The sequence below is a fragment of the Streptococcus cristatus genome (assembly GCF_003943815.1).
Taxonomy (GTDB): domain Bacteria; phylum Bacillota; class Bacilli; order Lactobacillales; family Streptococcaceae; genus Streptococcus; species Streptococcus cristatus_F.
Map to the genome: position 1 here is coordinate 56,653 of NZ_RJNA01000001.1, position 57,671 is coordinate 114,323.

58 protein-coding genes, 1 pseudogene and 2 other annotated features (2 of these 61 only partly in view) are annotated in these 57,671 nt (G+C 42.5%); of the genes and pseudogenes, 56 read left to right on the forward strand and 3 right to left on the reverse strand.

Annotated features, from left to right (window positions below; all coding sequences use genetic code 11):
* From D8872_RS00330 to trpA, 32 genes are all read left to right on the forward strand, one after another.
* Positions 1-217, forward strand: partial view of a DUF438 domain-containing protein gene (locus D8872_RS00330; protein ID WP_125389554.1) — the end only. It extends 1,145 nt beyond the left edge of the window; the window shows 217 of its 1,362 coding nt (coding positions 1,146-1,362); its start codon lies beyond the left edge, outside the window; it ends in the stop codon at positions 215-217.
* Positions 218-243: 26 nt separating this feature from the next.
* Positions 244-498, forward strand: coding sequence for a DUF1912 family protein (locus D8872_RS00335; protein ID WP_002899692.1), 255 nt, complete (start codon positions 244-246; stop codon positions 496-498).
* Positions 499-766: 268 nt separating this feature from the next.
* Positions 767-1,330, forward strand: coding sequence for a GNAT family N-acetyltransferase (locus tag D8872_RS00340; protein WP_125389555.1), 564 nt, complete (start codon positions 767-769; stop codon positions 1,328-1,330).
* 83 nt (positions 1,331-1,413) lie between these two features.
* A complete protein-coding gene (locus D8872_RS00345; RefSeq protein ID WP_125389556.1) occupies positions 1,414-2,229 on the forward strand; it encodes a hypothetical protein in 816 nt (271 codons plus the stop codon).
* Positions 2,222-4,873 carry a valine--tRNA ligase gene (locus D8872_RS00350; protein WP_125389557.1) on the forward strand — a complete coding sequence of 884 codons (2,652 nt, stop codon included), beginning with the start codon at positions 2,222-2,224 and terminating at the stop codon, positions 4,871-4,873. Before D8872_RS00345 ends, D8872_RS00350 begins: the two co-directional genes overlap by 8 nt.
* A 73-nt stretch (positions 4,874-4,946) precedes the next feature.
* Positions 4,947-5,873 carry a Hachiman antiphage defense system protein HamA gene (locus D8872_RS00355; RefSeq protein ID WP_125389669.1) on the forward strand — a complete coding sequence of 309 codons (927 nt, stop codon included), beginning with the start codon at positions 4,947-4,949 and terminating at the stop codon, positions 5,871-5,873.
* Between the two features lie 272 nt (positions 5,874-6,145).
* Complete coding sequence (locus tag D8872_RS00360) at positions 6,146-8,128, forward strand: helicase-related protein (protein ID WP_446677432.1); 1,983 nt, start codon at positions 6,146-6,148, stop codon at positions 8,126-8,128.
* A gap of 518 nt (positions 8,129-8,646) precedes the next feature.
* Positions 8,647-9,897 (forward strand): diaminopimelate decarboxylase, encoded by a 1,251-nt coding sequence (locus D8872_RS00370; protein ID WP_125389559.1) that lies wholly within the window; start codon positions 8,647-8,649, stop codon positions 9,895-9,897.
* A gap of 57 nt (positions 9,898-9,954) precedes the next feature.
* On the forward strand, positions 9,955-10,203 hold the full coding sequence (locus tag D8872_RS00375; protein ID WP_015605536.1) for a YneF family protein: 249 nt from the start codon (positions 9,955-9,957) through the stop codon (positions 10,201-10,203).
* Positions 10,204-10,302: 99 nt separating this feature from the next.
* On the forward strand, positions 10,303-11,097 hold the full coding sequence (racE, locus tag D8872_RS00380; RefSeq protein ID WP_125389560.1) for a glutamate racemase: 795 nt from the start codon (positions 10,303-10,305) through the stop codon (positions 11,095-11,097).
* The gene (locus D8872_RS00385) at positions 11,094-12,071 is read left to right on the forward strand and encodes a nucleoside-triphosphate diphosphatase (protein WP_125389561.1); all 978 of its coding nucleotides are present in this window, start codon (positions 11,094-11,096) and stop codon (positions 12,069-12,071) included. Before racE ends, D8872_RS00385 begins: the two co-directional genes overlap by 4 nt.
* On the forward strand, positions 12,047-12,568 hold the full coding sequence (locus tag D8872_RS00390) for a metallophosphoesterase (RefSeq protein ID WP_125389562.1): 522 nt from the start codon (positions 12,047-12,049) through the stop codon (positions 12,566-12,568). Before D8872_RS00385 ends, D8872_RS00390 begins: the two co-directional genes overlap by 25 nt.
* The gene (gene cbpB / locus D8872_RS00395; protein WP_125389563.1) at positions 12,565-13,026 is read left to right on the forward strand and encodes a cyclic-di-AMP-binding protein CbpB; all 462 of its coding nucleotides are present in this window, start codon (positions 12,565-12,567) and stop codon (positions 13,024-13,026) included. Before D8872_RS00390 ends, cbpB begins: the two co-directional genes overlap by 4 nt.
* Positions 13,023-13,754, forward strand: a complete 732-nt coding sequence (xerD, locus tag D8872_RS00400) for a site-specific tyrosine recombinase XerD (protein WP_125389564.1) — start codon at positions 13,023-13,025, stop codon at positions 13,752-13,754. Before cbpB ends, xerD begins: the two co-directional genes overlap by 4 nt.
* Positions 13,755-13,756: 2 nt before the next feature.
* Complete coding sequence (locus D8872_RS00405; RefSeq protein WP_125389565.1) at positions 13,757-14,467, forward strand: segregation/condensation protein A; 711 nt, start codon at positions 13,757-13,759, stop codon at positions 14,465-14,467.
* Positions 14,460-15,005, forward strand: a complete 546-nt coding sequence (gene scpB / locus D8872_RS00410) for an SMC-Scp complex subunit ScpB (protein WP_005590827.1) — start codon at positions 14,460-14,462, stop codon at positions 15,003-15,005. Before D8872_RS00405 ends, scpB begins: the two co-directional genes overlap by 8 nt.
* Positions 15,006-15,139: 134 nt before the next feature.
* A complete protein-coding gene (locus tag D8872_RS00415) occupies positions 15,140-15,871 on the forward strand; it encodes a pseudouridine synthase (protein WP_005592340.1) in 732 nt (243 codons plus the stop codon).
* Positions 15,868-16,128, forward strand: coding sequence for a membrane protein insertion efficiency factor YidD (gene yidD, locus D8872_RS00420; protein ID WP_185761358.1), 261 nt, complete (start codon positions 15,868-15,870; stop codon positions 16,126-16,128). The genes D8872_RS00415 and yidD overlap by 4 nt, the downstream gene beginning before the upstream one ends.
* An 85-nt stretch (positions 16,129-16,213) precedes the next feature.
* Positions 16,214-16,753, forward strand: coding sequence for a 16S rRNA (guanine(966)-N(2))-methyltransferase RsmD (rsmD, locus tag D8872_RS00425; protein ID WP_125389566.1), 540 nt, complete (start codon positions 16,214-16,216; stop codon positions 16,751-16,753).
* A complete protein-coding gene (gene coaD / locus D8872_RS00430) occupies positions 16,743-17,228 on the forward strand; it encodes a pantetheine-phosphate adenylyltransferase (RefSeq protein WP_125389567.1) in 486 nt (161 codons plus the stop codon). Before rsmD ends, coaD begins: the two co-directional genes overlap by 11 nt.
* A gap of 22 nt (positions 17,229-17,250) precedes the next feature.
* Positions 17,251-18,318, forward strand: a complete 1,068-nt coding sequence (locus tag D8872_RS00435) for a SepM family pheromone-processing serine protease (protein ID WP_221760743.1) — start codon at positions 17,251-17,253, stop codon at positions 18,316-18,318.
* Between the two features lie 180 nt (positions 18,319-18,498).
* Positions 18,499-19,062 (forward strand): YutD family protein, encoded by a 564-nt coding sequence (locus D8872_RS00440; RefSeq protein ID WP_125389568.1) that lies wholly within the window; start codon positions 18,499-18,501, stop codon positions 19,060-19,062.
* Between the two features lie 9 nt (positions 19,063-19,071).
* Positions 19,072-20,160 carry a dual-specificity RNA methyltransferase RlmN gene (rlmN, locus tag D8872_RS00445; RefSeq protein WP_045499038.1) on the forward strand — a complete coding sequence of 363 codons (1,089 nt, stop codon included), beginning with the start codon at positions 19,072-19,074 and terminating at the stop codon, positions 20,158-20,160.
* Entirely contained in the window at positions 20,147-20,686 is a 540-nt protein-coding gene (locus tag D8872_RS00450) for a VanZ family protein (protein WP_125389569.1), read from the forward strand. Before rlmN ends, D8872_RS00450 begins: the two co-directional genes overlap by 14 nt.
* Before the next feature lie 75 nt (positions 20,687-20,761).
* Positions 20,762-20,991, forward strand: a binding site (T-box leader).
* A gap of 61 nt (positions 20,992-21,052) precedes the next feature.
* A complete protein-coding gene (trpB, locus tag D8872_RS00455; RefSeq protein WP_125389570.1) occupies positions 21,053-22,234 on the forward strand; it encodes a tryptophan synthase subunit beta in 1,182 nt (393 codons plus the stop codon).
* Between the two features lie 401 nt (positions 22,235-22,635).
* Positions 22,636-23,994: an anthranilate synthase component I gene (gene trpE, locus D8872_RS00460; RefSeq protein WP_125389571.1), complete on the forward strand. Its 1,359-nt coding sequence runs from the start codon at positions 22,636-22,638 to the stop codon at positions 23,992-23,994.
* Entirely contained in the window at positions 23,991-24,554 is a 564-nt protein-coding gene (locus D8872_RS00465) for an aminodeoxychorismate/anthranilate synthase component II (RefSeq protein ID WP_125389572.1), read from the forward strand. The genes trpE and D8872_RS00465 overlap by 4 nt, the downstream gene beginning before the upstream one ends.
* A 10-nt stretch (positions 24,555-24,564) precedes the next feature.
* Positions 24,565-25,569 carry an anthranilate phosphoribosyltransferase gene (gene trpD / locus D8872_RS00470; protein ID WP_125389573.1) on the forward strand — a complete coding sequence of 335 codons (1,005 nt, stop codon included), beginning with the start codon at positions 24,565-24,567 and terminating at the stop codon, positions 25,567-25,569.
* Positions 25,566-26,333 (forward strand): indole-3-glycerol phosphate synthase TrpC, encoded by a 768-nt coding sequence (gene trpC, locus D8872_RS00475; RefSeq protein WP_125389574.1) that lies wholly within the window; start codon positions 25,566-25,568, stop codon positions 26,331-26,333. Before trpD ends, trpC begins: the two co-directional genes overlap by 4 nt.
* Positions 26,320-26,907, forward strand: coding sequence for a phosphoribosylanthranilate isomerase (locus D8872_RS00480; RefSeq protein ID WP_125389575.1), 588 nt, complete (start codon positions 26,320-26,322; stop codon positions 26,905-26,907). The genes trpC and D8872_RS00480 overlap by 14 nt, the downstream gene beginning before the upstream one ends.
* Positions 26,897-28,120, forward strand: a complete 1,224-nt coding sequence (gene trpB / locus D8872_RS00485) for a tryptophan synthase subunit beta (RefSeq protein ID WP_125389576.1) — start codon at positions 26,897-26,899, stop codon at positions 28,118-28,120. The genes D8872_RS00480 and trpB (D8872_RS00485) overlap by 11 nt, the downstream gene beginning before the upstream one ends.
* Positions 28,113-28,892 (forward strand): tryptophan synthase subunit alpha, encoded by a 780-nt coding sequence (gene trpA / locus D8872_RS00490; RefSeq protein ID WP_125389577.1) that lies wholly within the window; start codon positions 28,113-28,115, stop codon positions 28,890-28,892. Before trpB (D8872_RS00485) ends, trpA begins: the two co-directional genes overlap by 8 nt.
* Here the strand turns inward: trpA and D8872_RS00495 are convergent.
* Positions 28,861-29,523 carry a prepilin peptidase gene (locus D8872_RS00495; RefSeq protein WP_125389578.1) on the reverse strand — a complete coding sequence of 221 codons (663 nt, stop codon included), beginning with the start codon at positions 29,521-29,523 and terminating at the stop codon, positions 28,861-28,863. The two genes, trpA and D8872_RS00495, sit on opposite strands and share 32 nt — an antisense overlap.
* A gap of 165 nt (positions 29,524-29,688) precedes the next feature.
* Here D8872_RS00495 and D8872_RS00500 point away from each other — a divergent pair, with 165 nt between their 5' ends.
* The 4 genes from D8872_RS00500 to D8872_RS00515 all read left to right on the forward strand — a co-directional run bounded on the left by D8872_RS00500 (position 29,689) and on the right by D8872_RS00515 (position 31,507).
* On the forward strand, positions 29,689-30,204 hold the full coding sequence (locus tag D8872_RS00500) for a Dps family protein (protein WP_125389579.1): 516 nt from the start codon (positions 29,689-29,691) through the stop codon (positions 30,202-30,204).
* A 381-nt stretch (positions 30,205-30,585) separates the two neighbouring features.
* Positions 30,586-30,804 carry a YqgQ family protein gene (locus tag D8872_RS00505; protein ID WP_125373600.1) on the forward strand — a complete coding sequence of 73 codons (219 nt, stop codon included), beginning with the start codon at positions 30,586-30,588 and terminating at the stop codon, positions 30,802-30,804.
* A 1-nt stretch (position 30,805) separates the two neighbouring features.
* A complete protein-coding gene (locus tag D8872_RS00510) occupies positions 30,806-31,186 on the forward strand; it encodes a rhodanese-like domain-containing protein (RefSeq protein WP_125373601.1) in 381 nt (126 codons plus the stop codon).
* An 84-nt stretch (positions 31,187-31,270) separates the two neighbouring features.
* Positions 31,271-31,507, forward strand: a complete 237-nt coding sequence (locus tag D8872_RS00515; RefSeq protein WP_125373602.1) for a DUF4190 domain-containing protein — start codon at positions 31,271-31,273, stop codon at positions 31,505-31,507.
* 35 nt (positions 31,508-31,542) lie between these two features.
* On the opposite strand, the gene D8872_RS00520 is transcribed toward D8872_RS00515, so the two are convergent.
* Positions 31,543-32,268 carry a 16S rRNA pseudouridine(516) synthase gene (locus D8872_RS00520; RefSeq protein WP_125373603.1) on the reverse strand — a complete coding sequence of 242 codons (726 nt, stop codon included), beginning with the start codon at positions 32,266-32,268 and terminating at the stop codon, positions 31,543-31,545.
* Between the two features lie 193 nt (positions 32,269-32,461).
* Here D8872_RS00520 and typA point away from each other — a divergent pair, with 193 nt between their 5' ends.
* From typA to D8872_RS00610, 18 genes and pseudogenes are all read left to right on the forward strand, one after another.
* Positions 32,462-34,309: a translational GTPase TypA gene (typA, locus tag D8872_RS00525; protein ID WP_005590809.1), complete on the forward strand. Its 1,848-nt coding sequence runs from the start codon at positions 32,462-32,464 to the stop codon at positions 34,307-34,309.
* A 34-nt stretch (positions 34,310-34,343) separates the two neighbouring features.
* Complete coding sequence (locus D8872_RS00530; protein WP_005590808.1) at positions 34,344-34,601, forward strand: DUF3165 family protein; 258 nt, start codon at positions 34,344-34,346, stop codon at positions 34,599-34,601.
* Between the two features lie 395 nt (positions 34,602-34,996).
* Positions 34,997-36,349 carry a UDP-N-acetylmuramoyl-L-alanine--D-glutamate ligase gene (gene murD, locus D8872_RS00535; protein ID WP_125389672.1) on the forward strand — a complete coding sequence of 451 codons (1,353 nt, stop codon included), beginning with the start codon at positions 34,997-34,999 and terminating at the stop codon, positions 36,347-36,349.
* 1 nt (position 36,350) lies between these two features.
* Positions 36,351-37,421, forward strand: a complete 1,071-nt coding sequence (locus D8872_RS00540; protein ID WP_125389580.1) for a UDP-N-acetylglucosamine--N-acetylmuramyl-(pentapeptide) pyrophosphoryl-undecaprenol N-acetylglucosamine transferase — start codon at positions 36,351-36,353, stop codon at positions 37,419-37,421.
* On the forward strand, positions 37,418-38,614 hold the full coding sequence (locus D8872_RS00545; protein WP_125389581.1) for a cell division protein FtsQ/DivIB: 1,197 nt from the start codon (positions 37,418-37,420) through the stop codon (positions 38,612-38,614). Before D8872_RS00540 ends, D8872_RS00545 begins: the two co-directional genes overlap by 4 nt.
* A 123-nt stretch (positions 38,615-38,737) precedes the next feature.
* Positions 38,738-40,102 carry a cell division protein FtsA gene (gene ftsA / locus D8872_RS00550; RefSeq protein ID WP_005592428.1) on the forward strand — a complete coding sequence of 455 codons (1,365 nt, stop codon included), beginning with the start codon at positions 38,738-38,740 and terminating at the stop codon, positions 40,100-40,102.
* 16 nt (positions 40,103-40,118) lie between these two features.
* Positions 40,119-41,384, forward strand: coding sequence for a cell division protein FtsZ (gene ftsZ, locus D8872_RS00555; RefSeq protein WP_045499091.1), 1,266 nt, complete (start codon positions 40,119-40,121; stop codon positions 41,382-41,384).
* 4 nt (positions 41,385-41,388) lie between these two features.
* On the forward strand, positions 41,389-42,060 hold the full coding sequence (locus D8872_RS00560; protein WP_125389582.1) for a YggS family pyridoxal phosphate-dependent enzyme: 672 nt from the start codon (positions 41,389-41,391) through the stop codon (positions 42,058-42,060).
* 207 nt (positions 42,061-42,267) lie between these two features.
* A pseudogene (locus D8872_RS00565) lies at positions 42,268-42,636 on the forward strand (cell division protein SepF); the annotation flags it as partial.
* 3 nt (positions 42,637-42,639) lie between these two features.
* Entirely contained in the window at positions 42,640-42,915 is a 276-nt protein-coding gene (locus D8872_RS00570; protein ID WP_061422496.1) for a YggT family protein, read from the forward strand.
* Positions 42,909-43,694, forward strand: a complete 786-nt coding sequence (locus D8872_RS00575) for a YlmH family RNA-binding protein (protein ID WP_125389583.1) — start codon at positions 42,909-42,911, stop codon at positions 43,692-43,694. Before D8872_RS00570 ends, D8872_RS00575 begins: the two co-directional genes overlap by 7 nt.
* Positions 43,695-43,703: 9 nt before the next feature.
* Positions 43,704-44,489, forward strand: a complete 786-nt coding sequence (locus D8872_RS00580) for a DivIVA domain-containing protein (RefSeq protein ID WP_125389584.1) — start codon at positions 43,704-43,706, stop codon at positions 44,487-44,489.
* Positions 44,489-44,692 (forward strand) — a binding site (T-box leader). It overlaps the preceding gene by 1 nt.
* 51 nt (positions 44,693-44,743) lie before the next feature.
* Positions 44,744-47,536, forward strand: coding sequence for an isoleucine--tRNA ligase (gene ileS, locus D8872_RS00585; RefSeq protein WP_125389585.1), 2,793 nt, complete (start codon positions 44,744-44,746; stop codon positions 47,534-47,536).
* A 193-nt stretch (positions 47,537-47,729) separates the two neighbouring features.
* The gene (locus tag D8872_RS00590; RefSeq protein WP_015605494.1) at positions 47,730-48,182 is read left to right on the forward strand and encodes an NUDIX domain-containing protein; all 453 of its coding nucleotides are present in this window, start codon (positions 47,730-47,732) and stop codon (positions 48,180-48,182) included.
* Between the two features lie 99 nt (positions 48,183-48,281).
* On the forward strand, positions 48,282-48,584 hold the full coding sequence (locus D8872_RS00595; protein WP_005590795.1) for a DUF1827 family protein: 303 nt from the start codon (positions 48,282-48,284) through the stop codon (positions 48,582-48,584).
* Between the two features lie 274 nt (positions 48,585-48,858).
* Positions 48,859-49,983, forward strand: a complete 1,125-nt coding sequence (locus D8872_RS00600; RefSeq protein WP_125389586.1) for an AI-2E family transporter — start codon at positions 48,859-48,861, stop codon at positions 49,981-49,983.
* Between the two features lie 97 nt (positions 49,984-50,080).
* On the forward strand, positions 50,081-51,727 hold the full coding sequence (locus D8872_RS00605) for a phosphoenolpyruvate carboxykinase (ATP) (RefSeq protein WP_125389587.1): 1,647 nt from the start codon (positions 50,081-50,083) through the stop codon (positions 51,725-51,727).
* 90 nt (positions 51,728-51,817) lie between these two features.
* Positions 51,818-53,158: a hemolysin family protein gene (locus D8872_RS00610; protein WP_125389588.1), complete on the forward strand. Its 1,341-nt coding sequence runs from the start codon at positions 51,818-51,820 to the stop codon at positions 53,156-53,158.
* A gap of 354 nt (positions 53,159-53,512) precedes the next feature.
* On the opposite strand, the gene treR is transcribed toward D8872_RS00610, so the two are convergent.
* Positions 53,513-54,226 carry a trehalose operon repressor gene (gene treR, locus D8872_RS00615; protein WP_125389589.1) on the reverse strand — a complete coding sequence of 238 codons (714 nt, stop codon included), beginning with the start codon at positions 54,224-54,226 and terminating at the stop codon, positions 53,513-53,515.
* 186 nt (positions 54,227-54,412) lie between these two features.
* On the opposite strand from treR, the gene treP reads away from it, so the two are divergent.
* Both treP and treC read left to right on the forward strand, forming a co-directional pair.
* Positions 54,413-56,380 (forward strand): PTS system trehalose-specific EIIBC component, encoded by a 1,968-nt coding sequence (gene treP / locus D8872_RS00620; protein ID WP_125389590.1) that lies wholly within the window; start codon positions 54,413-54,415, stop codon positions 56,378-56,380.
* Positions 56,381-56,442: 62 nt separating this feature from the next.
* Positions 56,443-57,671, forward strand: the 5' portion of a protein-coding gene (gene treC / locus D8872_RS00625; protein ID WP_125389591.1) for an alpha,alpha-phosphotrehalase. It continues 397 nt past the right edge of the window; the window shows 1,229 of its 1,626 coding nt (coding positions 1-1,229); it begins with the start codon at positions 56,443-56,445; its stop codon lies beyond the right edge, outside the window.

A 57,671-nucleotide genomic window follows, 5' to 3' on the forward strand; every position in this document is an offset into this window, starting at 1 on the left:
TTTGGACAAGGTGCGGCGGATTTTCAAGGCTCTGCGTGAGGGAGAACGGGACAAGTTTGAGATGTGGTTTAAGTCGGAATCACGGGGCAAGTTTGTCCATGTGACCTATGCGACGGTGCGGGATGAGGCTGGTGAATTTCAGGGGGTGCTGGAGTATGTGCAGGACATTCAGCCCTTCCGTGACATTGACAGTGATTTTTACCGAGATTTGGACTAGGTATTTGCAGTTAGAAAGTGAGAAACATGAGTTACGAACAGGAATTTTTACAGGAGTTTGAAGCTTGGGTCAAGACCCAGGTCATGATTAACGAGATGGCCCTCAAGGAGAGCCAGGCAGTCTACGAGGCGGACCAAGACGAGCGGGCCAAGGAAGCGGCCATTCGCTATGAGAGTCGACTAGATGCCTACCAGTTCCTTTTAGGAAAATTCGCCAACTATCAGGCGGGCAAAGGATTTCATGATCTGCCAGACGGACTTTTGGGTGAGAGAAATTATTGATTTTTCGCTGGAAAGGTGATAGAATAGGTTCATCAGAGGTGTTTTGAGTCAAGCATTTTACAGAAAGTGGCGGTGCTGAGAAGTCCACAAATGTGTCAAAACTGGTTGCTGATGGTTAAAAATGAAATAAAAGTGTCTTTGTATTTACTTCAAAGACGAAAGTTGCGGGCAACTGCCCGAAATTGGGTGGTACCGCGGATAAGCACATTCGTCCCTTTCTAGTCTGACTAGGAAGGGATTATTTTTATGTTGCGGAAAGGAGGGTTGAATGAAACTTCTTGAATCTTATAATGGCAAAGAGTTGCCAAGGTTGGAAACTGAGCGGTTGATATTGCGTCAGCGAACGGCAGATGATGTGGAGGATATGTTTGCTTATGCTGGTCTGCCTGAAGTCTGTTATCCAGCTGGCTTTCCTCCTGTAGATAGCTTGGAAGCAGAGCGTGACTATTTTGAAAATCGCTATTTTGAAAATTTGGAAAAGAAGGAACTTCCGTCAGGCTATGGCATTACGGTTAAGGGGGAAGACCGAGTCATTGGCTCTTGTGACTTCAATCACCGCCATGAAGATGATGTCTTTGAAATTGGCTACCTCCTGCATCCAGATTATTGGGGGAAGGGTTATGTGCCAGAAGCCGTCAGTGCTTTGATAGAAGTTGCTTTTACCATTCTTAAACTCCACAAAGTTGAAATTCGATGTTTTGATTACAATAAACAAAGTCAACGAGTCGCTGAGAAACTTGGTTTCACCCTTGAAGCTCGCCTCCGAGACCGCAAAGATGCCCAAGGCAATCGCTGTGCAGAGTTGGCTTATGGCTTGCTGAGGAGTGAGTAGGAGGAAAAAGTTGTTAGTTGAACCGTTCGAAAATTTCGAACAGTTGAGATATAATACTAGTATTTGAGAGTAGGTGGTAAATATTGGAAGTGGGTCAGATTATTACCCTACTTAGTGGAGCAGGAATAGGAGCTGTATTAAGTGCAGTTTTGTTATTTATAAATAACACTAAAAAGAATAAATTAGATTTTATAACGAAAGAACGTTCAGAGTGGAGAAAGGAGATAAAGTCAATTATAGTTGATTTATTGAGTGGGAAGAATCGCTTCTTTGCAATAAATAGACTCGAAACACAATTAAATCCATATGGTAGATATATATCTAAAGAAGATACATATGAATTTTATATGAATGATGGTCATATTTGGAGATTAGTTGATAATTTCGATTATTCAACTAAAAGTGTAAATGTATTAACAAAATACTTAGAACTACTTTTAAAATATGACTGGGAAAGATCAAAACGCGAGATAAAACTCGATATATTTAATAGTTTTATATACTTTATTCTTATTATTACTTCTCTATCTAATTCTTTATTAATTCTGTTCAAAATAACTGACTTAACTCAAGGGATAGTACTTGCACTATCATCATTTTTTATGATAGCAAGTGTATTCTATTTTAGAAGCTTTACTAAAAATTTTAAAAAAATGCCAATCTTTGAAGGGATCTATATTGGTTTCTTATGTCTTTCTATGTATTATGGTATAGATGGTATGCTATATTGGCTAATTTTGCCTGAAACAAAAGATTTAAGAAGTTTATTTGCCACATTGTTAATTCTAGCATTAATATTAAGTACAGAACTGAAGATTATTATAGATACTAATATTGAGGAGAAGAAGTATATTCTTTGCCTAAAAGAGATTTTAATTAAGGAGCACACACATGTCTAAAGAACTTTCACCTAAATACAATCCAGCCGAGGTTGAGGCTGGTCGTTACCAAAAATGGCTTGATGCGGATGTTTTCAAGCCTTCTGGTGATCAAAAGGCTAAGCCTTATTCGATCGTTATTCCACCACCAAATGTAACTGGGAAACTTCACCTTGGTCACGCTTGGGATACAACCTTGCAAGATATCATCATCCGTCAAAAACGCATGCAAGGTTTTGATACGCTTTGGCTTCCAGGTATGGACCATGCTGGGATTGCAACTCAGGCTAAGGTTGAGGAGCGCTTGCGTGGTGAAGGCATTAGCCGTTATGACCTGGGTCGTGAAAAATTCCTCGACAAGGTCTGGGAATGGAAAGACGAATATGCCACTACCATCAAGGAACAATGGGGCAAGATGGGCCTCTCTGTAGACTACTCTCGCGAGCGTTTCACTCTTGACGAAGGTTTGTCAAAAGCCGTTCGCAAGGTCTTTGTGGACCTTTACAAGAAAGGCTGGATCTACCGTGGTGAGTTTATCATCAACTGGGACCCAGCTGCTCGCACAGCCCTTTCTGATATCGAGGTGATTCACAAGGATGTCGAAGGTGCCTTCTACCATATGAACTACATGCTAGAAGATGGCTCACGCGCCCTTGAAGTTGCGACAACTCGTCCTGAGACCATGTTTGGGGACGTTGCCGTTGCCGTCAATCCAGCAGATCCACGCTACAAGGACTTGATTGGTCAAAACGTAGTTCTTCCAATCGCTAATAAACTCATCCCTATCGTTGGGGACGAACACGCAGACCCTGAGTTTGGTACTGGTGTCGTGAAAATCACACCTGCCCACGATCCAAATGACTTTTTGGTTGGTCAACGCCATAACTTGCCACAAGTCAACGTTATGAATGACGACGGAACCATGAACGACTTGGCCTTTGAATTTGCAGGTATGGACCGTTTTGAAGCTCGTAAGGCAGTCGTTGCTAAGTTGGAAGAAATCGGTGCCCTCGTTAAAATCGAAAAACGTGTCCACAGTGTTGGTCACTCAGAGCGTACAGGTGTAGTGGTTGAACCCCGCTTGTCTACGCAATGGTTCGTCAAGATGGACCAATTGGCGAAAAATGCTATTGCCAACCAAGACACAGAGGACAAGGTAGAATTCTACCCACCTCGTTTCAACGATACCTTCCTTCAATGGATGGAAAATGTCCACGACTGGGTAATCTCTCGTCAGCTCTGGTGGGGTCACCAAATCCCTGCTTGGTACAATGCTGAGGGTGAAATGTACGTCGGAGAAGAAGCTCCAAAAGGCGACGGTTGGACTCAGGACGAAGACGTCTTGGATACTTGGTTCAGTTCTGCTCTTTGGCCATTCTCAACCATGGGCTGGCCTGATGTCGACTCAGAAGATTTCAAACGTTACTTCCCAACTTCAACCTTGGTAACAGGTTACGACATCATCTTCTTCTGGGTGTCTCGCATGATCTTCCAATCCTTGGAATTCACTGGCCGTCAGCCATTCCAAAACGTTCTTATCCACGGTCTCATCCGTGACGAGCAAGGACGTAAGATGTCTAAATCTCTCGGTAACGGGATTGACCCGATGGATGTCATCGAGAAATATGGTGCCGATGCCCTTCGTTGGTTCCTTTCAAACGGTTCTGCACCAGGGCAAGACGTGCGCTTCTCTTACGAGAAAATGGATGCTTCTTGGAACTTCATTAACAAGATCTGGAACATCTCTCGCTACATTCTCATGAATAATGAAGGCTTGACCCTTGAGCAAGCAACTGCCAATGTCGAAAAAGTTGTCAACAAGGAAGCTGGGAATGTCACAGACCGCTGGATTCTCCACAACCTCAATGAAACGATTGGAAAAGTAACTGAAAACTTTGATAAGTTTGAGTTTGGTGTTGCTGGACACATCCTCTACAACTTCATCTGGGACGAGTTTGCGGACTGGTACGTTGAGTTGACCAAGGAAGTCCTTTATAGCGATAACGAAGAAGAGAAAGTCATCACACGTTCTGTTCTCCTTTACACTTTGGATAAGATCCTTCGTCTCCTTCATCCAATCATGCCATTCGTGACAGAGGAAATCTTTGGACAAATATCAGAAGGCTCTATCGTTACAGCGGAATACCCAACTGTCAACCCAGCCTTTGAAGACCTTGTTGCTCACACTGGTGTGGAAAGCCTTAAAGACTTGATCCGTGCCGTTCGTAATGCGCGTGCGGAAGTGAACGTAGCGCCAAGCAAGCCGATCACCATCCTTGTTAAGACAAGCGATAGTGATTTGGAAGCCTTCTTTAACAGCAATGTCAACTACATCAAACGCTTCACAAATCCAGAACACTTGGAAATCGCATCAACCATCCCTGCGCCTGAACTTGCAATGTCAAGCGTCATCACAGGAGCAGAAATCTACTTGCCACTGGCAGACCTCCTCAATGTGGAAGAAGAACTGGCTCGTCTCGACAAGGAACTGGCTAAATGGCAAAAAGAACTGGATATGGTTGGTAAGAAGCTCTCTAACGAACGCTTCGTAGCCAATGCCAAACCAGAAGTCGTCCAAAAAGAACGCGACAAAGAAGCCGACTACCAAGCAAAATACGACGCGACAGTGGCACGTATTGATGAGATGAAGAAGTTGGTGAAATAAACACAGAAACACGGTGATGAGCCGTGTTTTTTGGTATAATGAAAATGAAATTTATTGGGTTGGGAGTTGGATATTGAGAGATAATCTTAAAAATTTAATAAATAGTACAATAGTAAAATATACTTTTCCTATTGTACTGACTGACGAACAAGGGCAAGTGACTTCAATTAATAAGAGTAATTTGACATCTACAGAAAAGGATGAATATTGCTTTAAAGGCAATGATAATGACATTTCAAAGATAATTTATAATGGAATTGTTGAGTTCGCTGAGAATGAGTTTAAGATTGATTATGTTAACTTGGATAGAGAACAAACAAAGGTAATCAAAACTAAATTAAAATATAATGAGAATGATTTCTCTCAAACAAAACTTCAGTACGGATTTTATGGGGAAGTACTTTTAGATTTATTTCTAAGAAATTATTTTCATACTGATGTTCTAATTGCTAGAGGTTATTTTTATTCTCCTCTTGAAAAATCTGAACCAAAAGGGTTTGATGCTTTTCATATTATTGATAATAAAGGTAGTTTAGAACTCTGGTTTGGAGAAGCAAAATTTCATCAAAGTTTTACATCTGGAATTAACTCTGTACTTTCCAAGATAAATTATTCTATTTCAGATGAATATTTGAATAATCATATGTTTGCAATTATTAATGAGAAAGATAATATCTCTCATTTCCATCCAATTTTAGAAGGAATAATCAAAAGATGGGAGAATAATCCTGACCTGATTCTTATCGATGAATTACAAAATAATAATATTGAGTTAATGTACCCTGTTTTTATTGCATATCAAAAACAGCAAACCTACGGTTACGAAGAATCAATTGCATCTAGTGTGGATAAAATCAATAGGGAGTTAGGAAAATATTCGTTAAATTTGGCTGTTAAAATAAAGGTTAGTGTATTTGTAATGCTCTTACCTGTTGATGATTCTAATAAATTAAAGGAAGAAGTGATTGAATGGATAGAAACGAAAGAACCGCTCATCTAATCAAAGAATTGAATTTATATAAACGATACCCTGAAAGAAGAGGCGTCTTTGTCAAGTCAACTTGTGACTATTACGATGCTGTTAAATTAGACGAACTTACAAGTAGTGATTTAAATTTCTTGCGTTATATAGCAAATGAAGCTGGAGTACCACAATACTTTGAGCTACTTGAAAGAAAGTATCAAGAAGGTAATGAAATAAATCCAGAGGACATGAATTTATTATCCATGAGTTCATTTTTAAATGAAGCGAATTTAATCGTAACTGATTATATGCTACATAAATACCAAAAAGAAGTTTTAGAATTATTCAAAAATAATTCAGTTAATAGATATGTCCTCTCTGCTCCAACTTCATTTGGTAAAACTTTTATTGTTTATACTATTATAAAGAAAATGAATTATTCTAATATATTATTAGTTTTTCCTACGATTAGTCTGTTATCTGAAAATTATTTAAAGTTGCAAAATGATGAGTTTTTTTCTCCGTATAAAATACATACTCTAAGTGAAATAAACGAGGACGAACTTGGAGAAAAAAATATTTTTATTTATACTCCTGAACGATATCTTTCGTTTTTAGATAATAATACTAGTTATTTTGATTTTACTTTTGTGGATGAAATATATAAAATAGACAATGACTTTATTATAGATAATGATACTCCAGAAGAAAATGAACGAGATACTGCTTATAGACTTGCTTTAGAATATGCTTGCCAAAATAGTAAAGATATTTTACTTGCTGGACCTTATATTCAATTTCAGAAACTAGATACAGAAAGAAATTCATTCAATAATTTTGTTCGAGTTAATAAATTTACAATTCTTGAATATAATGATGTTGAGATTGTGTCTAAGAACATTACACACATTGATAGAAATAAGTTTGAACTTGGAAATATTAAATATAAATTAAATGTAGGTACCTCGTCCCTACAAGATAAAGTAGTACAAACTATTGTAAAGATAGAAGGTAATACTCTAATTTATTGTGGAAGCAAGCCAGATGTAGAGAGATTTGCTAATCATATGTTGAAAAACGAAGAATATCTTTCGCTTTTGTCAGAAAAAGAGTATAAAGAAAATAATGAACTATTTTCTATTTTTTTAAAACATATAGAAAAGAAATTTGGATCAGATTGGATTCTATATAAAGCACTTGAAAAGAGAATTGGACTCCATCATGCAGGAATACCAAAATATCTTCAGAATGAAATAATTAATTTGTTTAATAGTGGGGAACTGTTGTGTCTTTTTTCGACAACAACAATTACTGAAGGAGTCAATACAACTGCAAAGAATTTGATTGTTACTGCAGTAAANAAAGGAAGGAAGCCATTAAAACAGTTTGATGCTAAAAACATTGCTGGGAGATCTGGTCGATTTAATGTTCATTATAGTGGCAATGTTATTGATTTAACAAAAGAATTTGAAATTATCATTAATTCGCAACAGGATGAAATTGAACATAAAAATTATGATAATTACCACAATAAAACTGACATTGATTTAGAAGTGACTCTGGATGAATTTCTGACAAATGATGATAAGAGGTTTAAAGATGAAATTAATAAGGCAAAACAAGAGTCGGGATTACCAGATTTTATTTTTCAATCATATAGAATTATAGGCCCCTTGGAAAAAATCTTGATTTATAATCGAATAAAAGTGATGTCCGAAGTTGAATTTCGTAAAATTGATCGATTAAAGCAAGTATTAAGTCTAAGCAATGGTACAAAAATTCATTGGGAAGGTTTTCAAACAGTAGTTGATATTTGTCGTCAATTTATTTCTAATTCCGAGTTAAAACAGATAATGGAAACTAGAGTAGGTAATAAAAATTATTCTTTAATTGTAGTACAACTGTCAGGATTTTTAGAAAAAGGCTTTTTAGGAACTGTTGATTATTACGTTAAACAAAAGAATTACAGTAAAGATAGAGCAATTAGTAAAACTTCTAAATTAATCTATACAATATTTAAATATCATCTTGTAAAGTATTTAGGTGTATTTGATTTGTTATATAGATTTCATTATTCAAGAGTTCATAGAAGAAATTTTGATGATGTTGCTGGAATTAAACTCCTTCTACAGAGGCTAGAGTATAATGCTCTAACTAATACTGGTAGAAAACTAAGCGATTATGGTGTTCCGTTTGAATTAGTAAAATATTACGATGGAGTAGTAAATACTAAGAATTTTGATTTATATGAAAATTACGTCGATACAAGAATACAAAAATTACTTGAGTGAAAGAATAAAAATAAGAACCTCATTATTATCTTGAGGCACTTATTTAGTAATTGCATTTAGAGAATCGTAAATATGATATCGTTGGAACTAATCCATTCTACTTTGATTTTAGTTCCAACGGTCACATTCATTTGATTGAACCAGTCGTTAAAGGCTCTCAAATTGCCTTGACCAGAAAGATTTTTAGCATAGGGATCTCCACCATGAGAATTTCCTGATGCTTTTACTATTCCATAGAAGTATCTATCTTTCGATCTAGCATTAAAAATATTCTGTCCTATATCATCTCTTCCTTGCGTGTGATTAGAATTAAAAATTCCAAATTGATGTGCTACTGAACTCGAAATTGGGATATAACATTCTCCTGTTATCAGGGGTCGAGAATTGGTGTGCCTGTATGTTCCCTATCCAATATGAGTTTTTTTAAGTTCTACTATGTTTATATTTCAGTATTTTTCCCCTCCCCAGCCTACACTTGTGGTATAATATTGTCAGTAAAAGAGAAAGTAGGAGCGTGTATGAAAACTCCATTTATCAGTCGTGAGCGCTTGGCGGAGCTGACCGCGCAGTTTCTAACGCCTTTCCATCTTTATGATGAGAAGGGGATTCGAGCGAGAGCGCGGGCTTTGCATGAGGCTTTTGCTTGGAATGCTGGTTTTAAGGAATATTTTGCTGTCAAGGCGACACCGAATCCTGCTATTTTAAAAATTCTCAAGGAAGAGGGCTGCGGGGTGGACTGTGCTAGCTATGTGGAGTTGCTCATGAGCCAAAAGCTGGGCTTTACTGGGGATGAGATCATGTTTTCGTCCAATAATACGCCAGCTGAGGAGTTTCGTCTGGCGCGGGAGCTGGGCGCGACCATCAATCTAGATGCTTACGAAGATGTAGCTTTCTTGAAGGAAGTGACTGGGATTCCCAAGGTGATTTCTTGCCGCTATAATCCCGGCGGTGTCTTTGAGCTGGGAACCAGCATTATGGATCATCCGGAGGAAGCTAAGTTTGGTATGACCAAGGCGCAGCTAATTCAGGCTTTCAAAGAGCTTAAGGAGCTGGGAGCTGAGAAATTCGGCATCCATGCCCTTTTGGCCTCCAATACTGTCAGCAATGACTACTATCCAGCACTGGCGCGGCAGCTTTTTGAGTTGGCTGTAGAAGTCGTGGCTGAGACAGGAGTCGAGCTAGACTTTATCAATCTGTCTGGCGGTGTCGGGGTCAACTACCAGCCTGATGGAGAGGAAAATGACATTGCGGTTATCGGTCAGGGAGTTCGTCAGGCCTATGAGAAAATCCTGACACCAGCTGGTCTGGGGCAGGTCAAGATTTTCACCGAGCTGGGGCGTTTTATGCTGGCACCTTTCGGCCTCTTGGTGACCAAGGTGACGCACAAAAAGCAGACCTATCGGACCTATCTGGGAGTGGATGCTTCTGCGGTTAATCTCCTGCGTCCCGCTATGTATGGCGCTTATCACCATATTACCAATATGGATCGACCAGAAGGACCGACGGAGATTGTCGATGTGGTCGGCAGCCTCTGTGAAAACAACGATAAATTTGCCATCCAGCGGGAGCTACCTGTCAGTCAGATTGGCGATACGCTAGTCATTCATGACACTGGTGCCCACGGCTTCTCCATGGGCTACCAATACAATGCCAAACTGCGCTCTAGCGAGATTCTCCTAGAGGAAAATGGCCAGGCTCGCATGATTCGTCGGGCTGAAAAACCAGAAGATTATTTTGCGACTCTCTATGGCTTTGATTTTGAAAAATAGAGATAATTTGGTATAATAAAGAGTAATGTAAAAAATGAAACAGGAGTTCGGATTATTATGAATACATTGTTAGCAATTTTATTGATTATGCTGGCTTTCTTTGGTGGGATTTTGCTTGGTATGTACTTGCTTCGCCGTCAGGTCGAAAAGGAATTTGCAGAAAATCCACGTCTCAATGTAGAAGCGGTGCGGATGTTGCTCAGTGCCAATGGTCAAAAACCAAGTGAAGCACGTGTTCAACAAGTTTACCGTCAAATCATCAACCAACAAAAAGCAGCAGTTGCTAAAAATAAAAACAAAAAATAAGCTTCTCTCAGCTGCCTTTTGGTGGCAGACGGAGATTTCTATATAAAAAATGGGGATTTGGGCTAGGCTTCCAATCCCTTGTTTTAGAAAGAAGACTGTATGGATAACCGACCGATTGGATTTTTAGACTCGGGGGTGGGCGGTCTGACTGTTGTCCGTGAATTGATGCGGCAACTCCCCCACGAGGAAGTGGTTTATATAGGTGATTCGGCTCGGGCTCCATATGGTCCTAGGCCGGCGGAGCAGATTCGGGACTATACTTGGCAGTTGGTCAATTTTCTCTTGACCAAGGATGTCAAGATGATTGTTATTGCTTGCAATACTGCCACAGCTGTTGTCTGGGAGGAAGTCAAGGCTAAGTTGGACATTCCTGTCCTCGGTGTGATTTTGCCTGGAGCTAGCGCTGCCATCAAATCTACGACTGGTGGCAAGATTGGGGTCATCGGGACTCCTATGACGGTTCAGTCCGATATTTACCGAAAAAAGATTGAGGCTCTCTCTCCTGAGATGGAGGTTCAGAGTCTGGCTTGCCCTAAGTTTGTCCCGCTGGTGGAGTCAAATGAGCTCCAGTCCAGCCTGACCAAAAAGGTGGTCTATGAGACCCTCCATCCTCTGGCGGGCAAGGTGGACACTCTTGTTTTGGGTTGTACCCACTATCCTTTGCTGCGGCCGATTATTCAAAATATGATGGGGCCAAGCGCCAAGCTGATTGACAGCGGGGCTGAGTGTGTACGGGATATTTCTGTCCTGCTCAATTATTTTGAAATTAATCGCAGTCGTGAGAAGCACGAACTGAATCATCGTTTTTATACTACAGCCAATGCTAAGAGATTTGCAGAAATCGCAGAAAACTGGCTGAATCTGAAAGTCAATGTGGAGCATGTGACCTTATGACAAAGAACATTTATGAATACAAAGATGCCTCTGACTGGTATGTGGCTGAATGGGGACAAAGTGCCTCTTACAGTGAGTTCGAGCAGGTGCCAGCTGAAGCTTCTGAGATTTTAGATCGCTTAGAGAGTATTTTGGCGGAAGAAGAGCTAGGCCTGCCCTTAAATATCACGGTCATTCGCTATGGCTCAGCCTTTCGATTTCTCACCTTCTTGCTGGATATTTTAAATCAAGAAACAGGCCGAAAGTTAGAATTGTTGCAGCGACAGGGGGCCCTCCTCTTGGTTGAAGCGGGCAAATTGCTCTATGTCCATCTGCCACAGACTGGTGTGGATTTACAAGCCTTTCTGGGAGCAAAAGATGTCAAGGATACTCTTTTGATCGCGACTCGAAATGAGGGCAAGACAGTGGAGTTCCGCAAGCTTTTCGGAAAGTTGGGCTACGAGGTAGAAAATCTGAATGATTATCCTGATTTACCAGAAGTGGCTGAAACAGGCATGACCTTTGAAGAAAATGCCCGCCTCAAGGCTGAAACGATCAGCAAGTTGACTGGCAAAATGGTGTTGGCAGATGATTCCGGCTTGCAAGTGGATGTCTTAGGCGGCCTACCAGGTGTCTGGTCCGCTCGCTTTGCTGGCGTTGGTGCAACAGATGATGAAAATAATATCAAGCTCCTACATGAGCTGGCCATGGTCTTTGATATTAAAGACCGCTCTGCTCATTTCCACACGACTCTGGTGGTTGCAAGTCCAGATAAGGAATCCTTGGTGGTCGAAGCGGATTGGCCGGGCTACATTGCCCATGAGCCAAAAGGTGAAAATGGCTTTGGCTATGATCCCTTGTTCTTAGTCGGAGAAACAGGAAAGACATCAGCTGAGCTGACAATCGAAGAGAAAAATGCCCAGTCCCATCGTGCACAAGCAGTGCAAAAATTATTGGAGGTATTTCCAGCATGGCAAAGCAAACAATCATCGTAATGAGCGATTCCCATGGGGACCGTGCCATTGTCGAAGAAATTAAAGATCAGTATCTGGGAAAAGTCGATGCTATTTTCCATGATGGAGACTCAGAGTTACCTTTTGAGGATGAAGTCTGGAAAGGGATTTATGTCGTAGCGGGCAATATGGACTTTTATCCTGGCTATCCAGAGCGGCTGGTGACAGATTTGGATGGGACTATTATTGCCCAGACCCACGGGCACCTTTTCAATATCAACTTTAGCTTCCAAAAACTGGATCTGTGGGCTCAAGAAGTAGGGGCAGATATTTGTCTCTATGGCCATTTGCACGTTCCAGATGCTTGGATGCAAGGGAAGACTCTCTTCCTCAATCCGGGCTCCATTAGCCAGCCTCGTGGCTCAATCAACGAACGTCTTTACGCTAAGGTAGAGATTGACGATGACAGTTTTAAAATTGATTTCTATACGCGAAATCATGAGCTCTATCCAAGCTTGTCTAAGGAGTTTGCCCGATGATTGCTAAGGAATTTGAAGATTATCTGCTGCAACATGAAGACACTTTTTTGACACCTGGGGAGAATCTAGCGGTCATGATTGACACGCACAATGTGGATCATGCTATTCTCTTGCTTAGCCAGATGACCTATTCACGCATTCCAGTGGTGACTGCGGAGAAAAAGTTCGTTGGCACCATTTCTCTGACGGACATCATGGCCTATCGGATGCGGCATGAGCTGGCAGAGGAAGAGTTTATGTCTATGGACATTGTCCACATGACACGAAAGGATGGTCTGACTGTCGAGCCAGATTACAAGATTGCGGACGTTTTGCACAAGCTGGTGGATGAGTCTTTCCTGCCTGTTGTGGACAAAGAACAACATTTTTATGGCATCATTACTAGAAAGTCGATTTTAAAAGCTGTTAACTCGTTGATGCATACCTTCACGAGTCAGTATGAGATTTCCAAAAAATGAAAGAACAAATCACCCCTTTTTTAGAACAAAAAAATATCTCAGAAAATTCAAAATTAGCCTATTCCTACGATCTGGAGCAATTTGTCAATGAAATCCACAGCAAGGTGACAGAAACCAATTTGCGGATTTATCAAGCCTCTATCAAGGATTTCAAGGCAGCTGTCCAAAAGCGGAAGCTCTCAGCGGTCAATCAATTTCTCTACTATCTTTACGAGAACAAGATGATTGGGGAATTTCACCGCTTGACATTGCCAAAAGTCGCTATTTCCAAGGAACTGGAAAGCGAGCTGATGGACTTGTCAGCCTTTTGGGAAACTTCTGCGGTGCCACAAGGCCGGTTGATAGCCCTCTTGATTTTGGAAATGGGTCTCTTGCCAAGTGAAATCCTGCAGGTCAAGGTTGAAGATGTCAATCTTGATTTTCAGGTTTTACGGATTGAGAAGGCTGGGCAGAAGCGGATTATTAAGATCCCCGAAAGTCTGACGAGCGAGTTGGGCGATTATTTGACAGGGACTTATTTATTTGAAAAGAATGGCAAGTCCTATTCACGCCAATGGGGCTTTCGCCAGCTAGAAGCTTTCTTGATTGAGCAAGGGCAGGCCAGTTTGTCAGCCCAAAGCCTGCGGGAGCAGTTTATTTTGCGTCAGCGGGAAAAAGGTGTCGGCATCTATGACATTGCTCGTGATTTGGGCTTGAAGACGGTGATTACATTAGAAAAATACAGATAAGAATGGATATCAAGTTAAAAGATTTTGAGGGGCCGCTGGACTTGTTGCTCCACCTCGTATCCAAGTATCAGATGGATATTTACGATGTGCCCATTACCGAGGTCATCGAGCAATATCTGGCTTATGTGGCCACCTTGCAGGCCATGCGGCTGGAAGTGACAGGGGAATACATGGTCATGGCCAGCCAGCTCATGCTGATCAAGAGTCGTAAGCTCCTCCCCAAGGTGGTGGATCAGGTGGACCTGGAGGACGATCTGGAGCAGGATTTGCTGAGTCAGATTGAGGAATATCGGAAGTTTAAGCTACTGGGCCAAAAGCTGTCCCTCCAGCATGAGGACCGGGCTCTTTACTACTCCAAACCCAAGCTGGAATTGGTCTATGAAGACGCTGAACTTTTGCACGACAAGACAGCTGTTGATCTCTATTCAGCTTTTTCCAAGGTGATGACCAAGAAGCAGGAGGAGTTTTCCAAGAGTCATACGACCATTGTGCGAGATGAGTACAAGATCGAGGACATGATGGAAGTGGTGCGCCAACGCTGCCAGGCTCAAAAACGCCTTGCCCTGCAGGATATTTTTGCAGAAACCAAAGACATGAATGAAGTGATTACGCTCTTTTTAGCAACCTTGGAGTTAGTCAAGGTGCAGGAGGTGCAGGTCATTCAGGAGGAAAACTTTGGAAATATTTATTTAGTAGGAAGAAAGAATGAGTAAATTAGCAGAGATTGAAGCCCTGCTTTTTGTGGCGGGGGAAGACGGTCTGAAAGTTCATCAGCTATCAGAAATCCTTTCCTTGCCGCCGACTGGTGTTATCCAGAGTTTGGAAAAATTGGCGGAGAACTATCAGGCAAATCCTGACTCCAGCTTGACCCTGCTGGAAACGTCAAAGACTTATAAGTTGGTCACCAAGCCTGAATTTGCTGAGATTTTACGAGAGTATTCGCGGGCACCGATTAACCAGAGCTTATCCCGAGCGGCACTGGAAACCTTGTCGATCATTGCTTACAAGCAGCCCATTACAAGGGTGGAAATCGATGATATTCGTGGTGTCAATTCCAGCGGGGCGATTTCGAAGTTGTTAGCCTTTGAGCTGATTCGAGAAGATGGCAAGAAGGAAGTCATTGGCCGTCCCAATCTTTATGTGACGACGGATTATTTCTTGGACTATATGGGCATCAATCATTTGGATGAATTGCCGATTGTGGACGAAGCGGAGCTCATTGCTGAGGAAAGTCAGCTTTTCGGAGAGTGACAAGTTCACCCTAAAAGGGACCGTTTTTTGAACGCTTCCAAGCTTTGAGGGAGGCATTGCTTTCCCTATCTGCCATTTTTCCAGCTGTTAAAGTTGTGAAAATGGTCTTTGTATCTTGTGAAAGGATAATATCGATGAGAATCAATAAATACATTGCCCATGCGGGAATTGCCAGTCGGAGAAAGGCTGAGGAGTTAATCAAGCAGGGGCTAGTGACCGTGAATGGTCAGGTAGTGCGTGAGTTAGCAACTACCATCAAGTCGGGCGACCGAGTAGAAGTGGAAGGCCAGCCTATCTACAATGAAGAAAAGGTCTACTACCTGCTCAATAAACCGCGTGGGGTGATTTCCAGCGTGACTGATGATAAGGGGCGTAAGACAGTCGTTGATTTGCTGCCGCAGGTCAAGGAGCGAATTTATCCCGTTGGCCGATTGGACTGGGATACTTCTGGCGCCTTGATTTTGACCAATGACGGTGATTTCACGGATGAAATGATTCACCCGCGAAATGAAATTGACAAGGTCTATGTGGCGCGTGTCAAGGGTGTAGCCAATAAGGAAGTTCTGCGTCCGCTGACTCGTGGTCTGGTCATTGAAGGCAAGAAAACCAAGCCAGCTGTCTATGAGATTCTCAAGGTCGATCCCGTGAAGAATCGCTCAGTGGTTCAGTTGACCATCCACGAAGGGCGTAATCATCAGGTCAAGAAGATGTTTGAAGCTGTGGGGTTGCCTGTGGACAAGCTTTCACGGACTCAGTTTGGACATCTGGATTTGACTGGCCTCAAGCCGGGTGAAGCACGTCGATTGAGTAAAAAGGAAGTTAGCCAGTTGCATAACTTGGCTGTGACCAAAACTAAGAAAAAATGATTAAGAAACTATTGATAGCGCCGGTTCGTTTTTACCAGCGCTTTATTTCCCCTGCCTTTCCACCTTCCTGCCGTTTTCAGCCGACCTGTTCCAATTACATGATTGAAGCCATTGAAAAACACGGAGCCAAGGGAGTGCTGATGGGCTTGGCCAGAATTGGTCGCTGCCATCCCTGGTCCGAGGAAGGGGATGATCCAGTCCCAGACCATTTTAGTCTTCGGCGAAATAACTCTAAAACAGACTTCGAACGGAAATAGCCTTGTTTCCGTTTTTTGCTAGAGAATAAAGTCCAGCCTTAGCAATTACTATCAGCTTTTCAATATTTTTGTTATAATGTTTTTTATGAGAGTTGTTTCAGGGAAGTACGGGGGCAGACCCCTCAAGACATTAGATGGCAAGACAACGCGACCTACGACAGATAAGGTCAAGGGCGCGATTTTTAATATGATTGGGCCTTATTTTGATGGCGGCCGGGTGCTGGATTTGTATGCAGGCAGTGGTAGTCTGGGGATTGAGGCGGTGTCTCGCGGCATGGAGTCGGCTGTTTTGGTTGAAAAAGATCGGCGGGCGCAAGCTATCGTGGCGGAAAATATTGCCATGACCAAGGAAGCAGCGCGCTTTGAGCTTCTCAAGATGGAGTCGAGTCGGGCGCTGGAGCAGTTGACTGGTCAGTTTGATCTGGTTCTGCTGGATCCGCCCTATGCCAAGGAGCAGATTATCTCAGATATTGAGAAAATGGCGGAGCGCAAGCTCTTGAGCGAGGATATTATGGTTGTTTGCGAGACGGATAAGTCGGTTGATTTGCCAGAAGAAGTCGCAGACTTGGGTATCTGGAAGCAAAAAATATATGGAATTTCAAAGGTGACGGTCTATGTCAGATAAAATCGGGCTCTTTACAGGGTCATTTGATCCCATTACCAATGGACATGTGGATTTGATTGAGCGGGCCAGTCGGTTGTTTGATTGCTTGTATGTGGGAATCTTCTACAATCCTCACAAAGAAGGATTTTTTAGTATCCATGCGAAAAAAAGGATGGTTCTAGCGGCTTTGGCGCATTTGGAAAATGTGGAAGTCATCACTTCCCATGATGAATTGGCGGTCGATGTGGCAAAAAGACTAGGTGTGACTGCTCTTGTCCGTGGCCTACGTAACGGTCAGGACTTGGACTATGAAGCTAGCCTGCATTTTTTTAATAAGGAATTGGCACCTGATTTGGAGACCATATTTCTGCTGAGTCAGCCGACCTACCGATATATCAGTTCTTCAGCGATGCGAGAATTGATCGCTTTTCAGCAGGATCTTTCTGCCTATGTACCAGCAAGTGTAATTGAGGAGTTAGAGAAAAAAGATGAATAATAACATGACAAATCCGAAAAAGATGACGAAGGAAAATAAACGTGGTTTAACAGTAGTTGGTTGTGCTGGAGTAGCCTCGATTATCGTGCTTGTGCTCTTCCTATTCTCTTTCATTGTTCCATTGCCATACTATATTGAGGTGCCTGGGGGAGCAGAAGACATTAGAAAGGTTCTGACTGTGGATGGAAAAGAGGACCAGGCAGCAGGTTCCTACAATTTTGTAACTGTTGGGATCCAGCATGCAACCTTTGCCCATCTGGTTTACGCTTGGCTGACGCCTTTTACGGATATTTATTCGGCTCAGGATATGACGGGTGGCTCAAGTGATGCTGAGTATATGCGCATCAACCAATTTTATATGGAAACGTCGCAGAATATGGCCAAATACCAAGGTCTCAAGGCTGCAGGAAAAGACATCAAGATGAATTATCTAGGTGTCTATGTTCTGAAAGTAGCTCCGAATTCGACCTTTAAAGGAATTTTGAATATTGCGGATACAGTGACGGGAGTCAATGACAAGACTTTTGAAAGCTCGGAAGACTTGGTCAAATATGTGAATTCTCAGGCCTTGGGTGATAGTGTCAAAGTGACCTATGAGGAAGATGGAAAAACCAAGACAGCGACGGGGAAAATCATCAAGCTGGAAAATGGCAAAAACGGAATTGGCATTAGTTTGATTGACCGCACGGAAGTCAACAGTAGTGTTCCAATTGAATTTTCAACTGAAGGTATCGGTGGTCCTAGTGCTGGTCTCATGTTTAGCCTAGCCATTTATACTCAGCTGGCTAATCCAGACCTGCGAGACGGCCGTGTGATTGCGGGAACGGGCAGCATTGACAGAGAAGGCAAGGTTGGAGATATTGGTGGGATTGACAAAAAAGTCGTCTCTGCTGACAAGATTGGAGCGACAATCTTCTTTGCCCCAGATAATCCTGTCAGCGAGGAGGAAAAAAAGGCTAATCCCAAAGCCAAGACCAACTATGAAGCGGCACTTGAAGCAGCCAAGGAAATCAAAACGGATATGAAAATCGTGCCGGTCAAAACCCTTCAGGACGCGATTGATTATTTAGAAAAAACCAAAAAATCTTAGTTTCGGCTAAGATTTTTGTCTTTTAGAGACGAACGAAGGACTTTTTAAAAAAGATTAGCAGTTTTTATTAAATCGTCTGACTTTTTACAGAAAGATCTTTTTCTTCTGAAAAAATATAAATTCCCCTTGTTTTGTGATAAAATAATATGAAGTAAGATAGATGAATGACAAAGGATAGGTATGCGTAAAGAGATTTCACCTGAGTTGTATAATTACAATAAATTCCCCGGCCCAGAATTTAAGCAAATGGGCAGCAAGATAATTGCAGAAAAATTTGAGTTTGAATTGGTGGAGAATTATAAAGAGGCCTTTGACTTGACGGCCTTTCACCAACGCTTTTCAGAAATTCTGAACAAGTTTGACTATATTGTTGGTGACTGGGGCAATGAACAGTTGCGATTGCGCGGTTTTTATCGGGATGAGAAAGCCAAGGAAAATGCGGAGAAAATCAGCCGTTTGCAAGACTATCTGCTAGAGTATTGTAATTATGGCTGTGCCTATTTTGTTTTGGAAAATGCTCAGCCAAGACGGGCTGCCTTTGACAAAAAATCCCATCATAAGAGAAAATCAGACAGCAAAAAACATCCAGAAATTTCTAGGGAACGTAGCTCTAAAAAAACGAAGGATGAGCAGCAAAAACATCGTTCAAAGGTAAACAAGAACAAACAACAGAAACAAGGCAAACAGGCAAAGCAAGCAGCATCTAGCCAATCGCAGCGCCATTTTGTCATTCGCCAGAAATAAAGGAGAAACATGAAACCATCGATTTATAGCTTAACGCGAGAAGAAATGATTGAATGGGCAGAAGCTCAGGGAGAAAAGAAATTCCGTGCTAGCCAAATTTGGGAGTGGCTCTATCGCAAGCGCGTCCAGTCATTTGAGGAAATGACCAACCTGTCCAAGGACTTGATTGCTAAGCTCAATGATCAGTTTGTTGTCAATCCGCTTAAACAGCGTATTGTTCAAGAGTCTGCTGACGGTACGGTCAAGTACCTTTTTGAGTTGCCAGATGGTATGCTGATTGAGACGGTACTCATGCGCCAGCACTATGGACTTTCTGTCTGTGTGACCACCCAAGTTGGCTGCAATATCGGCTGCACTTTCTGTGCCTCTGGTTTGATTAAAAAGCAACGCGACCTCAATAATGGTGAGATTGTTGCGCAGATTATGCTGGTGCAGAAGTATTTTGACGAGCGTGGTCAGGATGAGCGGGTCAGCCACATCGTTGTTATGGGAATCGGCGAGCCTTTCGATAACTATAAGAATGTCTTGAAGTTTGTACGGACGGTCAATGATGATAAGGGGCTGGCCATCGGTGCCCGCCATATCACGGTTTCTACTTCAGGGTTGGCTCATAAGATTCGTGACTTTGCCAATGAAGGCGTTCAGGTCAATCTAGCAGTTTCACTACACGCGCCCAACAATGAACTGCGTTCTAGTATCATGAAAATCAACCGAGCCTTTCCGATTGAGAAGCTCTTTGCAGCCATTGAATATTATATCGAAACCACCAACCGTCGGGTAACTTTTGAGTACATCATGCTCAACGAAGTCAATGACGGGGTAGAGCAGGCCAAGGAATTAGCAGAATTGCTGAAAAACATCAAGAAATTATCTTATGTCAATCTCATTCCTTACAACCCAGTCAGCGAGCACGACCAATACAGCCGCAGTCCCAAAGAGCGCGTGATGGCCTTCTACGATACCCTCAAGAAAAATGGAGTCAACTGTGTGGTTCGTCAGGAACATGGTACAGATATTGATGCAGCCTGCGGCCAGTTGCGTTCCAATACTATGAAGCGAGATCGTGAGAAAGCACTTGTTGAAAATGTTCAGCCTTAAAAATTATCTGACTTCAGACGGTGAGCTGACTGCTAAGGGACGGAGATTGCTGATCGGAGGAAGCTGTCTCTATTTCTTGATGCTCTGCATCCTGTGCTTTATTCCTCAGGTTCCAGAGCCGGGAATGGAAACGCCAGGTATCCAGTATTTTGGTCGAGTAGTGGTTCTCTTGGTTCCTTTTAATTCCTTTGTTAATATTGGCGAAATTACGTCTTGGATCCAACTGGTCAAGGTTTTTGTCCAAAATTTGGCTAATATCTTTTTGCTGTCGCCATTGGTTTTTCAATTGCTTTGCCTCTTTCCAAAGCTGCGGAGTACTAAGAAAGTTGTCTGGATGAGCTTTGCTATGAGTCTGTCTATCGAAGTGACTCAGATTCTACTTGATCTTCTCATCAACGCCAACCGAGTCTTTGAGCTTGATGATCTCTGGACCAATACTTTGGGTGGTTATCTGGCTTGGCGGGCTTTTCAGCTTGGCCAAAAAATCTGGAAAAATCGCCAAGGCGACGCTTTCAAAAGAGACTAGCAAGAGAAAGGTTCGGATTTAGGAGAAAAAATTAAATTTTTTCTTGACAAGAAAAAGGGAAAGGCCTATAATAAAATAAATCATCAGAAAAGTAATAATTTTTTCTACTTTCAGGGAGCCTGTGGTTGGTGGAAACAGGCAGTGGAAGGTTATGAAGTGGGCTGATGCAAAAAATGAATTTGAAGCAATAAAAATTCGGTGAGCACACCTTACAGTGCAACTTGTTGTTAGACAAGACAGAGATATGGAGGCAGTCTATACTTTTCTCCATAATTGAGGTGGCACCGCGATTTTACGCCCTCACACAGATTTTTTCTGTGTGTGGGCTTTTGTTTTGCTTGAAAATAAAGAAAAGAGGAAATCAAGATGACAGAAACTAAAGGATATTTTGGACAATTCGGCGGCTCCTTTGTACCGGAGCCTATCCAAGCCTTGCTGGATGAATTGGAAGCGACTTTTGAAAAGTATAAAAATGATCCAGATTTTCTAGCGGAATACCGACATTATTTGGCGGATTATTCAGGCCGGGAAACTCCGCTCTACTTTGCAGAAAGTCTGACTCAGTATCTGGGCGGGGCGAAGATTTATCTGAAGCGGGAAGATCTCAATCATCTGGGGTCCCATAAGCTTAATAATGTTTTGGGGCAGATTCTTCTAGCTAAGCGGATGGGCAAGACCCGAGTCATCGCTGAAACTGGAGCTGGTCAGCATGGTGTGGCAACTGCGGCAGCAGCAGCTAAGTTTGGTATGAAGTGCGATGTCTACATGGGTGCAGAGGATGTAGAGCGCCAGCGCCTCAATGTCTTCCGCATGGAAATGATGGGAGCGACTGTTCACGCTGTGGAAACAGGAACCAAAACCCTCAAGGATGCTGTGGATGCAGCCTTTGGAGCTTGGATGAGTGATTTGGAAGCCTTTTATGTTTTGGGTTCTGCTGTTGGTCCTCACCCCTATCCGACCATTGTCCATGAATTCCAAAAGGTGATCAGTGAAGAATCACGTCGGCAGATTTTGGACAAGGAAGGCCGCTTGCCGGACTATGTCATTGCCTGTGTAGGCGATGGCTCCAATGCTATCGGTGCCTTCTCTCAGTATGTGGCAGATGAAGAAGTCAAGTTGGTTGGTGTTGAAGCGGCTGGACGGGGTCTTGACACAGACCAGCATGCAGCGACTATGACCAAGGGAAGTGTCGGAGTAGTGGACGGTATGAAGACCTACGCTGTCTTTGCAGAAGATGGTCAGGTGGCACCGGTTTACTCCATTTCGGCAGGCTTGGACTATCCTGGAGTTGGTCCTGAACATGCTTTCTTTAAAGATTCTGGTCGAGTAGAATACGTGGCAGCGACAGATGATGAAGCTGTGGATGCTTTGCTTCTATTGACACAAAAGGAAGGAATTTTGCCAGCGATTGAAAGCTCTCATGCCATTGCTGAAGCGATCAAGCGAGCTCCGCAACTGTCATCTGACCAAATCATCATTATCAATGTATCTGGTCGTGGAGACAAGGATGTGGCAGCTATTGCCGACTATCTAGAAAAACGAAAATAAAATACCCAGCAGAAGAGTAGTAACATCCCTCCTTTCAGAGAGTCTGTGGTTGCTGAGAACAGGCAGGAGAAGTTATGAAATGGGCTGTTGGAGTCAACATTTTGTCCTTTAGTTGATCTTTTATTACTTTGTTAGCCTACTTTGCCATGAGCCGGTATGCTTCCTTGTACCAAAAGCAACTTAAATGACTACAATAACAAATGAGATGTGGAGTCTGAAAACTCCATAACTGAGGTGGCACCGCGATGACACGCCCTCACAGGATGAACTGTGTGGGCGTTTTTCTGTAGTTTTAGAGCAAGTTCTGACAGCGAACTGGCGTTATCTGTTCTTGTGGAATGCAGTCATAGCTAGCGAATTGCTCCTACCTATACGCTTCTGATTAAATAGAAAGAAAGATTATGCAAAAGATTTTACCAGCTGATATTTTATCGCCGATTCTGGCTTACATGCGGATTCAGGGCGACCACAAGGTGATTTTAGAAAGTATTCCGAGAGATAGCGAGACGGCTCGTTTTTCTATCCTAGCTTATAATCCAGTTTTTGAAGTCCGCTATGAAAATGGCCAGTTAACAAAGAACGGACAAGTAATTGAGGCAGATCCATTGGACTATCTGCATGAGTTAGCCGTAAAAAAAGGCCATCATTCAGACCTGCCTTTTGGCGGTGGAGCCATCGGTTTTGTCGGTTATGATATGATTTCCCTCTATGAGGAGATTGGCCAGATTCCAGCTGATGTGATTGGGACGCCGGATATGCACTTTTTCGTCTATGAGAGTTACATGGTTTTTGACCATAAAAAAGACAAGGTCTATATCCTTGAGGAGGCCCTCTACAGTGATAGAAGCGAAGCTGATTTAGCTGCAAGTCTGGAGCGTATCATGGCTGAGCTGGCGCAGCCTGCGGTAGATGAATTTTCACCGCTGGAACTATCCAGTTTGAACTTCCAGAGTCATATTGAGCAAGCAGCTTTTGAAAAAATGGTGGAAGAAGCGCGCAGCTTGATTCGACGGGGCGACATGTTCCAATGCGTGCTCAGTCAACGCTTTTCAGCAGAGTATTCTGGTAGACCGCTGGATTATTATCGCAATCTGCGTGTGACCAATCCTTCTAACTATCTTTACTTTTATGACTTCGGGGATTATCAGATTATCGGAGCCAGCCCGGAAAGTCTGGTGTCTGTCAAGCAGGGTCAGGTTACGACCAATCCTATCGCTGGGACCAGACCGCGCGGGCAGGATGAAAGAGAAGATAAAGCCTTGGCAGAGGAGTTACTGGCTGACGAGAAGGAAGTGGCTGAGCACCGCATGTTAGTTGATTTGGGGCGTAATGATATCGGTAAAATTGCCCAGAATAACAGCGTAGAAGTCACTAAGTACATGGAAGTAGAGTATTTCCGCTATGTCATGCACCTGACCAGCGTGGTTCGTGGTCAGCTTCTGCCTCAACTGACGGCTATGGATGCGCTCAAGTCCACCTTGCCGGCCGGCACCGTCTCGGGTGCGCCTAAGATTCGAGCCATGAAACGCATTTATGAGCTAGAGCAGGAAAAACGTGGTGTTTATGCGGGTGCCATTGGCTATCTGTCTGCGACAGGCGATATGGATTTTGCTATCGCTATCCGGACCATGATTTTGAAAAATGGCAGAGCTTACGTTCAAGCTGGAGCGGGTATTGTTTATGATTCGATCCCTACTAATGAATACCAAGAAACCATCAATAAGGCCAAATCAATGACCAAGATAGGAGAGATGCAATGATTTTATTGATTGATAATTATGATTCTTTTACTTACAATCTAGCCCAGTATATCGGCAATTTCGCAGAAGTCAAGGTTTTGCGAAATGATGATGCAGGCCTTTATCAAGCGGCAGAAGAAGCGGATGCCTTGGTTCTGTCTCCGGGTCCAGGCTGGCCAGCAGATGCAGGACGGATGGAAGAACTTATCCGCGATTTTGCTGGTAAAAAGCCGATTTTGGGGATTTGCTTGGGGCACCAAGCCATTGCAGAAGTATTTGGCGGAAAGTTAGGCTTGGCTCCCAAAGTCATGCACGGCAAGCAAAGTGTTCTGCGCTTTGAAAGAAAATCTCCTATTTATCAAGGGATAGAGGATGGGCAGCCGGTCATGCGCTATCATTCGATTTTGATTGAAGAGATGCCAGAGGACTTTGAAGTGACAGCTCGGGCAGTTGATGACAACTCGATCATGGCCATCCAGCATAAGAGCTTGCCCATTTATGGTTTTCAGTATCATCCAGAAAGTATTGGCACGCCGGATGGCTTGTCGTCCATCAAAAATTTCATCGACTTAGTCAAATAGGGGAAGAATTATGAAAGAAATTATTGCAAAACTAGCAGATTTTAAGGATTTAAGCAGCTCCGAAGTGTCAGATGTGCTTGAGCGCATCGTTACTAGAAGAGTAACAGAAACACAAATTGCAGCCTTTTTGCTGGCTCTCAAGATGAAAGGGGAAACAGTAGAGGAACGGACGGCTTTGGCTCAGGCCATGCGAGGTCATACTCCGCAGATCCCTACTACAATCCGCACAGCTATGGACAATTGTGGAACTGGTGGTGACAGATCATTTAGTTTCAATGTTTCGACCACAGCGGCTTTCGTATTAGCAGGTGGTGGGATTAAGATGGCTAAGCATGGCAATCGCTCCATTACCTCTAAATCAGGATCGGCTGATGTTTTAGAAGCTTTGGGGATTAACCTAAACATGGATACAGCCAGCTTGGGTAAGGTCTTTGATCAGACGGGGATAGTCTTTCTTTTTGCTAAAAACCTTCATCCAGCTATGAAATATATCATGCCAGCACGTCTTAGCTTAGGTATTCCCACAATCATGAATCTAACTGGTCCGCTCATTCATCCGATGGTTCTAGAAACCCAGCTTTTGGGCACCAGTCGGCCGGATATGCTAGAGAGTACGGCAGAGGTTTTGAAAAATATGGGCCGCAAGCGTGCAGTGGTCGTGTCGGGTCCAGATGGTCTGGACGAGGCCGGTCTTCATGGCCGTACCCAGTACGCTTTGCTAGCAGATGGGGAGATCAGCCTGCATAGCTTTCTACCGTCAGATATTGGCATGGAAGAAATTCCTCTTGAAGCGATTCGTGGAGGTAATGCCAAAGAAAATGCAGATATTCTGGTATCTGTCCTGCAAAATCAAGCCAGCCCTTATCTGGAAATGACAGTTCTGAACGCAGGTCTAGGCTTCTTTGCCAATGGGAAAACAGACAGCATAGAAGAAGGAATAGCTTTGGCTCGCCAAGTGATCGCTAGTGGCGCAGCCTATGAAAAACTCAAGCAACTACAGGAGTATCAGAAATGAGTAAAGAATTTCTCCCGACGATTCTAAAGCAAAAAGAGCAGGAAGTGGCGGTCATGTCTTATGAAGAGCTGCAGCCCCTGCGCTCGACCTATTCCCTCTATGAGTATCTCAAAAATCATCCTCAAGAGCTGCAGCTGATTGCTGAAGTTAAAAAAGCTAGCCCCAGTCTGGGAGATATTAATCTCGGTGTGGATATTGTAGAGCAGGCTCGCACCTATGAACGATGCGGTGCAGCCATGATTTCGGTCCTGACAGATGAGATTTTCTTCAAAGGACATCTGGATTACCTGAGAGAGATTTCCAGTCAAGTGACCATTCCGACCCTCAATAAGGACTTTATCATTGATGAAAAACAGATTGTTCGCGCCCGCAATGCAGGAGCGACAGTCATTCTTCTGATTGTAGCTGCCTTGCCTGAAAAGCGGCTGCAAGAACTCTATGATTTTGCGACAGGTTTAGGTTTGGAAGTTTTGGTCGAAACCCATAATCTGGCGGAGCTGGAAATTGCCCATAGAATAGGAGCTCGGATTATCGGTGTCAATAACCGCAATTTAGTCACTTTTGAGACAGATATCAATACAAGTCTCCAGCTGTCTGCCCATTTCAAGGATGACAGGGTTTACGTATCAGAGTCCGCTATTTTCAGCAAGGAAGATGCTGAGCTAGTAGCTCCTTATTTCCATGCGGTTTTAGTCGGAACAGCCCTGATGCAGGCTGAGAATGTAGCAGAAAAAATCAAGGAGCTGAAAATTGACAAAGGTTAAGATTTGCGGCTTATCAACGGCCAGCGCTGTGGAAACGGCATGCCAGGCTGGTGCAGATTACATTGGCTTTGTCTTTGCTGAGAGCCGTCGGAGGGTAGGTTTGGAGCAAGCTCAGAAGCTAGCTGCCTTGGTGCCGCCTGCTGTCCGAAAGGTAGGAGTTTTCGTCTCTCCGAGCTTGATAGAGTTGCAGGAAGCTATTTCAGTGGCAAATCCAGATTTGGTGCAGATTCATGGCGATTTTGATGAAGAGCTTCTGACTCAGATTGGCCGGCCGGTTATTCGAGCTTATCAGATCAAGGGAGCGTTAAAAGATGTCAGCCAACAAGCGGACTACCTGCTCTTTGATGCCCCACTTGCTGGTAGTGGTCAGACCTTTGACTGGCAAGCTTTTGATAAAGGTCAAATCCACCAGCCCTTCTTTATCGCCGGTGGTTTGAATGCAGGAAATGTCCGAGAAGCGATTCAGCACTTCGCCCCTTACGCAGTTGATGTCTCAAGCGGGGTCGAAACTGACGGCCAGAAGGACTTAGAGAAGATAAAAGAATTTATAGAAAGAGTGAAAGATGGCATATAATCAACCCAATCAAGAAGGATTTTACGGTGAATTTGGTGGACGATTTGTTCCCGAAACGCTGATGACAGCAGTTTTGGAGCTAGACAAAGCCTACCGTGAGAGTAAAAAAGCCCCAACCTTTCAGGCTGAGCTGGACGAGTTGCTGAAGCAGTATGTAGGGCGAGAAAATCCTCTCTATTTTGCAAAAAATCTGACAGCCTATGCTGGCGGTGCTAAGATTTATCTGAAGCGGGAAGACCTCAACCATACCGGGGCCCATAAAATCAATAATGCCCTAGGTCAGGTTTTATTAGCCAAGCGGATGGGCAAGAAGAAAATCATTGCAGAGACTGGTGCGGGTCAGCATGGAGTGGCAACCGCCACAGCTGCAGCTCTTTTCAACATGGACTGTACTATCTACATGGGCGAAGAAGATGTCAAGCGCCAAGCCCTCAATGTCTTTCGGATGGAACTTTTAGGAGCCAAGGTAGAGTCTGTGACCGATGGCTCTCGAGTCCTCAAGGATGCGGTAAATGCTGCCTTGCGAGCTTGGGTGGCTCAGGTCGATGATACTCACTATATTATGGGCTCAGCCTTGGGACCCCATCCATTCCCAGAGATTGTCCGCGACTATCAGAGCGTGATTGGGCGTGAGGCCAAGCGCCAGTTTGCTGAGCAAAATGCAGGTGCCTTACCCGATGCTTTAGTCGCCTGCGTTGGCGGCGGTTCCAATGCTATTGGGCTCTTTTATCCCTTTGTAGACGATAGCACAGTTGCCATGTATGGAACAGAAGCGGCTGGGCGAGGCATCGATACAGATGAACACGCTGCGACCTTAACCAAGGGCCGGCCAGGTGTTTTGCACGGTGCCTTGATGGATGTCCTGCAGGATGAGCAAGGGCAGATTCTGGAAGCTTTCTCTATCTCTGCCGGGCTAGACTATCCGGGCATCGGTCCTGAACATTCTCATTTTAATGCTATCAAACGTGCCACTTATGTTCCAGTCACAGATGAAGAAGCTTTGGAAGCCTTCCAACTCCTGTCTCGCATTGAAGGAATTATCCCTGCTCTAGAGTCTAGCCACGCTATTGCTTACGCAGTTAAGCTGGCTAAGGAGTTGGGACCAGAAAAATCAATGATCGTCTGCCTATCCGGCCGTGGTGACAAGGATGTCGTTCAGGTAAAGGAACGCTTGGAAAAAGAAGCGGCTCAAAAAGGAGGTGCCCATGACTAAAACACTCACTCAGCATTTAGAAACCATCAAAAGAGAAGGCAAGGGAATTTTCCTTCCTTATATCATGGCTGGTGATCACGAGAAAGGTTTGGCAGGATTACCAGAAACCATCTCATTTTTGGAAAACTTGGGTGTGTCAGCCATTGAAATCGGTCTGCCTTTTTCAGACCCTGTTGCAGATGGGCCAGTTATTGAAGAAGCCGGTCTGAGGAGCCTGGGTCACCATACTTCGGCCAAGTCTTTAGTGGCAAGCTTGCAGAAGTTGGACACTCAGCTGCCTCTCATCATCATGACCTACTTCAATCCAATTTTCCAGTATGGCCTCAAAGATTTCGTCAAGGACTTGGCTACGACGCCGGTTAAAGGATTGATCATTCCGGATTTGCCCTACGAGCACAGAAATTTCATCTTGCCTTTACTGGAAGATTCAGATCTTGCTCTGATTCCTTTAGTGAGCCTGACTACTGGACTAGAACGTCAGCAGGAGTTGATTAAGGATGCAGAAGGTTTTATTTACGCTGTAGCCATCAACGGTGTGACGGGTAAGAGTGGCAGTTATCGCAGTGATTTGGACCAGCATTTGAGCAAGCTCCATGATATTGCTGAGATTCCAGTGCTGACGGGTTTTGGTGTTTCGACTTTAGAGGATGTTGACCGCTTCAATCAGGTCTCAGACGGAGTCATTGTCGGATCTAAGATTGTCAAAGCTCTTCATGAAAAGGACGCCAGCATAGCAGCCTTTATCCAAGAAGCAGCAGCTTATAAGAAATAAGAGCCACCACACCAAACAAGAGACAGGGTACAAATGCTAGCCTGTCTTTTTTCTTTTTAAAGCAATAACAAGCGAGGCCAGAGAAGCTAGCGATTTGGATGAGAATGAGAATTTCTGTCAGGCTGAAAATGGCTGAGCAGGAAGCAAGAAAGAGAAAATCTCCAGCTCCGATGCGAATATTAAAAAAGAAGGCTAGAAGTCCTAGGATCAAAAAGAAAACCATGAGCGGATTGATACCTGCTGTAGCCATCAGCAAGAACTGAAAAATCAGCCAGATTAGAAGAGGGTATTCTTGCTCACGCTGATCGTAGATAGCTAGGGTCAAGCCCATCGTTAGCAGTAAGAGCTGGGCTAGTGAAAGATAGCCTAAGCTCCAGCTTAGAAAAAGTAAACCCAGCACTAACTCAAAAGCAGCATACCAGACAGGCAGCTGGATCTTGCAGAAACGGCAGCGGAAGCCATTAAGCAACTGAGACAGGATTGGGACCAAATCCCGTGCTTTGAGTATCTGCTTGCAGTTGTCACAGTGGCTGCTTGGTGAGATGATGGATTGTTCTGGGAAGCGGTCAATAACTAAGCCTAGAAAGGAGGCCAGAACCGTTCCGACTAGAAAAAAGTATAGATGAATCATACTTGTTTATTCGTGATTTTAAGTAGAAAAATCTGAAATTTTACAACTTTTCTAATAAAGTAAAATTTTGAGTTTTAATACTTGACTTTCTTAATTAGAAGCATTATAATTAAAACATAATCAATAAAGATTAGAATGATTACAAATAAAAAGAGAGGTATCATTATGACTCAAGTAAAACATGGCGCTGCAGCAGATGTAGCAACTTTCACTAACCAAAATTCTTTACCAAAAACAAAAGCAGTTCTTAACCAAGTGGTTTCAGATCTTTATACAGCTCGTATCGCTCTTCACCAAGTTCACTGGTATATGCGTGGTGCAGGCTTCATGGTATGGCATCCAAAAATGGATGAATACATGGATACAATTGATGAAACCTTGGATGAAGTCAGCGAACGCTTGATTACTCTAGGTGGCAAGCCTTATTCAACTCTGACAGAGTTTATCCAACACAGCAATATTGAAGAAAAAGCTGGCGAATTCAGCAAGAATGTTGAAGAAAGCTTGGAGCGCGTGATTGAAATCTTCCGTTATCTGACAGATCTTTACCAAGAAGCTCTGGATGTGACGGATGAAGAAGGCGACGATGTGACTAACGATATCTTCGTTGGAGCTAAGGCAGACCTTGAAAAGACGATCTGGATGTTGACAGCTGAACTTGGCCAAGCACCAGGTTTGTAAAATGATGTTTAAAGAGGCTGGGACAAAAGTCCTAGCCTCTCAATTGTCTTTGGATTGTCGAGCAAGACGCAGTGGTTGAGTGGTCTCTACTACGCTGATTTCATCAGCTTTTACAGCCCTACTCAACTGTGCGGAGGTGGGACGACGAAATCGAATTCTAACGAATTACTGATTTCTGTCCCACTCTCTGTTTTTTTCTTAAGGATTGTTTAAGCTTCTTCCTTTATACTAAGATTATCAAATGAAGACCTCCTAACTTTGTTTGATAGAACTCCTAAACTTTTCTTTTTCATAATAATCTCCTGAAAAGGCAGCCTATGTGGCTGTCTTTTCTGTTTTGTCATCTTGAAAACTTTGCTAAAATCTGATAAAATATAGCTCATGAAAACACTCTATGATGTGCAGCAATTTCTTAAAAATTTCGGGATCATTATCTATATGGGCAAGCGTCTTTATGATATTGAAATGATGAAAATTGAGTTGGAGCGGATTTACGATGCCGGCCTGATGGATAAGCTTGATTATCTGGAGGCTGAGGCTGTCCTGCGCAGAGAGCATCAAACAGAGTTGAAGTATTTAGAAGATAAAGGGAGAAACTAGAATGGGAATTTGGATTTTATGGGCAATTTTGCTGGGAATGTTGGCTTGGATGGGCTTCAATTATTTCCGTATTCGTCGTGCAGCTAGGGTAGTAGATAATAGTGAGTTTGAAGGTTTGATTCGTCAGGGGCAGTTGATTGATCTGCGTGATCCATCGGATTTCCATCGCAAACATATCTTGGGGGCGCGCAATATTCCGTCCCAACAGCTCAAGTCTAGTATCAATGCACTTCGCAAAGACAAACCAGTTCTTCTCTATGAAAATAGTCGTGGGCAACGTGTGACCAATGCAGCAATCTACTTGAAGAAGCAAGGTTTTAACGATATTTATATCCTGTCTTACGGTCTTGATTCATGGAGTGGTAAGGTTAAGACAAGCTGATTCTTTGTAGAAATATATATACAAAACCAATTCCCTATGTTATAATAGGTAAGTGCAAATATTATTTTAAGGAGTTTTTAGAACATGCAAGAAAAGAAAAAAACCTCTCTGGTTTTAGGTATCCTGTCCATTGTTGTGGGCTTATTGCTTCCAATAATTGGTCTTATTTTAGGTATTATCGGTCTGGTTTTGGGCAATTCTCATCAAAAAGAGACTCAATTAGATTATAAAACAGAAAAAATTCTGAATATCGTCGGTATTGTAATTTCTATCATTAACTGGATTGCAGGAATTCTTCTGACCATGAATGGATTTATGTAATAAATAATAAAAAGGCTTGAATAAGCCTTTTTATTTTACCAGGTTTGTTCCAAATAGCCTTTGATAATCTCGAGTTCGGAAGGATTCAGCGGTCGATAGCTGCCCTCTGTCAGATTGGGATCCAGCTGAAAATCACCGAAATGGGTACGTTTGAGATAGGTGACTTTGACACCAACTGCTAGAAACATTTTCTTGACCTGATGGAATTTTCCTTCAGAAATAGTAACTGAGGCGGTGGAGTGCTCGGGGCTGGCTGTATGAATCTGAAGTTGGGCAGGTTTGCATTGAGTTCCGTCCAGAAAGATAATGCCTTGCTGAAAAGCGTTTGTGACTTCTTGGTCAAGAGGGCCGTTGACTTCGACATAGTAGGTCTTTGCGATATGGTATTGTGGATGGAGGAGTTGAAATCCCAGTGGCCCATTATCTGTAATCAGGAGCAGGCCACGTGTGTCGCGATCCAAACGGCCGATGGCGTAAAGCTGGTCGTTAAAATCTTCTGGGGCAATTAGATCTAGGACAGTCATCTTGTCCGAGTCAGAATTGGCAGTGACAGCACCGGCGGGCTTGTTCATCAGAAAATAATGGTGGGCTAGGTGGTTTAAAGGTTTACCAGCTAGGCTAATGGACTGGAGGCCACTATCGACATTTTGACTGAGGGAGCGAGCAGCTTGACCGTCAATTACAATCTGCCTTAGTCGCAGTTTTTGTTTCATCTCTTTCCGGCTAATCTTAGCTAGGGCTAAGAATTTATCAAGGCGCATGAGTTTTCCTTTCAAAGGTTTGGATCGATTCTTTTTTTCTTTTTATCATACACTTTCGGAAGTAAAATTGCAAAAATAGCTACAGTTTACGATTTACCTATGAAAACATTTACACTTGGTTAGCCCGTGTTTTTTGGAAAAAACTGTGTTATAATTTTTAGTTGGAAATAAATAATAAGATTTAGAGGAAATCATGACAAAATTAAGAGAAGATATCCGTAACATTGCGATTATCGCCCACGTTGACCATGGGAAAACAACCCTCGTTGACGAATTATTGAAGCAATCTGAAACTCTTGATGCTCGTACAGAGTTGGCAGAGCGTGCTATGGACTCAAACGATATCGAAAAAGAGCGTGGTATTACCATCCTTGCTAAAAATACAGCCGTTGCTTACAACGGGACTCGTATCAACATCATGGATACACCAGGACACGCGGACTTCGGTGGAGAAGTTGAGCGTATCATGAAAATGGTTGACGGGGTTGTCTTGGTCGTAGATGCCTACGAAGGAACTATGCCACAAACTCGTTTCGTATTGAAAAAAGCCTTGGAACAAGATCTTGTACCTATCGTTGTGGTTAACAAAATCGATAAACCATCAGCTCGCCCAGCAGAAGTAGTGGACGAAGTATTGGAACTCTTCATTGAGCTTGGTGCAGATGATGACCAGCTTGATTTCCCAGTTGTTTATGCTTCAGCTATCAACGGAACTTCTTCACTTTCTGACGATCCTGCTGATCAAGAAAAAACAATGGCACCAATCTTTGATACCATCATCGACCATATCCCAGCTCCAGTCGACAATTCAGATGAGCCTTTGCAGTTCCAAGTGTCACTTTTGGACTACAATGATTTCGTAGGTCGTATCGGTATCGGACGTGTCTTCCGTGGTAGTGTGAAAGTTGGGGACCAAGTTACCCTTTCTAAACTAGACGGCACAACGAAGAACTTCCGTGTTACAAAACTTTTCGGTTTCTTTGGTTTAGAACGTCGTGAGATCCAAGAAGCTAAAGCGGGTGATTTGATTGCCGTTTCAGGTATGGAAGATATCTTCGTTGGTGAAACAATCACTCCGACAGACGCTGTTGAAGCTCTTCCAATCCTACACATCGATGAGCCAACTCTTCAAATGACTTTCTTAGTCAACAACTCACCATTTGCAGGTCGCGAAGGGAAATGGGTAACGTCTCGTAAGGTGGAAGAACGCTTGCAAGCAGAATTGCAGACAGACGTGTCCCTTCGTGTTGATCCAACAGATTCACCAGATAAGTGGACCGTTTCAGGTCGTGGTGAATTGCACTTGTCAATTCTGATTGAAACCATGCGTCGTGAAGGGTATGAGCTACAAGTATCTCGTCCAGAAGTTATTGTAAAAGAAATTGACGGTGTTAAATGTGAGCCGTTTGAGCGTGTCCAAATCGACACTCCAGAAGAGTACCAAGGATCTGTTATCCAAAGCCTTTCTGAGCGCAAGGGTGAAATGTTGGATATGATTTCAACTGGTAATGGTCAAACTCGTTTGGTCTTCCTTGTTCCAGCGCGTGGTTTGATCGGATACTCAACTGAGTTCTTGTCAATGACGCGTGGTTACGGTATCATGAACCATACCTTCGACCAATACTTGCCGTTGATTCCAGGGGAAATTGGTGGACGTCACCGTGGTGCTCTTGTTTCCATTGATGCTGGTAAAGCTACAACTTACTCAATCATGTCGATCGAAGAACGTGGTACCATCTTTGTCAACCCAGGTACTGAGGTTTACGAAGGAATGATCATCGGTGAAAACTCTCGTGAAAACGACTTGACAGTTAACATCACTAAGGCCAAACAAATGACCAACGTTCGTTCAGCTACTAAGGACCAAACAGCGGTTATCAAGACACCTCGTATCTTGACCCTTGAAGAGTCTCTTGAGTTCTTGAACGACGATGAGTACATGGAAGTAACGCCTGAGTCTATCCGTTTGCGTAAACAAATCTTGAACAAGCAAGAACGCGAAAAAGCTAATAAAAATAAGAAAAAACAAGCAGCAGAATAAATCATTGAGTTGACTGGTGGTAGAAAGGAGCAGTATGATTTACCTGATTATTGGAATATTAATCCTGCTTTTCTATGTATTTGCCATTCCAACTAGTATTAAGGGGACGTTGAATGTCTTGACATTTGTACTCTTGCTGGTTGCCTTGATCATCTTGCTTGCTTTGGCAATTTTTCAAATTTTTAAATTGCCTGGAGAATTATTTGTGAGTATCTTTTTGATTATTATTACAGTGTGGGCCTTGATGGACATCGAGCGTCTAGTACCATCTCAGAAATCAAAAGAACTTTAAACTCATAAACTATAAGGAAGGAATTAGGATTCCAAAGTTCGTGTAGACTTTCGGTAGCCTAATTCCTTTTGTTTATCTAATGCGAGATCCTTCGATAGTGATTTTATCTGAGTAGAAACAAATACAGATACGGATATTTTTTCATTTGACGAGAGCCTAATTCTTTTGAATGCTGTTGACTATCAGTGAGTAGGTCAGGTTTGATAAGACACTGGCAATTAAATGTTTTGGATAGTTTTCACTTGTATAAAAAGGTTTTTCAAAGATTTCAAAGAGAATAACATTTCTTCTTATTTATTAAAAGCTGATAACAGTTAAAATAAAAGCCTGATATGACTTTTTTATTTTCGCAAAAAAAGGTAAAATAGAAGGTAGTATGAATGAAGAGGTACATGATGAAGACTATTTCAAAATTTGCCAATAAGAAAGTATTGGTATTGGGTTTGGCCAAATCTGGGGAGTCAGCTGCCCGCCTTTTGGATAAGCTTGGAGCGATTGTGACGGTCAATGATGGGAAGCCTTTCGAGGAAAATCCAGCTGCCCAATCTTTGCTAGAAGAAGGAATTAAAGTCGTGACAGGTGGCCATCCTCTGGAACTGTTGGATGAAGATTTTGAATGGATGGTGAAAAATCCAGGCATTCCTTATAACAATCCTATGGTCATGAGGGCTTTGGAAAAGCAGATTCCTGTCATTACCGAAGTGGAGCTGGCTTATCTGATTTCAGATGCGCCGATTATCGGGATTACTGGCTCAAATGGAAAAACCACCACCACGACCATGATTGCGGAAGTGCTAACAGCTGGTAGACAAAATGGTCTTTTATCAGGAAATATCGGATTTCCAGCTAGTCAAGTCGCTCAAGATGCGGGTAAAACAGACACTTTGGTGATGGAACTTTCTTCCTTCCAACTAATGGGAATCGAAGCCTTCCATCCGGAAATAGCGGTGATTACAAATCTGATGCCGACACATCTGGACTATCACGGCTCTTTTGAGGAATATGTGGCGGCCAAGTGGAATATCCAAAAAAATATGACAGCTTCTGACTATGTCGTGTTGAATTTTAATCAAGACTTGGCGAAAGAATTGGCTAAGAAGACGGCTGCCCAGGTGATTCCTTTTTCAACCCAAGAAAAGGTCGATGGAGCTTACTTAGACGGCGATGTGCTGACTTTCCGTGGGGAAGCTATTATGACAGCTTCTGAACTAGGCGTGCCTGGTAGCCATAATGTAGAAAATGCTCTAGCAACCATTGCAGTAGCCAAACTGCGCGGGATTGACAATCAAGTTATTAGAGAAACTCTGGCTCATTTTGGTGGTGTCAAGCATCGTCTCCAGTATGTGGGGGAAATCAATCAAGTCAAATTTTACAATGACAGTAAATCGACTAATATTTTAGCGACACAAAAAGCTTTATCAGGTTTTGACAATAGTAAGGTCATTCTGATTGCTGGTGGTTTGGATCGTGGCAATGAATTTGATGAATTGGTGCCAGATATCAAGGGCTTGAAAAAGATGGTGATTCTGGGTGAATCGGCTGTGCGTGTTAAGCGGGCTGCGGATCAGGCAGAAGTAAGTTATCTGGACGCTTCAGATATCAGAGATGCTACTCGCAAAGCCTTTTCTGTGGCGGAGCCTGGGGATGTTATCCTTCTCAGTCCAGCCAATGCTAGCTGGGATATGTATAAGAATTTTGAAGTGCGGGGCGATGAGTTCCTTGCGGTATTTAAAGAATTAAAGGGATAAAATGAAAAAAATAGTATTTACAGGCGGAGGGACAGTTGGTCATGTGACCCTCAATCTTTTGCTGATACCTAAATTTATCGAGGAGGGCTGGGAAGTCCATTATATCGGTGACCGCCATGGGATTGAGTACAAGGAAATTCAGAAATCAGGTCTACCTGTTGTTTTCCATTCGATTGCAACTGGCAAGCTCCGTCGCTATTTTTCTTGGCAGAATCTCTGGGATGTTTTTAAAGTGGCAGGTGGCATTCTCCAGTCGTTGGGCATCATGCTAAAAGTCCGTCCCAAAGCCCTATTTTCAAAAGGAGGCTTTGTGTCTGTTCCGCCAGTGATTGCGGCGAAGGTGACGGGCGTTCCAGTCTTTATCCATGAGTCTGACTTGTCGCTTGGTTTGGCTAATAAAATCGGTTATAAATGCGCGACAAAGATGTTTACGACTTTTGAGCAAGCTGAAGGACTGAGCAAGGCTGAACATGTTGGAGCGGTGACCAAGATTGCGGCCCTCCCTCAAACGGAACCAGCTGAGATTGAGAAAATTAAGGCTCATTTCACAGAAGGAAAACCTACCTTGCTCTTTGTCGGGGGCTCAGGAGGCGCGAAAGTTTTCAATGATTTTATTACCAAAAACAAGGATCGCTTGATTGAAAAATATAATATTATCAATCTGACGGGCGATGCTAGCTTGGATGAACTTTCCCACCGTATCTATCGGGTATCCTATGTGACAGATCTGTATCAGCCATTAATGGCTATGGCAGATGTCGTCGTGACACGAGGTGGTTCCAATACTATCTTTGAATTACTTGCTATGAAGAAGTTGCAAGTGATTGTACCTTTGGGGCTGGGGGCAAGTCGAGGAGATCAGATTGAAAATGCCAACTACTTCTTGGAAAAAGGCTATGCGCTTAAAATCAATGAAGAAAACTTGAATCGGGTCAATCTCCAAGTAGCAGTGGATGATTTATTAAGAGAAAAGGATGCTTATTATCAACGAATGGAAAAAGCGCCTGAATTAAAATCTGTAGATGATTTTTATGAAATTTTGAAGCAAGATATTAACAAAGGGAAAAAATGAAAAAAAGCAAGGAAGATAAGCAAGAAACGGCTCAACTTTCTCTTTCTGAATGGCAAGTCAGAAACAAAGAGTATCTTGAGAAAAAAGCTCAAGAAAAGGCAAAAAAGCAAGTTGAGTTAGAGAAAAAAAGAGCTGAACTAGAGCAGAAAAAAGAAGAAATGAAGGCGGAACTGGAAAATCAGGAGCCTTCTAACGAAGAAGATGCAGTCTCCGAAGAAATTGACACAGACTCTCCTACAAGTGAGAAAGAAGATGAAGTTCAAGATTCTGAAAGTGAATCTGAAGTTGAGGAGCAAGATGAAGATGAAGCTCAGGATCAAGAGCAAGATGAAGAAGAAATAGAGCAGGTTGAGCTTCCAAAAGTTCCAATTGAGAAAATCCACTGGTATCGAGCTTTGCCAGTTTTAGTGACAAGTTCTCTGATTTTTTTAGCTTCTCTTTATTTCCTCACACCGCTTGCAACTATGAAGACCATTGAATTTACTGGAAATAAGGTTGTGAGTCAGGAGGAGCTAAGAAGCAGTAGCAAAATCGATCAGCGCGATTATACTGTTACTGTTTACAAAAATCGCCATCATTATGAGCAAAATCTGAAAGCTTCTAGCCCCTGGATTGAAAATGTAGAGATGACCTATCAATTCCCGCTGACTTTCAAAATTGATGTTCAGGAATATGGCATTTTAGGTTATTTGCAGAAAGATTCTAAGTATTATCCTATTTTAACGAGTGGAAAATACGTAAAAAATGAGGTTGCGGCTGATGCCTTGCCGGAAGAACGGATGGATGTGACCTTCTCGGATGCAGGTTTGATCAAGGAGTTTGTTCAACAACTGAAGAATGTTCCCGATTCAGTCAAAAAGAGCATTAGAAAAGTTGATTTAACTCCTAGCAAGGTGACAGAAGATTTAGTGACCATCACCATGTCTGATGAACACCAAATTTTAGTTCCAATTTCTCATATTGCTAAGAAACTTCCCTACTATGAAGGAATTCACCCTCAGTTGGAAGTGCCAAGCGTGGTCGATATGGAGGCTGGTATTTTTAGCTATGCGCAAGGCACAGAAAATGAAGTTATCCATGAAGCTAGTAACGATGCGCAAGATACAGAATCTTCGGCTCAACATGCAGAGCAATCTACCGAGCATTCTGCTCAATCTCAGGCAGAAAAGCCAGAGATTTCTGAAAATAACTAATTATTATAGATAAAAAACTGCGCCAATTTCGTATTTTTATGATATAATAAAGTTTGGATAACCCTATTTTCTAGAGTTATTTGTATTAGAATGGAAACGTGGAAGACAGAGAGGACTGATGTAATGGCTAGAGATGGCTTTTTTACTGGATTAGATATAGGAAGTAGCACAATTAAAGTGTTGGTGGCAGAGCACATCAACGGTGAAATGAATGTTATTGGAGTCAGCAATGCAAAGAGTGCTGGCGTTAAAGATGGGATTATTGTCGATATTGAAGCAGCAGCAGCAGCTATTAAGTCAGCAATTTCTCAAGCGGAGGAAAAAGCGGGGATTTCAATTGGACTAGTGAATGTTGGCTTGCCTGCAAATTTACTGCAAATTGAGCCAACTCAAGGAATGATTCCTGTGACTAGTGACTCCAAAGAAATTACCGATGAAGATGTCGAGAGCGTTGTAAGATCTGCCTTGACCAAGAGCATGACTCCTGACCGTGAAGTAATTACCTTCATCCCAGAAGAGTTTGTTGTTGATGGCTTCCAAGGGATCCGTGATCCTCGTGGTATGATGGGGATTCGCCTAGAAATGCGCGGCCTACTCTACACTGGTCCTCGTACAATCCTGCATAATCTCCGTAAAACAGTGGAGCGTGCAGGAGTGAAATTGGAGAATATTATCATTTCTCCTTTAGCGATGACAAAATCCATCTTGAATGAAGGAGAACGAGAGTTTGGCGCGACAGTCATTGATATGGGTGGCGGACAAACTACAGTTGCTTCTGTAAAAAATCAAGAATTACAATTTACCAATATCTATCAAGAAGGCGGCGACTATGTCACAAAAGACATTTCAAAAGTGTTGAAAACTTCTCAGAAATTGGCAGAAAGCTTGAAATTTAACTATGGTGTAGCTTATGTACCATTTGCAGGCACAGAATCTTTCCCAGTTGAAGTCATCGGGGAAGTTAATCCAGTTGAAATAACAGAAACCTATCTAGCTGAAATCATCTCTGCTCGTATCAAACATGTTTTTGAACAAATCAAGCAAGATTTAGATAGAAGACACGTGTTAGATCTTCCTGGTGGTATTGTCATCGTTGGTGGTGGAGCAATCTTGCCTGGCGTTGTAGAATTAGCTCAGGAAGTATTTGGCGTTCACGCTAAATTATATGTACCAAATCAAATCGGTATCCGTAATCCAGCTTTTGCCCACGTGATTAGTCTTTCAGAGTATGCTGGCAATCTGACCGAAGTGGATCGAATTGCACAAGCTGCTGTTCGTGGAGACGAGCAGTTGCGTCATCAAGCAACTAGCTTTGAACGTCCAAGTCATAGAGTACCTCGCTTTGATCATCAGCCGGTTGAACCAGTTCAACCAGTTCAAGAGGTGGAACCAGAAATTGCACCGCTTAGAAATGAAGAACCACAAGAGGAACCAAAAGCTAGTCTTACAGATAAGATGCGCAATTTAATTGGTAATATGTTTGAGTAAGGAGAATAAATAGATTATGACATTTTCATTTGATGCGGCTGCAGCACAAGGCGCAGTCATTAAAGTAATTGGTGTCGGCGGAGGCGGCGGAAACGCTATTAACCGAATGATCGATGAAGGTCTTGCTGGCGTAGAATTTATCGCAGCAAATACAGATGTGCAAGCACTTAGCAGTGCAAAAGCAGAAACAGTTATCCAGCTTGGTCCTAAGTTGACTCGTGGTCTGGGTGCTGGAGGTCAACCTGAGGTTGGTCGTAAAGCAGCTGAAGAAAGCGAAGAAGTTTTGACAGAAGCCCTTCAAGGAGCAGACATGGTCTTTATCACTGCTGGTATGGGTGGTGGCTCTGGTACAGGTGCTGCACCAGTTATTGCTCGCATCGCTAAATCAGTAGGCGCCCTAACTGTAGCAGTTGTGACACGTCCATTTGGCTTTGAAGGAAGCAAGCGTGGTAATTTTGCCGTTGAAGGAATCAACGAACTGCGTGAACATGTAGATACTCTTTTGATTATTTCAAACAACAATCTTTTGGAAATTGTTGACAAGAAAACTCCGCTTCTAGAAGCCTTGAGTGAAGCTGATAACGTATTGCGCCAAGGGGTTCAGGGTATTACTGACTTGATTACCAGCCCTGGCTTGATCAACCTTGACTTTGCAGACGTGAAGACTGTTATGGAAAACAAAGGTAATGCTTTGATGGGTATCGGTATCGGAAGCGGTGAAGAACGTGTTATCGAAGCAGCTCGCAAAGCTATCTACTCTCCACTTCTTGAGACAACTATTGACGGTGCAGAAGACGTGATCGTCAACGTTACTGGTGGCCTAGATATGACTTTGATTGAAGCGGAAGAAGCTTCTGAAATCGTTAATCAGGCAGCTGGTCATGGTGTCAACATCTGGCTTGGTACTTCTATTGATGAGTCTATGAAGGATGAAATCCGTGTGACTGTTGTTGCAACAGGTGTTAAAGAGGATAAGGTTGATAAGGTAAGTGGATTGCAAGGCGTTAAACCTGCGAGCCGAGCTGAGCAAGTACGCTCAGCACAATCATCTGCTCATTATGATCGAAACTTCGATATGGCAGAAACAAGAGAAATGCCAGCTCCTTCCCATCGCTCAACTGTAGAAACTTCTAGAGCTTCAGCCTTTGGAGATTGGGATTTACGTCGTGAATCAATCGTTCGTCAAGCAGAACCTGTGCCTTCTAGCCGTGTAGAGCGCTTTACAGATATTAAGGAAGAAGATGACGAACTTGAAACACCGCCATTCTTTAGAAATCGCTAATTAAATGGATTTTCAAGCAAATAAAGATTTAATTTTTCAAAATGTTGCTCAAATAGTTGAAAAAGAAAATCGATTGAAGGACTCCGTAAACATCATTGCGGTTACCAAGTATGTTGACTGTGAGACAGCGAAAAAACTCGTGGATACAGGAATCAAACATATTGGAGAAAATCGAGTAGATAAGTTTCTTGAAAAATATCATGCTTTAAAGGAAGAAAACCTTACCTGGCATTTGATTGGTAGTTTGCAGAGAAGAAAAGTGAAAGATGTGATCAACTATGTTGATTATTTCCATGCTTTAGACTCTGTCAAATTGGCTCAAGAAATCAACAAGCGAGCAGATCATGTGATTAATTGTTTCTTGCAAGTCAATATTTCAAAAGAAGAAAGCAAGCACGGTTTTTTAGTTGAAGAACTAGATAGTGTTTTACCAGAGCTTGCAGCCTTAGAAAACATTTGCATTGTTGGCCTGATGACCATGGCTCCACTCGAAGCTGATCATCAAGAACTGAATCAGATTTTTTCAGAGGCGCATCAGCTTCAACAGAACTTACAAAGCAAACAGTTAAAAAACATGCCCTTTTCTGATTTGAGTATGGGAATGAGCCGTGATTATCCAGAATCGATTGCCAACGGCTCAACCTATGTCAGAATCGGAACAGCATTTTTTAAATAGGAAAGAACTATGTCATTTAAAGATAAATTTGATAAATTTATAGAATACTTTACAGAAGATGGAGAGAAGTCTGACTTACCAGTACAGCCTTCAGATGAATCTGATTCTGTTTTGAAGCCTGCAGAGATCGAGCCAGTTCCGGCTGCATCAGCAAAGGAAAACGCACGTACTCGTTCAGCTTCTTCACAAGTCCAACAAAAGCCTACAACGGAAAATATTACTAGATTGCATGCTCGCCAACAAGAACTGGCTCAGCATCGAGTGAAATCTAGTGAGAAGGTTACGATTGATGTTCGCTATCCGAAAAAATATGAGGAAGCGACAGAGGTTGTTGATTTACTTGTGGCGAATGAGAGTATCTTAATTGATTTTCAATATATGACAGAGGTACAAGCAAGACGTTGCTTGGATTATCTTGATGGAGCCCGCTATGTTTTGGCTGGGAACTTGAGAAAAGTTGCTAGTACCATGTACTTGCTCACTCCAATCAATGTTGTCGTCAATGTAGAAGATATTCGCCTTCCAAACGATGTGGATCTGAGTGAATACGATTTTGATATGAAACGCAGTAGATAATTAATGATTTACTTTATTTTAAAATTAGTTTCTAATCTAATTGATCTTTACTCCCTTCTCGTCTTCGTCTATGCACTCTTGTCTTGGTTCCCTGGAGCTTACCAAACAGCCCTAGGAAGGCTTGTCGGTTCTCTGGTTGAACCATTTTTGCGTTTGTTCCGCAGGTTGCCTTTGCAGTTTGGTAGATTAGACTTTACTGTTCTGGCAGCACTTTTTGCCTTGAGAGTGCTTGATACATTATTTCTACACTTCCTCGCTTCCTTGTTATTGCTATGGTAAACAATATCTATCAGCATTATTCTCAGGATGATCAAGATTTTCTGGATAAAAGCATGGAATTGCTTCAAAGAGTGGAAAATCAATATAGCTATGAGACGACTGCTTTTTTGAATCCTCATCAGGTCAATATTCTCAAAAATTTGAGTAAGCAATATGATGTGCAAGTATTTGCTAGTTCAGATTATTTTCCAAGTGAGTTTGCTAAAGTGTTGATTGCACCTAGCTATTATCAATTAGAACTCGAAGATTTTGATGTGATCTTGCTAGAGATTACCTATGCAAGTAAGTTCTATAAGGTGACTCATTCACAAATTATGGGAACGCTTTTGCATCAGCTAGGGATTGAGAGGCGGACGTTTGGCGATATTATCGTCGTGGATGACCGTGCACAAGTATTTGTGGATAGAAGATTAGAAGAATATTTCATTACGAATGTTTCTAAAATAGCTAAAGTTCCAGTTCGGCTAAGAAGAGTTGATGTCAAAGATCAGTTACAAGACGCACTGGTGACTAAAACAACAGATGTTTTGGTCTCTAGTCTCAGATTGGATAAGCTGGTAGCCACAGTCTTTAAGTTATCACGTAGTCAAGCTGTAGAACTAATCATGGGGAAACAGGTAAAGCAAAACTACAGAACCATTGATAATCCTAGCCATCAGCTCTCTCTGGGGGATTTGATTAGCGTTAGGAAATATGGAAGATTTAAGATATTAACAGAAAATGGTTTTTCCAAAAACGGGAAGCATAAACTAACAGTTGAATTATTACCTAGTAAATAAGGAGGAAACATGGCACTAACATCATTAGATATTAGAGATAAAGGTTTTTCAACCAGATTTAGAGGGTACGATATTGATGAAGTTGAAGAATTTCTTGATATCATTGTCAATGATTATGAGGAATTAATCCGTGAGAATCGTGAGAAAGAAGCAAAAATCCGTAATCTTGAAGAGCGTCTAATTTATTTTGATGAAATGAAAGACTCGCTCAGCCAATCTGTTTTGATTGCGCAAGACACAGCAGAGCGGGTCAAACAAGCAGCGCAGGAACGTTCTGGAAATATCGTTCAGCAAGCAGAGCAAGATGCGCAACGCTTGTTAGATAGAGCCAAGTATAAGGCAAATGATATTCTTCGTCAGGCTACAGATAATGCCAAAAGAGTGGCTGTTGAGACAGAAGAATTGAAAAATAAAACGCGTGTCTTCCATCAACGTCTCAAATCGACGATTGAAAGTCAGCTAAGTATTGTTGATTCTCAAGATTGGGAAGACATTCTTCGTCCGACTGCTACCTATCTCCAAACCAGTGATGAAGCCTTTAAAGTAGTGGTTGAAGAAGCGCTTGGTGAAAAAATAGAGCTTGAGGAAGAAGTAGATGTTACGCGCCAATTCTCACCTGAGGAAATAGCTGAATTGCAAGAGCGAATTGAGCAAGCAAATCGAGAATTGGCAGAAACACAGACGCTTCAGACCATAGATGAAGAGTTGATCCAAGCACAACAGAAAGAAATTTTAGAATCAGTAAAACGTTCAGAATCGGATGAAGATTCTAAAGTTCCAGTAGATCTTTTATAATAAGTGCAGAAACACAAATCAGACAGAATATTTTCAGCGAGCAGGTGGTGGTGAGAGACCTGTAATCCCTTTTGTTTGATTTATCATTCTGCTTCATCGTTTCTGAATTGAGTAAGAAACGACGCCTGCCTACGTTACGGGCTAAGAGGGATAGGATTTTTCCTGTCTAAACAAAGGTGGTACCGCGATTTTTCGTCCTTTAGGAGAAGTCTGCGGTTTTTTATTTTGAAAAATATATGTTATAAGGAGACTAAATGAAACTCAAAGAAACCCTGAATCTTGGGAAAACTGCATTTCCAATGCGTGCTGGCCTTCCAACCAAAGAACCAGTTTGGCAAAAAGAATGGGAAGAAGCAAAACTTTACCAACGTCGTCAAGAATTGAACCAAGGAAAACCGCATTTCACCTTGCATGATGGACCTCCATATGCAAACGGAAATATCCACGTTGGACACGCTATGAACAAGATTTCTAAAGATATTATTGCTCGTTCAAAATCCATGTCAGGTTTTTATGCGCCTTATATTCCTGGTTGGGATACACATGGTCTGCCAATCGAGCAAGTTTTGGCAAAACAAGGTGTTAAACGCAAAGAAATGGACTTGGTTGAGTACTTAAAACTTTGCCGCGAGTACGCTCTTTCCCAAGTAGATAAACAACGAGAAGACTTTAAACGTTTGGGTGTCTCTGGTGACTGGGAAAACCCTTATGTGACCTTGACTCCAGACTATGAAGCAGCTCAAATCCGTGTCTTCGGTGAAATGGCTAAGAAAGGCTATATCTATCGTGGTGCCAAGCCAGTTTACTGGTCATGGTCTTCTGAGTCAGCCCTTGCTGAAGCGGAAATTGAGTACCATGATTTGCTTTCAACTTCCCTTTACTATGCTAACCGCGTCAAAGACGGAAAAGGTGTGCTAGATACGGATACCTATATCGTTGTATGGACAACCACGCCATTTACCATCACAGCTTCTCGTGGATTGACAGTTGGAGCAGATATTGATTACGTGGTCGTACAACCAGCTGGTGAAACTCGTAAGTTTGTGGTTGCTTCAGAATTGTTGAACAGTTTGTCTGAGAAATTTGGTTGGGCTGATGTACAAGTCTTAGCAACTTACCGTGGACAAGAATTGAACCATATCGTGACAGTCCACCCTTGGGATACGGCTGTAGATGAGCTGGTGATCCTTGGCGACCACGTTACGACTGACTCTGGTACAGGTATCGTCCATACAGCGCCTGGTTTTGGTGAGGATGACTACAATGTCGGTGTTGCTAATGGACTAGAAGTTGCTGTAACTGTAAACGAACGCGGGATCATGATGGAAAATGCTGGTCCTGACTTTGCAGGTCAGTTCTACGACAAGGTGGTACCAACTGTTATCGAAAAACTGGGTGATTTACTCCTTGCTCAAGAAGAAATCTCTCACTCATACCCATTTGACTGGCGTACGAAAAAACCAATCATCTGGCGTGCAGTACCACAGTGGTTTGCATCTGTTTCTAAATTCCGCCAAGAAATCTTGGATGAAATTGAAAAAGTGAAATTCCATTCAGAATGGGGTAAAGTGCGTCTTTACAATATGATTCGTGACCGTGGCGACTGGGTTATCTCTCGTCAACGTGCCTGGGGAGTTCCCCTTCCTATCTTCTACGCAGAAGACGGAACACCAATCATGACAGCTGAGACCATCGAACACGTGGCTCAACTCTTTGAAGAGCACGGCTCTATTGTCTGGTGGGAACGTGATGCTAAAGACCTCTTGCCAGAAGGATTTACGCATCCAGGTTCATCAAATGGCGAGTTCAAGAAAGAAACAGACATCATGGACGTATGGTTTGACTCAGGTTCATCATGGAATGGAGTAGTGGTCAACCGTCCAGAACTTAAATACCCAGCAGACCTGTACCTAGAAGGTTCTGACCAATACCGTGGTTGGTTCAACTCTTCACTCATCACATCTGTTGCCAACCATGGCGTAGCACCATACAAACAAATCTTGTCACAGGGCTTTGCTCTTGATGGTAAAGGTGAGAAGATGTCTAAATCTCTTGGAAATACGATTGCTCCAAGCGATGTTGAAAAACAATTTGGTGCGGAAATCTTGCGTCTTTGGGTAACAAGTGTTGACTCAAGCAACGACGTGCGTATCTCTATGGATATCTTGAGTCAAGTCTCTGAAACTTACCGTAAGATCCGTAACACCCTTCGTTTCTTGATTGCTAATACATCAGACTTTAACCCAGCGCAGGACGCAGTCGCTTATGATGAGCTTCGTTCTGTTGACAAGTACATGACCATTCGATTTAACCAGCTTGTTAAGACTATCCGTGATGCTTACGCTGACTTTGAATTCTTGACAATCTACAAGGCCTTGGTGAACTTTATCAACGTTGACTTGTCAGCCTTCTACCTTGATTTTGCTAAAGACGTTGTTTACATTGAAGGTGCCAAATCACTCGAACGTCGTCAAATGCAGACAGTCTTCTATGACATTCTTGTCAAAATCACCAAACTCTTGACACCAATCCTTCCTCACACTGCAGAGGAAATCTGGTCATATCTTGAGCATGAAGCAGAAGACTTTGTTCAGTTGTCAGAATTGCCAGAAGCTCAAACATTTGCTAACCAAGAAGAAATCTTGGATACATGGGCAGCCTTCATGGATTTCCGTGGACAAGCTCAAAAAGCTCTGGAAGAAGCTCGTAATGCCAAGGTGATCGGTAAATCGCTTGAAGCACACTTGACAGTTTATCCAAATGAAGTGGTGAAAACTCTTCTTGGAGCAGTAGATAGCAATGTGGCTCAACTTTTGATCGTGTCAGAATTGACCATCGCTGAAGGTACAGCTCCAGAAGGCGCAGTTAGCTTTGAGGATGTTGCCTTCACAGTTGAACGTGCTGCAGGTGAAGTTTGTGACCGTTGCCGTCGTATCGATCCAACTACTGCAGAACGTAGCTACCATGCAGTTATCTGTGACCACTGTGCAAGCATCGTAGAAGAAAACTTTGCGGATGCAGTTGCAGAAGGATTTGAAGAAAAATAATCCAGTCTAACATGAATAGGTTTGACTGATGGCTAGTAGAAGAAGTCCCGTCTCAACTGAGGCGGGCTTTTTTACTTGAGAACTAAGGGGCTAAGCTTCCTTGTGAAAGCTGAAAAAATAAGTTCAAACTCTTGACAGGCTAGTATAAGTTATTTATGATAGTAGTAAAGATTAGAAGGAATGAGGAAAGATAATGACCCATCCAGTTTTTGGAGTTCATGAGGAAAATGTCGAGTATGTGACACGCTATGGAGTTTACGCAGTGATTCCGGATGAAAAGAAAGAAAATATTATTTTAGTACAGGCACCTAATGGTGCGTGGTTTCTTCCTGGAGGACAAATGGAAGAAGGAGAGGACCAGCTGGCTACTCTCGAGCGGGAATTGCTGGAAGAGCTTGGCTTTAGTATCCAAGTAGGAGATTACTTTGGCCAGGCGGACGAGTATTTTTATTCTCGCCATCGGGACACGCATTTCTATAATCCTGCCTATATTTACGAAGCCCTTTCTTATCAGGAAGTAGAAAAGCCGCTGGAAGACTTCAATAATCTAGCATGGTTTCCTGTCGATCTTGCAATTGAAAAATTGAAACGTGGCAGTCATAAATGGGGAATTGAGCAGTGGAAGCGTAAATATCAGAATAACTAGCCTGCGATATTTAAAATGATATAAATTACAGGCAATCATTCACAATTCCGGAAAAACGTGTTATAATAATAGCGACGATTTAAGGTAGGAGGCAAATGAATGAAGCTTATAAATACGACGAATACCCACGCAGAATTAGTAAAAAATCAGTTGGAAAGTACAGACGCAACGCTTGTAGAGGTTTATTCTGCGGGCAATAGTGATGTTATTTTCACAGAGGCCCCTAGCCATTACGAAATTCTCATTTCAAATAAGCATCGCGCAATCAGAGAGCAAGAAATTGAAAAAATTAGAGAATTCTTTTTGAAACGAAAAATTGACCAAAAGAATATTGACGCCTCTGCCATTCGGACGATCTATGCCAATAGTTTGATTGAGATTTCAATCCCGATTAAGGGCTAATCATCTGCTTAAGATTTTAAACTTTTGTAATATTATCATTGCACCATTTGCTTCCTGATGGAGGTAATAGTAAAAATCACTTGAAAAATTCCGCTTTTCAGCTCTTGCTTTCAGGTGATTTTTTATTTGTCTGATTTAGATTTTGAATTGCGTGATCTTTTCTGACTAGCCAAATTCTTCGAACGTAATAATGTTTCCATTTTTATTCTTTCTTTTATGAAATCACCTTTATTTTATGATAAATTATGGTAAAATAACTTGGAGGAGAGTAAAGATGTTTCATAAAAGTAAGTTAATGTTTTGGACCAGTGAAGTCTTGCTGCTGACGATTATCTTTTTCATTTGGCGCCAGATGGGAGATATGATTATGCCAGTGGTGAGCGTTATCAATACGATTTTAATTCCTTTTGTTATGGGAGGATTTCTCTACTATATCACAAATCCTCTGGTGACACTGCTCGAAAAAAAGTTGAAAATCAATCGAATTTTTGGGATTTTAATCACTCTTTTCCTACTCTTTGGTCTAGTGACAATCGGAGTAATCTACCTCTTGCCAATTTTGATTAACCAGCTGTCCAGCTTGATCAACTCGACACAAAATCTCTATTGGGAAATTCAGAGTTTTGTCAATCAATTATCCAAAAATCCTTTATTTAAGAGTTTAAATATTCAGTCTACTATCCAGCAGCTTAACCTGTCCTATGTAGATATTCTGCAAAATATTTTAAATAGTGTTACCAATAGTCTGGGTAGCGTAGTGTCTGCTGTCATCAATACCCTCATGATTCTCATCATGACGCCGATTTTTTTGGTCTACTTCCTGATGGATGGACACAAGCTCCTACCAATGTTGGAGCGGACCGTTCTCAAGCGCGATAAGCTCAATATATCAAGTCTCTTGACCAATCTCAATGCGACCGTTGCCCGTTATATCAGTGGTATTTCGATAGATGCCTTGCTGATTGGGACCTTAGCTTATATTGGTTACAGTGTTATTGGACTCAAGTATGCCTTAGTATTTGCTATTTTCTCGGCTTTAGCTAACTTGATCCCTTATGTGGGCCCTAGTATTGGCTTGATTCCCATGCTGATTACCTACTTTTTTACTGACCCTAATAAAATGCTGGCAGCCTTAATCTATATGTTGATTATCCAGCAGATTGATGGGAATATCCTCTATCCTCGTATTGTTGGGAGTGTTATGAAAGTGCACCCTATTACGATTATGGTTCTCTTGCTTCTTTCAAGTAATATCTATGGTATTATGGGCATGATTGTAGCGATTCCGACCTACTCCATCCTCAAGGAAATTGTGAAATTCCTTGCCAACCTCTATGACAATCACAAAGAAGCTCAGCAGCAAAAGAAGAATGAAGAATTTGGTATTATAAAAAAATAGGAGAAAGCTCACCTTTCTCTTTTTTACTGCATTTTTTATGGTCTATCATTGGATATTTATGCTAAAATAATAGTAATAGCATAAAGGAGGTATCGTTATGGTAACACGTCGTAAATTTTCTCCGCAAGAAATAAGAAAAGATTCTTCTTATTTTTCGCCCTTGAAGACCATTGTAGAGACAGCCTTTTATGAGAATCAGGTTCAGGCAATCAAGACCGTAGAAGAGGCCTATCAACTGGCCTCGGTAGCTGCTGGAACGGTTGTGCTGGACATGCCGGTGATTCATACTAAGGAGCTGGGACTTCCTTCTTATGCCCGCGTTTTATTGACTAATTCGGGGGCGGTTGTCGGCCGAACTGCCAAGGCTAGACGAATTTATGGCATAGATCGTCAGGAAGATGAGCACTTGCTGTTTCTGGTTCGTAGTGCTGTTTATCAGGCACATCAGAGGACCTTTTATAAGGCAGATGCAGTCGTGGGGCTGGATGAGGACTTCATGGTTTGCGCCCATCTGATGGTTCCTCAGGAAGAAATCAACAATCTCTATTCTTGGCTCTTGAATTTCCAGATTTTGGATGAGGAATTTAAGAATCGCCTACGAGCTTCTAAAAAGTACGAGGAAAATGATATCTTTGTCTTTTTTGATCCCAAGTGGACGCATCCAGACTATCCAGAAGGTTTGGTTTACTTTGATACCAATCATAATTGCGCCGTTATTCTGGGTTTAAATTATTTCGGGGAGCTGAAAAAGGCAACCTTGACTTTGGCGTGGGGAACAGCGGCCAGAAATGGCTATGTTGCCTGCCACGGGGGCTTGAAAATTTTCAAGCAAAATACGGACAAAGAGGACTATGTTGCATCTTTCTTTGGTCTATCCGGTTCAGGAAAATCCACATTGACGCATGCTAAACATGACCATAAATATGACATCAAGGTTCTCCATGACGATGCCTTCATTATCTCGGTCAAGGATGGCTCCTCTATTGCCCTCGAACCGTCTTATTTTGACAAGACCAATGACTACCCTACGGGTCACAGTGAGCAGGATTTCTTTGTCACCGTGCAGAATTGTGGAGTGACGCTGGATGAAAATGGGCGGAAAAAGCTAGTAACAGAGGACATCCGCAATGGGAATGGACGGACTGTCAAATCGCGCTTTGCGACTCCAAATCGAGTAGACCGGATTGATGAGCCCATCAATGCTATCTTCTGGATTATGAAAGATGATTCTCTGCCGCCACTGGTTAAGATCAATGATCCGCTGATGGCTTCCACAATGGGCTGCACCCTGATGACCAAGCGCTCAAATGCTGAGAATGTCACTGGCTTGCACGAAGACTTGGTTATTGAGCCTTATGCCAATCCTTTCCGAGTCTATCCATTGGTGGAAGATTATCGGAAATTCCGTCGTTTATTTGAGTCAGGAGTTGCTTGCTACATTATCAATACTGGCTTTTACATGGGCAAAGGCATCTCAAAGGAAGTATCTTTAGATATTATTGAGCAGATTGTAGATGGCAGGGCTAAATTTAAGCCTTTTGGTCCTTTGGAAGGCTTTGAATACCTGGATTATAAGGGCTATGCTGTTCCAAGCTTTGACGACAAGTACAGACAGCTCATTCGTGAAAGAATGCAGGTCCGTTTAAACTTCCTATTGGCCTTTAATCAGAAATATCCTGAGACAGCCCTGCCTGTTGGAGCTATTTCTCGGCTAGAAAAAGTCTTGCAGGATTTAGAGGATTAATCTGCAAAACGCTTTCTAATAAATCCTTGTGCACGAATCCCAAAAATATGTTATAATCAAAGTTGATTATAATTTTTGGGAGAAGAATCCATGGAAGACCCTGGCAGTCAGAGTATTTTATTGCAAGCAATACTGCTATTTGTTTTAACCTTACTAAATGCCTTTTTCTCAGCTTCTGAGATGGCGATGGTGTCGCTCAATCGAGCTCGCGTCGAGCAGAAAGCCGAAGAAGGCGATGTCAAATACATTCGTTTATTAAAAGTTCTTGAAAGTCCCAATAACTTTCTGTCAACGATTCAGGTCGGTATCACTGTCATCAATATCCTGTCGGGGGCAAGCTTTGCGGATAATCTAGGGAAAATCTTTGCTTCTTGGATGGGTGATTCCAAAACGGCACATGCAGTTGCTAGTTTCTTGGCTCTTGCCCTCCTTACCTATATTTCTATTGTTTTAGGGGAGCTTTATCCTAAGAGAATCGCTATGAATCTTAAGGATAGTTTGGCTATTCGGACTGCACCAGTGATTATCTTCCTCGGGAAAATTGTCAGTCCGTTTGTCTGGTTGCTTTCAGCTTCTACCAATCTTCTCAGTCAGATGACGCCGATGAAGTTTGATGATGCGGATGAAAAAATGACCCGAGATGAGATTGAGTACATGCTGACCAATAGTGAGGAGACGCTGGATGCAGATGAAATCGAAATGCTACAGGGGATTTTCTCGCTGGATGAAATGGTGGCGCGTGAACTCATGGTGCCACGGACAGATGCCTTTATGGTTGATATTCAGGATGATACCAAGGAAATTATTGAAAGTATCCTCAAGCAAAATTTCTCACGAATTCCTGTCTATGATGGCGATAAGGACAATGTGATCGGCTTGATTCATACCAAGCGCTTGCTAAATGAAGCCTTCGCTAATGGATTCGACAATCTAAACCTCCGCAAGATTCTGCAAGAGCCGCTCTTTGTACCTGAAACGATTTTTGTGGATGATTTGCTTAAATCTCTCCGGAATACCCAAAATCAAATGGCGATTCTGCTGGATGAGTATGGTGGTATGGCAGGTCTCGTGACGCTCGAAGACTTGTTGGAAGAAATCGTCGGTGAAATCGAAGACGAAACAGACAAGGTTGCTATCGAGGTTCATGAAATCGGTGAGAATACCTACATTGTTTTAGGAACGATGACCCTCAATGACTTTAATGAATATTTTGAAGTTGAAATCGATAGTGATGATGTGGATACTATTGCTGGTTATTATCTGACTGGTGTTGGAACCATTCCAAATCCAACAGAGCGGCTCAGCTATGAAGTGGAAAGCCAGAATAAAAAACTGATTTTGACCAATGACAAGGTTAAAAATGGCCGTGTCACTAAGGTGAAAGTGGAAATATCTGAAATGATTGAAGAAGATGAAGAAGCTGAAAAATAAATTCAGCTTCTTTTGTTTTAAGTTTTCCGCAAGATTTTTATAAGGAATGCTTAAGCTGAAAGTCTTATACTAGTCTCAACAAATAAGAAATGAGGACAGTCCAATGACATATAAAGTAAAAGTAAGCTATCAGAAATCATTCATTCGCTCCAAGCTAAACGAAGTAGCCTAACCAGTACTAGCAATAGAAGCAAGAAATAGATTCTCGTATAAGAATTTCATACATTTTTCATATCATCTCCTAAATATAAAAAACATATAAAACTAAACAAAAAACCAAAGAACAGGAAAACTCCTCTGCTCGCTAGATTTTAGCTGACAGAGGAGATTTTTTATGCTCGCTGAATCAAGACTTCATTCTTTTTGCCGAGTAGCAAAATCCACGAAGCGAAATTTATCTAATTTGTGTCGACTCTCTGTGTATTGAAATTGGCAACCGTCAGCTAGATAGACCTGAGATTTGATAGAAACGACATGCTGGTCTCGGCCAATGTCCATAAGGATCTGGTCTTGGTCACTAACATGATCGATGGTAATTTCTTTTCTGGCATAGGCAATGTTAAGCTTTAAGGTTTCTTCTAAGTAGGCATAGATAGAATGCTCTCCGATTTCTCTGGTTAGATCTGGCACCAAGCTTTTATCCAAATAGTCAATATCTAAGACAGAAGCGATATTGTCTACCACTCGCTGCCGAACAATGCGCCAAACCAAGCGGTACTCTGGAAAGCCAGTTGTTTTTGAGAGCTTTTTATCTACAGTGATTTTATCAAGGCTGATGACATTGGTCTTGGACTGAAGCTGGTGCTGTGCCACTAATTCTTGATAACTGGTTAAGTTAGAAACAGGGAAGTCTAGTTGTTCCTGTTTGACGATTTTGGAGCCCTGCCCCCGTACTTTTTCGATCAGTCCCTCTTCTTGCAAGAGCGCTAAAGCCTTGCGAACTGTATCCCGACTGACTTGGTAGATTTCCATCAGCTGATGTTCACTAGGAAGAAAGTCACCGAGCTGGTATTTTTCGCCTAAAATATCTCTTTCAAGTTGTTTGAATAATTGTTTGTATTTCTTCATAAAACCCTCACTTGTATTATCTTTACCATACAACTATCAAAATTTTAGCAGAAATTCCTCCTTTTTACAACAAACAAGTTGCATACAATATTGTTATCGATTACAATTGAGTTTGTAAGTTAGTTAAGAAACTAGCTACATCAAAAATATAAGGAGAGTGCTGGATGATTTCCAGCCACAAGTCAAATGGGAAAATTTGAAAAGGAAGCTAAAGATTTGCTGAAGGCGATTGGCGGCAAAGAGAATGTCACAGCGGTCACTCATTGTGCGACTCGGATGCGTTTCGTACTTGGTGACGAAAAGAAAGCCAATGTTAAAGCCATTGAAGCCATTCCAGTCGTAAAAGGAACTTTTACCAATGCTGGGCAGTTCCAAGTCATTATTGGAAATGACGTACCGATTTTTTATAATGATTTCACAGCTGTATCAGGTATCGAGGGTGTTTCCAAAGAAGCAGCCAAGTCAGCAGCTAAGAGTAATCAAAATCCAGTTCAGCGGGTCATGACGACTCTAGCTGAAATCTTCACTCCAATCATTCCGGCTTTGATTGTCGGTGGATTGATCCTCGGATTTCGGAATGTTCTTGAAGGCGTTCATTGGTCTATGTTGGATGGGAAAACCATCACAGAAGTGTCTCAATTCTGGGCTGGGATCAATCATTTCTTGTGGCTTCCGGGTGAAGCGATTTTCCAATTTTTACCAGTAGGAATCACTTGGTCTGTTTCTCGTAAGATGGGGACTAGCCAGATTCTGGGTATTGTCTTGGGGATCTGTTTGGTGTCACCGCAGTTGCTCAATGCTTACGCAGTGGCATCGACACCAGCATCGGAAATTGCTAAGGATTGGGTTTGGGATTTCGGTTTCTTTACTGTTAATCGTATCGGTTACCAAGCGCAGGTTATTCCAGCTTTGCTAGCAGGACTTTCCCTGTCTTATCTAGAAATCTTCTGGCGGAAACATATTCCAGAAGTGGTATCTATGATTTTCGTGCCATTCTTATCATTAATTCCAGCCTTGATCTTGGCTCATACAGTCTTGGGTCCTATCGGTTGGACAATCGGTCAGGGGCTTTCATCAGTTGTTCTTGCAGGTTTAACCGGTCCAGTTAAATGGCTCTTTGGCGCAGTATTTGGTGCTCTTTATGCACCATTTGTTATCACAGGTCTTCACCATATGACCAATGCGATTGATACTCAGTTGGTAGCTGATGCCGGTGGTACTGGTCTTTGGCCAATGATTGCTCTGTCCAATATCGCTCAAGGCTCAGCTGTATTTGCTTATTACCTTATGAAACGCCATGATGAGCGGGAAGCGCAAATTTCCCTGCCTGCAACCATTTCAGCTTACCTTGGTGTTACTGAGCCTGCTCTCTTTGGGGTCAATGTTAAGTACGTTTATCCATTTGTTGCGGGAATGATTGGTTCGTCTATTGCGGGTCTGCTTTCTGTAACCTTTAATATAACGGCAAATGCTATTGGTATTGGTGGTTTACCAGGTATCCTTTCTATCCAAGCAAAATATATGATTCCATTTGCAGGAGTTATGCTTGTAGCAATCCTTGTACCAATGTTCCTGACTTTCTTCTTCCACAAGACAGGCTTCTTAACGAAGACAGAGGAAGATCCAGAATTGCAAGCAGAATTTGCAGCTCAAGAAGAAGCAGAATTCGCTCATCAGGAAACAAAGATTGTCGCACCAGTAGAAATCGTTAGTCCTCTTGCGGGTCAAGTAAAAGAACTTAGTCAGGCAGCGGATCCAGTATTTTCATCTGGCGTAATGGGCCAAGGCTTAGTGATTGAGCCAAGTGAAGGTGAGTTAGTGTCACCTGTGAACGGTACGGTGACTGTTCTCTTTCCAACCAAACATGCCGTCGGTATCGTATCGGACGAAGGTGTGGAAATGCTTATGCATATCGGTATGGATACGATCGGTCTAGATGGCAAGGGCTTTGAAGCCCATATTGCGCAAGGCGATCATGTGACTATTGGACAAAAACTGATTAGCTTCGATATGGATGTCATCAAGGCTGCAGGTCTCGTGACAGAAACACCTGTCATTATCACCAATCAGGATGCTTTTGTAGCAGATATAAGTGGAGAATATCCTAGCCATATCAAACGCGGTGATCAATTGATGACAGCAAAACGCATCTAAAAATAGTTAACTCATGGGATGGCGGCTCTGAGCCCCTCCCTTTTATCAAAAAAGGAGAAAATATGACACTTGATAAAACAAAGGTTGTCTACCAAATTTATCCAAAATCTTTTAAAGACACGACTGGCAACGGTTTGGGAGATTTTCGCGGGATTATTGAAAAACTTCCCTACTTGAAAGAGCTGGGAGTGGACATGATCTGGCTCAATCCTTTCTATCCGAGTCCGCAACGGGACAATGGTTATGATATTTCTGACTATACTGCTGTTGACCCTATCTTTGGAGATATGGCAGATTTTGAAGAGATGGTCAAGGTTGGCCAGCAGCATGGTATTGACTTTATGCTGGACATGGTTCTTAACCACTGCTCGATTGAACATGAGTGGTTCCAAAAGGCGCTGGCTGGGGATTCCTACTATCAGGACTTCTTTATCCTGCGGGATGAGCCGACGGACTGGCTGTCCAAGTTTGGCGGCAGTGCCTGGGCGCCATTTGGCGATACGGGCAAATATTATCTGCATCTCTATGATGTGACTCAAGCTGATCTTAACTGGCGCAATCCCAATGTTCGTCAAGAGCTCTTTAAAGTGGTGAATTTTTGGCGGGACAAAGGAGTCAAGGGCTTCCGCTTTGATGTCATAAATGTCATTGGAAAAGATGAGGTGCTGACGGACTGTCCAGAGCAGGAGGGCAAGCCAGCCTATACTGATAAGCCAATTGTGCATGACTATCTGCGTATGATGAACGAAGCGACCTTCGGGCAGGATGCTTCCATTATGACGGTTGGCGAAATGAGTGCTACGACGATTGAAAACTGTATCCTTTACACCGCACCAGACCGGCAGGAGCTATCTATGGCTTTTAATTTCCATCATCTCAAGGTGGACTATGAAGCTGGACAGAAGTGGACCCTTAAGTCCTTTGACTTTGAAGAGTTAAAACGCCTCTTCCATACTTGGGGCAAGGAAATGAGCGATCATGATGGCTGGTCAGCCCTCTTTTGGAACAACCATGATCAGCCGCGAGCTCTCAATCGCTTTGTCGATGTAGAGGATTTCCGCAATGAAGGGGCGACCATGTTGGCAGCCAGTATTCATCTGTCGCGAGGGACGCCTTATATCTACATGGGTGAGGAGATTGGTATGGTGGACCCTGACTACGACTCCATGGAAGATTATGTGGATGTCGAGTCTCTCAATGCTTACCAGAGTCTGCTTGCTGAAGGTCAATCGCCAGAAGCAGCCTTCAGGATCATCAAGGCTAAATCTCGTGATAATTCTCGAACGCCTAT

What these genes read in the sequence shown, in the direction of transcription:
- D8872_RS00405 (WP_125389565.1), top strand. Translation starts at nt 13,757, where the DNA reads ATGGATATCAAGTTAAAAGATTTTGAGGGGCCGCTGGACTTGTTGCTC.
- trpA (WP_125389577.1), top strand. Translation starts at nt 28,113, where the DNA reads ATGACTAAAACACTCACTCAGCATTTAGAAACCATCAAAAGAGAAGGC.
- D8872_RS00580 (WP_125389584.1), top strand. Translation starts at nt 43,704, where the DNA reads ATGGCACTAACATCATTAGATATTAGAGATAAAGGTTTTTCAACCAGA.
- D8872_RS00500 (WP_125389579.1), top strand. Translation starts at nt 29,689, where the DNA reads ATGACTCAAGTAAAACATGGCGCTGCAGCAGATGTAGCAACTTTCACT.
- ftsZ (WP_045499091.1), top strand. Translation starts at nt 40,119, where the DNA reads ATGACATTTTCATTTGATGCGGCTGCAGCACAAGGCGCAGTCATTAAA.
- D8872_RS00505 (WP_125373600.1), top strand. Translation starts at nt 30,586, where the DNA reads ATGAAAACACTCTATGATGTGCAGCAATTTCTTAAAAATTTCGGGATC.
- D8872_RS00435 (WP_221760743.1), top strand. Translation starts at nt 17,251, where the DNA reads ATGACGAAGGAAAATAAACGTGGTTTAACAGTAGTTGGTTGTGCTGGA.
- xerD (WP_125389564.1), top strand. Translation starts at nt 13,023, where the DNA reads ATGAAAGAACAAATCACCCCTTTTTTAGAACAAAAAAATATCTCAGAA.
- D8872_RS00465 (WP_125389572.1), top strand. Translation starts at nt 23,991, where the DNA reads ATGATTTTATTGATTGATAATTATGATTCTTTTACTTACAATCTAGCC.
- treR (WP_125389589.1), bottom strand. Translation starts at nt 54,226, where the DNA reads ATGAAGAAATACAAACAATTATTCAAACAACTTGAAAGAGATATTTTA.
- D8872_RS00570 (WP_061422496.1), top strand. Translation starts at nt 42,640, where the DNA reads ATGATTTACTTTATTTTAAAATTAGTTTCTAATCTAATTGATCTTTAC.
- trpB (WP_125389570.1), top strand. Translation starts at nt 21,053, where the DNA reads ATGACAGAAACTAAAGGATATTTTGGACAATTCGGCGGCTCCTTTGTA.
- racE (WP_125389560.1), top strand. Translation starts at nt 10,303, where the DNA reads ATGGATAACCGACCGATTGGATTTTTAGACTCGGGGGTGGGCGGTCTG.
- D8872_RS00560 (WP_125389582.1), top strand. Translation starts at nt 41,389, where the DNA reads ATGGATTTTCAAGCAAATAAAGATTTAATTTTTCAAAATGTTGCTCAA.
- yidD (WP_185761358.1), top strand. Translation starts at nt 15,868, where the DNA reads ATGATTAAGAAACTATTGATAGCGCCGGTTCGTTTTTACCAGCGCTTT.
- ftsA (WP_005592428.1), top strand. Translation starts at nt 38,738, where the DNA reads ATGGCTAGAGATGGCTTTTTTACTGGATTAGATATAGGAAGTAGCACA.
- D8872_RS00610 (WP_125389588.1), top strand. Translation starts at nt 51,818, where the DNA reads ATGGAAGACCCTGGCAGTCAGAGTATTTTATTGCAAGCAATACTGCTA.
- cbpB (WP_125389563.1), top strand. Translation starts at nt 12,565, where the DNA reads ATGATTGCTAAGGAATTTGAAGATTATCTGCTGCAACATGAAGACACT.
- D8872_RS00590 (WP_015605494.1), top strand. Translation starts at nt 47,730, where the DNA reads ATGACCCATCCAGTTTTTGGAGTTCATGAGGAAAATGTCGAGTATGTG.
- trpC (WP_125389574.1), top strand. Translation starts at nt 25,566, where the DNA reads ATGAGTAAAGAATTTCTCCCGACGATTCTAAAGCAAAAAGAGCAGGAA.
- D8872_RS00545 (WP_125389581.1), top strand. Translation starts at nt 37,418, where the DNA reads ATGAAAAAAAGCAAGGAAGATAAGCAAGAAACGGCTCAACTTTCTCTT.
- D8872_RS00390 (WP_125389562.1), top strand. Translation starts at nt 12,047, where the DNA reads ATGGCAAAGCAAACAATCATCGTAATGAGCGATTCCCATGGGGACCGT.
- treP (WP_125389590.1), top strand. Translation starts at nt 54,413, where the DNA reads ATGGGAAAATTTGAAAAGGAAGCTAAAGATTTGCTGAAGGCGATTGGC.
- trpD (WP_125389573.1), top strand. Translation starts at nt 24,565, where the DNA reads ATGAAAGAAATTATTGCAAAACTAGCAGATTTTAAGGATTTAAGCAGC.
- D8872_RS00605 (WP_125389587.1), top strand. Translation starts at nt 50,081, where the DNA reads ATGGTAACACGTCGTAAATTTTCTCCGCAAGAAATAAGAAAAGATTCT.
- typA (WP_005590809.1), top strand. Translation starts at nt 32,462, where the DNA reads ATGACAAAATTAAGAGAAGATATCCGTAACATTGCGATTATCGCCCAC.
- coaD (WP_125389567.1), top strand. Translation starts at nt 16,743, where the DNA reads ATGTCAGATAAAATCGGGCTCTTTACAGGGTCATTTGATCCCATTACC.
- D8872_RS00600 (WP_125389586.1), top strand. Translation starts at nt 48,859, where the DNA reads ATGTTTCATAAAAGTAAGTTAATGTTTTGGACCAGTGAAGTCTTGCTG.
- D8872_RS00375 (WP_015605536.1), top strand. Translation starts at nt 9,955, where the DNA reads ATGAATACATTGTTAGCAATTTTATTGATTATGCTGGCTTTCTTTGGT.
- D8872_RS00385 (WP_125389561.1), top strand. Translation starts at nt 11,094, where the DNA reads ATGACAAAGAACATTTATGAATACAAAGATGCCTCTGACTGGTATGTG.
- D8872_RS00450 (WP_125389569.1), top strand. Translation starts at nt 20,147, where the DNA reads ATGTTCAGCCTTAAAAATTATCTGACTTCAGACGGTGAGCTGACTGCT.
- D8872_RS00595 (WP_005590795.1), top strand. Translation starts at nt 48,282, where the DNA reads ATGAAGCTTATAAATACGACGAATACCCACGCAGAATTAGTAAAAAAT.
- D8872_RS00340 (WP_125389555.1), top strand. Translation starts at nt 767, where the DNA reads ATGAAACTTCTTGAATCTTATAATGGCAAAGAGTTGCCAAGGTTGGAA.
- rsmD (WP_125389566.1), top strand. Translation starts at nt 16,214, where the DNA reads ATGAGAGTTGTTTCAGGGAAGTACGGGGGCAGACCCCTCAAGACATTA.
- D8872_RS00495 (WP_125389578.1), bottom strand. Translation starts at nt 29,523, where the DNA reads ATGATTCATCTATACTTTTTTCTAGTCGGAACGGTTCTGGCCTCCTTT.
- D8872_RS00530 (WP_005590808.1), top strand. Translation starts at nt 34,344, where the DNA reads ATGATTTACCTGATTATTGGAATATTAATCCTGCTTTTCTATGTATTT.
- trpB (WP_125389576.1), top strand. Translation starts at nt 26,897, where the DNA reads ATGGCATATAATCAACCCAATCAAGAAGGATTTTACGGTGAATTTGGT.
- D8872_RS00575 (WP_125389583.1), top strand. Translation starts at nt 42,909, where the DNA reads ATGGTAAACAATATCTATCAGCATTATTCTCAGGATGATCAAGATTTT.
- D8872_RS00515 (WP_125373602.1), top strand. Translation starts at nt 31,271, where the DNA reads ATGCAAGAAAAGAAAAAAACCTCTCTGGTTTTAGGTATCCTGTCCATT.
- D8872_RS00440 (WP_125389568.1), top strand. Translation starts at nt 18,499, where the DNA reads ATGCGTAAAGAGATTTCACCTGAGTTGTATAATTACAATAAATTCCCC.
- D8872_RS00510 (WP_125373601.1), top strand. Translation starts at nt 30,806, where the DNA reads ATGGGAATTTGGATTTTATGGGCAATTTTGCTGGGAATGTTGGCTTGG.
- ileS (WP_125389585.1), top strand. Translation starts at nt 44,744, where the DNA reads ATGAAACTCAAAGAAACCCTGAATCTTGGGAAAACTGCATTTCCAATG.
- D8872_RS00520 (WP_125373603.1), bottom strand. Translation starts at nt 32,268, where the DNA reads ATGCGCCTTGATAAATTCTTAGCCCTAGCTAAGATTAGCCGGAAAGAG.
- murD (WP_125389672.1), top strand. Translation starts at nt 34,997, where the DNA reads ATGAAGACTATTTCAAAATTTGCCAATAAGAAAGTATTGGTATTGGGT.
- trpE (WP_125389571.1), top strand. Translation starts at nt 22,636, where the DNA reads ATGCAAAAGATTTTACCAGCTGATATTTTATCGCCGATTCTGGCTTAC.
- scpB (WP_005590827.1), top strand. Translation starts at nt 14,460, where the DNA reads ATGAGTAAATTAGCAGAGATTGAAGCCCTGCTTTTTGTGGCGGGGGAA.
- D8872_RS00335 (WP_002899692.1), top strand. Translation starts at nt 244, where the DNA reads ATGAGTTACGAACAGGAATTTTTACAGGAGTTTGAAGCTTGGGTCAAG.
- D8872_RS00350 (WP_125389557.1), top strand. Translation starts at nt 2,222, where the DNA reads ATGTCTAAAGAACTTTCACCTAAATACAATCCAGCCGAGGTTGAGGCT.
- rlmN (WP_045499038.1), top strand. Translation starts at nt 19,072, where the DNA reads ATGAAACCATCGATTTATAGCTTAACGCGAGAAGAAATGATTGAATGG.
- D8872_RS00540 (WP_125389580.1), top strand. Translation starts at nt 36,351, where the DNA reads ATGAAAAAAATAGTATTTACAGGCGGAGGGACAGTTGGTCATGTGACC.
- D8872_RS00370 (WP_125389559.1), top strand. Translation starts at nt 8,647, where the DNA reads ATGAAAACTCCATTTATCAGTCGTGAGCGCTTGGCGGAGCTGACCGCG.
- D8872_RS00415 (WP_005592340.1), top strand. Translation starts at nt 15,140, where the DNA reads ATGAGAATCAATAAATACATTGCCCATGCGGGAATTGCCAGTCGGAGA.